The sequence below is a fragment of the Pedobacter sp. Leaf216 genome, from assembly GCF_001421515.1.
Taxonomy (GTDB): Bacteria; Bacteroidota; Bacteroidia; order Sphingobacteriales; family Sphingobacteriaceae; genus Pedobacter.
Genome location: NZ_LMKM01000017.1, coordinates 1 through 48,426 on the forward strand (window position 1 = coordinate 1; position 48,426 = coordinate 48,426).

Genomic DNA, 48,426 nt, shown 5'->3' on the forward strand with positions numbered 1-48,426 from the left:
AAGATCAAAGCCTTTAGAGCAACATCGAGAGGTGTAAGGGATATTAAGTTTTTCTTATTCAGATTATCGAAAATATATGCCTAGAGTTTAACTCCCCCCAACTTTTCCGCTTGATCCCAAAACAGCTTAAACCGATCAGTCAATTTTTTCTCGTTTACATTAATACAGGCATAATGCGTAAAGAAATATTTTCTTGTCCCAATTAATTTTATGGAGAAAATATTTTTCAACGCATCTTATTGCATGTCAAAAAGATGCGTCTTTGACGATTGGTTTTAAGAAAAAAACCGATATGCTTTTTTTGGATTTGATGAAAAGAATACTACATTTGCATTCCCAAAAGGGGGTGCCATAGCTCAGTCGGTAGAGCAAAGGACTGAAAATCCTTGTGTCCCTGGTTCGAATCCAGGTGGCACCACTCCAAAAAGCCTTACAGCAATGTAAGGCTTTTTTGGTTTATGGATTATTCTTAAAAGGAAGTTTCCATTTATTAAAGGACCTGTTATTTTTTAAGTTTCGATATGGTCATCCGGTTTTTCGGCTAATTCTTTGACTTTATCTAATGCTTTTGGCCATGTTTTTTCGAAATATTCAAGCCATTCCTTGTTGATTCCCATATCAATGATCAGCTCCGTTTTACCATCTTTTTCATTTAATGTGTAATTCTCCAGCGACTCACCCCAGTCATGCAGTTTCTGTTTACCGTCCATTATTTCGCCGATTTGCTTTATAGACATATATTTATCCGGGATATTTTCTTCTATAATGGCTACCATTCCATCCCCCTTACTATCATGGAACAGTGCTGTACTTCCTTTTTGCCAATCGGTTTTTACCTGTGATCCCTCTGCAAAAACGGCGGTCCATTTAGGATAGGTTATTGCGCCAAAAAGAACTTCCCAAACTTTTTTCGCTGTGGCGTTAATTGTGATTTTGAATTCAATCTTTTCCATGATTTTATTTTTTTATCAGTTTTCCATTAAACTAACCCAGGCATTTACAGCTTTTTTCAAAGCAGTTTCGTGTTTCCCCACATCGGCCATTGAATAAAACTTAGCGTAAGCCTTTCCTTTTGTTTGTTCCTCGAGAAATCCGAAATCATCATTTAATAAAGACGCTTTATGAAAAATGACTACCACATAGTTTTTTATTTTTGGGTTTATAGTGGCCATATCTTCTTTAAACTTGAAGCTTGGTCCGCCCCATTTAATATCACATTCGATTTTCGGATTAGCAGTTGTAATGATATTGATCACCTTTTCCATTTCTTTCTTTAAAGGATGATCCAACTGATCCATGAAGGTATTGACTTTAGCAATGCTCATAACCGGTATTTTATATTTCAAATTTGCGGATGATTTGATTGAATTGAGCGGTGTAAAAACGACAATTTATGGGGGCATACGGACTTTTTGATTTTAATGTTTTTTAACATAATTATCTCAGAATAAAGTAATTTAATCGGTAGATTTACCTAGTTGAACGTTACATATGTTCAACTACACAATATTTTGAATTAAATTTAGTGTGTTGGTAAACAAATACGAATGATTAACAACTTTAGCGTTGGATAATGCGTATATATCAATAATGATACTACTACAAAAAATCTATGAGAAATAATAAATTTACCCTTTTGGCTATTCTGGGCTTTTTAAGCTTGGTTACGGTTATGGCTTGTAAAAAGAGCAGTATTGAGCCTGAGCCAGAACCTCCAGTAGTTCCTACAACGCCTACTCTATCTGGAACAAGGGATGAGCTGACAAAGGATTCGATCTTTTTATATGGTAAGGAACTTTATTATTGGAACACTTCATTGCCAGCTTATGATGTATTTAAACCGCGCAGCTTCAGCTCAAACGAAACGGAGCTGTATGCTATGACACAATATTCTACGGATCCATCAACAGGAAAGCCATATGAATTTGTGAGCAATTCTGCGGAGCCTAAGTATTCGTTTTTTGATTATAGCGCTGCAACTACTGGTAAAACGGGTGCGCTTAAAGCAGATGTAAACGGTTCTGCAAATGATTACGGTTTTTCTGTACAGTACAACAATGAAACAGATTTGCGTGTAAAATATGTTTATCCAAATTCGCCAGCAGCACAGCAGGGTTTAACACGCGGTTGCAGGTTAACTGGTGTTAATGGAAGAACAGACCTGAGCTATCCTAATGCAATTAATTTTTTAAACACTGCCATATTTGGTACAAATCCGAGTATTACGTTGGCGTTCAATGATATAAACGGCAATCCAAAAACAGCTGTTGTGTCCAGTTCATTTTACACGGTCAATCCAATTTTGTTTACCCATGTTTATACTGTGGATGCAAAAAAGGTGGGCTATATCGTTTTCAATAGTTTTACCAATAATGTTTCGGCAGCAATAAATACCACTTTCGCAAGTTTTGCAACACAGGGCGTAACAGAATTGGTTGTTGATTTGCGCTATAATGGCGGAGGGTACGTTTCTACTGCAACCCAGATGATTAATTTAGCTGCCCCTGCAGGTGAAACAGGTAATACAATGTTTACTTCCTATTACAATAACTATTTGCAATCGATTACCACTGCTCAGCGGAAAGCTTCGATATTGGCACACCAGCCTTTGCTTGATGATGCAGGTAAACTACAAACTTTTACTACTGGTGTAAATGGAAAGTATGCCACTTATGCGGATTTAAATTATTCTCCTACATCGGCAGATAATATTGAGAAATTTGCAAAATCAGGATCACTGGCTTTAAACAGAATTTATTTCATTGTATCTGGTTCTACAGCATCTGCAAGCGAATTAACGATTAATAGCCTAAAACCTGTAATGGATGTAAAACTAATTGGCAGAACAACCTATGGAAAACCGGTTGGTTTCTTTCCGATAAGAATTGATAAGGTAGATATGTATATTCCTGAGTTTGAAACCAAAAATAAGCTTGGTGTTGGTGGTTATTATTCGGGTTTAACTGTTGATAAAGAATCTTCTGAAGATTTAACAAAAGCCTGGGGTGATGAAACAGAAACCTTATTGGCCTATGCATTACTGTACGCAAAAACAGGGAATTTTGTAACCACGGGAGCTAAAACCGCAAGTTTAAGTGCTACTGCAACAGTAATGCCATCAAAGTTATCCGTGGCAGAATTAAAGGCTGTGGACGAAAAATTAGATCCGAAAGGATTTAAAGGTATGGTAATGACACCTGATAAAAGATTTTAACTACGTTTTTAATCAAAAATGCCCTTGCTTACAGGGCATTTTTTAACTATTCTCGCTGCAATTTCAGCTTTTTTACCAAAATAAATCTTTCAAAGAACCTTCTCAAAAAATATTTGATTCAGGGTACCAGTTCCGAATTGCGATTGATTTTATTTGTTTATAGACCTAAAGCAGTTAAATGTATTTTAAGAGATATTTTAAAATAGGCATTGATAAGGTCACTAAGAATTTGTTATCTCTATAGGGGTTTGTAGGAAAAGATTTTCTAAATTTTTTAGATCAGCATTGTAATGTAATTCCGTCAATTTCAGTTTTAGCGCCTGGATGTTTACTTGTAATGGCAAAAAAATGGGTCAAGTTTTTTAAAACCTGACCCATTTAATCAATTGCTAAATTGGCTATTTTTACAGTAATATCTTACTACTGATGTCTTTATTGATGGTGATATATCCCGGATATTTAACCGGTGTATTGCCCAACATAAAAGTCGGCTTTATTTTGATGGTTAATAAACCGAGTTTCTCATCTTTAGAAGATGATCCTTTTTGGGCTGCTTTAATGATGTCGTTAAACACATTTCCATTTGATACCAATCCATAAATATTGCTCACCAATTGAACAGGTACCGTAACGGTTTGTCCCTGTGCAATGCTTACATTTTGGTTTACTGTTCCTTCTGCCAGGTCGGTGTTGTTTACCAGTATTTTGTATTCGAACTGGTTAATCGCCGCTAGGTTAGCAGATGGATTGGTGATCTCTAAATTAAGGTTTGCCCTTAACGGTATGTCTTTTCTCAATAAACCCAAGGCCACACCCGGTAAACTGGTTAAACTAAAACTCTGCTGGTCCATTAACTTTTTTACATCTGTGCCTGCAACGCTCACCTGTTGTACACCTGTAATTTTATAGGTGCAATTTTCAAGGGCTTTTATTTGCTGTGCCTGCCTGTTTACCCCACATCCAAAAATGCTGATGGCTATCAGGAAAAGCAATAATTTTTCTTTCATGCTATTCATAACGCCAAAATAGTAAAACTATTTCAGCTGCATTGCTGCTTTAACAAAATAAGTTAGGCTTCAGGCGTAACAGTTTCTACATTACCATCATCACTTTGATTTTCCTCTTGTTGGTTATCACTGCCTGTTTCTGTTTGTTCTCCATTACTTTCTTCAGCATCATTTTCAGTTTTAACCTCCTTTTCTGTAGAGGGGATAACCGTTTCTATGTTCATTTGTACATCATCAGTAGGTTTTGGATGGTTACTGTTGTTTTCGGCCGATGTTTTTTCTTGTTCGTTTTCCATGGTATAAATCTGTTTATATTAATAAATCAAATCCAGGTGTATTTTGTTTGCTATTTTTATGAAGCATTTGTCTCATTTTTTAACTTTACCGAAAAAAAATCGAGCAATATGGCCGTTAACATCAGAAAGATAACAGCAGCAGACAATGTGGCTACTGCAGCAATGATCAGAACAATTTTAGAGGAATTTAAGATCGATAAACCAGGTACGGTTTATACTGACCCTACAACTGATCGGTTATCCGTACTTTTTGAACATCCGGGATCGGCCTATTGGCTTGCAGAAGAAGATGGTGAAATTATCGGCGGATGCGGTATTTATCCCACCGAAGGGTTGCCTGCGGGCTGCGTGGAACTTGTAAAATTATATACATCGGCAGCTTCACGGGGAAAAGGCGTTGGTAAAATGCTAATGGAGAAGAGCATTGAGTCTGCACAGCATTTTGGTTATAATGAAATTTATCTCGAATCGTTTCCCGAACTCACCACTGCTATTGCCATGTATGAAAAAACAGGTTTCAAAAAGCTGTCTGCTCCTTTGGGCAATTGGGGGCATTTTGCCTGCAATGTTTGGATGTTATTGGTGCTCTAGCTTATTTTTTTAACTCAATAAGGTCTGATTTATCATTACAATGTTTTAGTGTTGGCTCAACGTCATTTATAATTATGATGGTGGTGAGTTGGTTTAATTAAGGATATTTTTGCAATCTACATTTATCCCTTTTTAAGTTATGGCTGATCACTTATTAAAAAATATACCTTACTCTGTACTCGATCTTGCAACTGTTTTAGATGGTTATACTGCTGCTGATACTTTTAAAACCAGTCTTGATCTGGCCAAGCAAGCTGAAAGTTTAGGCTATACACGCTATTGGTTTGCCGAGCACCATAATATGGCTGGTGTAGCGAGTTCTGCAACGGCAATACTCATCGGCTATATTGCAGGCGGAACGAAAAGTATCCGTGTGGGTTCTGGCGGGATTATGCTGCCTAACCATGCGCCTCTAATAGTAGCCGAGCAATTTGGTACGTTGGCTTCGCTTTATCCAAACCGGATTGATTTAGGTTTGGGCAGGGCACCAGGTACCGATCAGGTTACTGCAATGGCTATCCGTGGCGAAAACTTTAACGCGGCCCATAATTTCCCCAGAGATGTAGAAAGATTGCAGCAATTGTTTTCTGCCAGCAATAGCCGCGCAAGCGTTAGGGCTATTCCTGGAGAAGGATTGGAGATTCCGATATGGATCTTAGGTTCTAGTACCGATAGTGCGCGTTTAGCAGCTGAAAAAGGGTTGCCTTATGTCTTTGCGAGTCATTTTGCGCCAACTTATTTTGAACAGGCCATCTCTATTTACCGAAATAATTTTAAGCCCTCCGTATTTTTGCAGGAACCGTATGTAATGGCTTGTGTAAATGTTGTGGCTGCCGATACTGATGAGGAAGCAGACCGTTTATCAAGCTCGGTAAAACGCATGTTTTTGGGTGTGATTACAGGTAAAAGAGAGTTGTTAAAACCAGCGATAGATGATATCAATCAATATTGGGACCGCATGGAAAAAGAAGCAGTTGAGCAAATGCTGTATTACTCTTTTATAGGCAGTGCAGAAACCATTAAAGAAAATTTAGAGGCTTTTGTTACAAAGTATGGTGTAAACGAGATTATGAGCACCTCGCATATTTACGATCATCAGGCAAAATTGCATTCGAATAAAATATTTGCAGCATTATTTGGGTAAAAGAAAGGTCGTTATTTTGCGCCATTAACCACCGAGTTTACAGAGAAAGATCACAGAGGGCACAGAATAAAACCCATTGAGAAGCTGCGACAACTTCTTGAATTTTTGGCAACCTCGATCGCCTAATGTTCTAGATATTAAGGTTGAGCGCAGGATACTTTTTATTGTGCATTTCCACCATTAACCACCGAGTTCACAGAGAAAGATCACAGAGGGCACAGAATAAAACCCATTGAGAAGCTGCGACAACTTCTTGAATCTTTGGCAACCTCGATCGCCTAATGTTCTAGATATTAAGGTTGAGCGCAGGATACTTTTCAATGTGCATTTTCCGCCATTAACCACCGAGTTCACAGAGAAAGATCACAGAGGGCACAGAATAAAGCCCATTGAGAAGCTGCGGCAACTTCTTGAATCTATCGCAACTCAATCGGCTAATTTTATAGCAGATATTGAGGTTGAGCGCAGAATCCTTTCATTCTCTATCGTAGATTTTCCATCAATAACATCTACACTTTAAGATTTATTAATAATAAGGGAATATAAGGCCGCTAGCTTTGCTGCGAATAAAGCAGCATCCCTTGAGCGAAATCCTACTTTCATCTTTACAGTGCGGAAGCCACCAGGCCATGGAAGAAATTTACCAGGTTTATTGGGAAGATGTTTTTGATGCTGCCCTCAAAAAAACCGGTGATGAAGCACTCGCACAGGATATTACACAGGAAATTTTTATCTCCTTATGGGAAAACCGCACATCCCTAAACCTTACAGCAAGTTTAGGTGCCTACCTGCATGGCGCAGTAAAATATAAAGTAATTAATTATTTCAGATCAGGCAGTGCTAAAGCGCAGCATCAAAATGCACTTTCCATGCTCATGGATAAACAGCATATAGCCGCTGCAGATGATAAACTGATATTAAAAGAGCTCCATTTGGAAGTTGATGCCGCTATTGCGCTTCTCCCGGAGAAAATGCAACTGGTATTCTCGATGAGCAGGAAACAGGAAAAATCCATAAAAGAAATAGCTTCAGAACTTGACGTATCTGTACAAACAGTGAAAAATCAAATCTCTGCAGCCTTAAAACTGCTCAAAAAAAGCCTTTCCTATATCCTGTTAATCGCCATGCTGATTGGTTTAACATAAAGTTAATGTATCGATAACATTTTTGGTTAGTACCGATCTGCTTTTCAACTGACATGTATTTAAATGACAGAAGAACAGGCAAAAGAGCTGCTGCAGAAATTCCTCGATAAGCAGGCAAATCCGGAAGAACAAAAAAAAGTTGAAGAATGGTATGCCGCGCTCGATCAGCAAAAAGTTGAAGTGGCTGCCGACCGTAAAGCAGCAATTGGAGCGCAGCTACTTGTTAACCTTAAGGCGGCAATGCGTAATGAAACTCAGCATCAAAAAGTATTTAAGCTTAAATTTTTTGTCAGGATTGCAGCAGCCGTACTCATTATCATTACAGTTGGTTTAAGCATTTGGAAAAGCAGTTCACCGGTAAGTTCAAACGGAAACCAGCTTACCGTAATTACGGGGAGTAAAGAGCAGAAACGCATTACCTTATCCGATGGTTCGGTGGTTATGCTGGGCCCTTCAGCAAAAATTATCTACCCAAAAATATTTTCTTCAAACAGTCGCCACATTATACTAAAAGAGGGCGAAGCTTTTTTCGACATTGCCCACCAAGAGCAAAGACCATTTACGGTGCATACCACATCGGGTGTTGATATCAGGGTGTTGGGTACCTCGTTCAAGGTGAAATCCTATCAGGCCAGTAAACACATCGAGGTTGCTGTAGTTACCGGAAAAGTTTCGGTAAGCAACAAAAATGGAAATCTGGGCACGCTGATTAAAGATGAATTTTTAACCTACGATAAAGATGGCGGCCGTGCATCAATCCACAAGTTGAAAGCGGCAGCCTTTGTAGAACTTGCTTTTGAAGGCGCAACGTTGGAGCAGGTGATCAACAAACTCCAATATGTGTACAGCATTAAAATCTCTTTGAGCGATACCGCTTTGAATAAACTTAAAACTACGGCCGTTTTTAGCAGCAGGCAAACGCCCGAAGAAATTCTGGATATCATCTGCAGTTTGCACCACCTAAAATTCAATGCATCCAAAAACCATAAAACATTTAATATATACAGATGAGATAAGGATATGATACAACAATCATCTGCGGTACCGATCAGATCGGCCACCGTAATCTTTCTTTCTGGCAGAAAAAGTCAGCACAATTAAAGCTTTACAAATAAATAAAATCAAACAAATTAAACAATGAAAACAACCTCCCCTAAGAGGACTCCAGCGCTTCATAAGATCATGAAATACTCATGTTTAACATTTTCAATTCTCTGCATATTTTGCAGCTCAATACTGGCTTCGGCAGGTATGGCGCAAAAGTTAGCGCAAACAACGGTGAGCATTACAATTGGCAAAGGCCGTAAGATGACCGAAATTATCAAAGAAATCGAATCGCGTACGGGATTGAGTTTTGTGTACAACCCTGACCAGTTGCAGCAGAAAAACACGTATGTAAGCGGCGATTTTACCACTGAGCCCGTAAGATCGTTACTTGATAGGCTTGGTTTACAGGTTTTAGAAAAAGGCGACTACATCATACTCAATAATGCAGTATTTAATAAACCCGACAGAGTAATTACCGGGATAGTAAGAGATTCTACAGGTATTTCTTTACCTGGTGTTTCGGTTAAAGTATTGGGTACACAAAGCGGCACCATAACCGATGGCAACGGTGCTTACCGTATTGAGGTGGGGGCAGATGCAGTACTCTCATTTTCGATGATCGGGTACCGTACCAAAGAAATAAAAGTGGGCGAAAGCCAGGTGATTAACATGGTTTTAAGTGAAGAACGATCTACACTTGCCGATGTAGTGGTAGTGGGTTACGGAACGCAGAAAAAAGAAACGTTAACGGGCGCAATCAGCATTGTAGGGATGGATAAACTTTCTTCCCGATCGCTGAACAGTGTAGGGGAGGTACTTGCCGGAAAAACCCCAGGTGTAATTGTTACCAATGAGGGTGGCGATCCAACATCTATGCCGCGTATCAACGTTCGTGGCTCTGGTGGTATCAACGGTGAAAATGCACTTTATGTAATCGATGGATCTATTTTTACAGGTACACCACAGCTAAATCCCAATGATATTGAATCCATTTCGGTATTAAAAGACGGATCTGCAGCAATTTATGGCGCAAGAGCTTCGGGAGGCGTAATATTAATTACCACCAAAAAGGGCAAAAGCGGCAAAATGCAGATCAGTTTTGATGCAAAGGTTGGTTGGCAAAATGCCTGGAAAAAACTAGAACCTTTAAATGCACAGCAACGTGCACAAGTGGCCGCAACAGCCGCCAAAAACGGCGGAACCACCATTTTGCCTGCCTTTGATGCTACGAAATATCCCGATGGGCAGATTACCCGTACCAACTGGATGGATGAAGTATTTAGAGAAGGTTTATTGCAGGATTACAATGCCGCTATAAACGGTGGAAGCGAAAAATCCAATTATTACCTAAGTTTCAATTACCGCAATGCAGAAGGAATTGTATTAAATACCAAAAGCAAACGCTATAACTTTAGGATTAATACCGAGCATGAGGTTACCAATTGGTTAAAAGTTGGCGAAAACCTTTCTTACAGCAGTACCAACGGAAATGGTGCCAACACCAGCAGCGATTATACAGGGGCCTTACTTTCTGCAATTTATTATCCAACCAACGGAACACCGTATAATGCCGATGGCAGCTTTGCCGGTTTGCCAGGGCCATATGCCGGAGATTATGGTGATATTGTTAACCCTGTAGCAGAGTTAAATCGCATCGATATCAATAACCCTATAAATGTATTGGTAATTAATCCTTACGCCAATATTAAACTGGCCAAAGGTTTAACATTTAGGTCTAACTTAAGCATTACCAAAACAGATGCTTCTTTTAAAAGTTTTACACCTAAAAGGCCAGAAGTAGGAAAGCCGGTATTGAGCAATAGTTTGCAGGAAAGCAGTAACCGCAATAATGATTTCTTAACCGAACAAGTATTAAATTATAAAAATACTTTTGGTAACCACCAGCTGGATGTTACCGGAGGTTATTCATTTCAAAAAACACAGTATAAAAGTTTATTCGCTTCAGGTGCCGGTTTTGATGATGAATCGCCACAGTACAGGTATTTAATGAATGCCACAGTGATACAGCCATCCTCAAGCGGTTATACAGCGCAGGCCTTATCATCATTGTTTTTACGTGCAAATTATAACTACCGCGAAAAATACCTGGTATCGTTAATCGGTCGCCGCGATGGTTCATCTTTACTTACCCAAAATAACAGAACCAGGAATTATGGTTCTGCTTCAGCCGGATGGATCATCAGCAAAGAAGATTTTCTTAAAAATGTGAGTTGGTTAAATGAACTGAAATTAAGGGGCAGCTACGGTTTTCTTGGCAATTTAGCCTCGCTAACTTCCGATGCGGTTAACCCGTTATTGGCACCAACACAAAGTTACTTCGGGCAAACGCCAACTTTGCAAAATGGTTATGTTCAAAATGTTTTGGCCAATGTTAACATTGCCTGGGCAGAATCCAAACAAACCAATCTTGGTGTTGATGTAGCTGTATTGGGCCGTTTAAATCTTTCTGCAGATTATTTTATTAAAGAAATCGATAAAATGATCCTAACCAGAACCTTACCCGGAACCGCAGGTTTAAATACGCAAATTATTAATGCAGGTAAAGTAAGAGATAAAGGTATCGAACTGGGTTTAACTTACAACAGTGATAAAAATGCAGCTTTCACCTACTCGGTAAATGCTACTTTAACAAAAATAAACAACAAAATAGAAGAACTTATACCCGGTATAGAAAACCAGGTAGTTGCTACCAATTTCCGCAATGAGGTTGCGCCACTTACCAATAGGGTGGGCCAGCCGCTGTATAGTTATTTTGTGTTAAAAACAGATGGCATTTTCCAAAGTCAGGCAGAAGCTGATAACTATAAAAATGCAAAGGGAACCAAAATCCAGCCTAATGCAAAAGCAGGTGATTTTAAATTCGTGGATATTAATGGCGATGGATCAATTGATGGTAACGACCGTTATTTTGCAGGCAGTGCTTACCCGGATTTTTCTTACGGCTTAAGTTTTAATGCAAGCTATAAAAACTTCGATTTCAACATTTTTGCACAAGGCGTACAGGGCAATAAGTTGTTTAATGCTGTGAAGCGTACTACTTACAGTGCTGCCGGACCATCTTACAACAAACTGGTAGGAATTTTGGATGCTTGGTCGCCGGAAAACCCAGGAGGCAAAGTGCCGATAATATCAACCAGTGATGCCAACGGAAACTTTGCAGCTTCGGATTTTTATGTAGAAAACGGCTCATATCTGCGTATCCGCAACGTAACACTTGGTTACAGTTTGCCAAAATCTATTGCTGGCAAATTAAAAACAGGTGGAGTAAGAATTTATGCTACAGCAAACAATCTTTTCACCATCACCAATTATTCAGGCTTTGATCCAGAAATCGGAATGGACAATAACGGGGTAGATGTTGGCCGCTATCCGCAGGCCCGAAGCTTTATCCTTGGTTTAAGTGTAAATCTATAATAACAACAACAATGAAAAAGAATTTAAAATATATCGCATTTGCAGCAATTGCTGTTTTTTCTTCATGCACAAAAGAACTTGATATTGTACCAGAAGGATCTCCTTCGGCGCAGAATTTTTGGAAAACAAAAGAAGATGCACTGAAAGCTGAGGGCGGCATGTATGAAAACTATAATGCAGAAGATTTTTACGGTCGCGGAATGTTCTGGTTTATCAATGCCAGCGATGATATGGTTACCGGACGAAATAAACCAGAGGCCGATAACATTAAAAACTTTAACCGTACCTATGTTGGCGGAGGTTATACCGAAACCCAGTGGAGTATGCGTTATGCCATTATTAAACGCGCCAACGATATCATTACCAATGTACCTGGCATCACAATGGATGAAAGCCTAAAAAAACAGATTATTGGCGATGCCTATTTTAATGCTGGGTTGGTTTATTTTCAGCTGGCTGCAAACTATGGAAATGATAAAGCAGGGGTGCCAATCGTTATGCCAGATACCGACGCTGCCAAACCAATTGCCCGTGCAAAAAACGTAAATGAAAATTACGACTACATCATCTCGCTTTTATTAAAAGCAGCAGATAACCTTCCTTTATTTTCGGCAATGAAAGCAGCCGATTATGGCAAAGCACATAAAACCGCAGCCTGGGCTTACCTTGCTAAAGTATATCTGTACAAAAAAGATTATACCAACGCAGCAAAATATGCCGATATGGTAATTACCTCAGGGCAGCATGATTTAGTAAACACTAATTTTGCAGATGTATTTAAAGCCTCAAACAATTGGTCTAAAGAATATATCTGGTCGGTAGTTTGTACGCCAAGTGGTGGTGGTACAGGCTGGGGAAGCAAGCTTCCAGGTGTTATGTTAACCAATAAAGCCTGGGGAATTTACAATGGCTGGGGTTATTATCTGCCAACCAAAGAGCTTTACGATTCATACGAAGCGGGCGATCAACGCCGTGAAGCCACCATTTTAAAACCTGGCGATAAATTTATGTTTTTCGGTGCCGAACGCAGTTTTACCAAAGATGCAGGGGCAACATCAAACTACCAGTTTAAAAAGTACATGGAGCCGTTTTCTTATGCCAACCCAGTTCCAACACACGTTAATCCGAATGGCGATAACGGAACAACAGATTTAAATGTACCGCTAATGCGTTATGCAGAGGTGTTATTAATTAAAGCAGAAGCTGCGATTAACCTTGGAGGCGGTGGAGCAGGCGATGCCGAGCTGAACAAAATCAGGCTGCGTGCAGGTTTAAGTGCTAAAACAGGAATGACAATCGAAGATCTTAAACGCGAACGCCGTAACGAACTGGCAGGCGAATGGGCAGATCGTCACCGCGATTTAGTAAGGTGGGGCGATGCGCAATCCACTTATGCTAAACCATTACATGATTTTGATGGAAGTGTAATCTGGCCGGCCCGAACCTTCAATCCACAGGTTCATGATGTTTGGGCAGTACCACAAAGAGAAATTGACAACAGTGCTGGCGTAATTAAACAAAACCCGGGATGGTAAATAAATTATGGATAAACCTTGCAGCCCTGGCAATACTAGTTGGGCTGCAGGGCGCATCTGCACAGCTTAAACTTGATGCAAACCGTGGACATAGCCACAATGATTACAAACAGAATATCCCCCTTTTAACAGCATATTATGCCGGAATGGGATCTATCGAAGCAGATGTATTTTTAAAAGATGGAGCACTCTATGTAGCGCATGAAGTTTCGGAAATTAAGCCTGATTTTACACTGAAAAAAATATATCTCGATCCGCTGGCGCAACGCTTTAAAGCAAATGGGAATCATCCTTATGCAAATGCAGCCTTGAAACTGCAACTTGTTATTGATGTGAAGGAAGATTATAAACATGTTTTGCCTGTATTGCTGAAAGAATTGGATGATTATGCTGCGGTATTTGATGTGAAAAGCAATGCTGATGCCATAAAGATTGTAATTAGTGGTGATATGCCCCTTCCGGCAGATTTTAAAAATTATGATGAGAAATTATCATTCGATGGAAGGCCGACAACCATTTATACCGAGGCACAACTGGCCAGGGTCGCAATGATCAGTGATGACCTTAAAAACCATACCACATGGAATGGCAAAGGCAACCCCACCAAAACCGACGAAGCGAGGATGAAAGCAGCTATAATGCAGGCACACCGCAAAGGAAAGCCTTTCAGGTTTTGGGCCACTCAGGATAGTCCAAATACATGGATTGTGCTCGAAAGGTTTGGTGCAGACTGGATTAATACCGATAACCCAAATAAACTGAAAGATTTTTATCTTCATCAGGATAAGTTAAGCTATACCAATCAAACTCCTTACAAACCCTATACGCCAACTTATAAAACCGACGGCGCAGATAAGCCAGCCAAAAACATCATTTTATTAATCGGAGATGGAATGGGCCTTGCAGCCATACACGCAGGGTTAATTGCCAACCATGGTGATTTAAATATGGCAAAGTTCCATGCAATCGGGTTTTCAGAAACTGCTGCGGCCGATGCTGGCAACACCGATTCGGCTGCGGGTGGTACAGCAATGGCTACAGGCGTTAAAACCAATAACCGCTACATCGGAATGGGGCCTGATGATCAGAAAAAGACGAATTTAGTAGATACTTTGGCCGGTTTTGGAATAAAAAGTGGCATCATCAGCTCAGGCGATCTTACAGATGCCACGCCAGCGGCTTTTTATGCCCATCAGCTCGATCGCGCTTTTAATGGTGCTATTGCAAACGACCTCTTAACCAGCAAAGCCGACGTTTTGGTCGGTTCCAACCGTAAAGCTTTTGAGCAGAATAAAAATGCTCAGCTTTTGCCGCAGCTTAAAACAAAGGGTTTTCAGTTATCGAATAATCTGACTGATTTTAAAAAGCAAAACCAGGGTAAACAGTTGGTATTGCTTGCTGATTCTGCTACCCGACCGGTGATTAAAGGCAGAGGAGATATGCTCAAACAATCGCTTTTGCATACAATTGAAATTTTAGCAAAAAACAAACGCGGTTTCTTCATTATGGCAGAAGGAGCACAAATTGATTACGGAGGGCATGCAAATGATTTTCCTTACCTGGTTACAGAACTGCACGATTTTGACCGCACAATTGCCGAAGCACTCCGCTTTGCTGATGAAGATGGTGAAACATTGGTAATTGTTACCGCCGACCATGAAACCGGGGGATTGACACTTTTGGATGGTTCAGCAGAAAAAGGGATGATCCGCGGCGAATTTAGTACCAACGACCATACGAGTATTATGGTTCCGGTGTTTGCCTACGGACCAGGGTCGCAATATTTTAACGGCGTTTATCCTAATAATACGATTTTTCATAAAATCATAAAGGCATATCATCTGGCCAGGTAATAACTGGTAAGATCAGCCAAGCGGTGCATGTGTATAATGGCATGCACCGCTTTTTTTTAGCTTAATGTTAAGGCAACATTGCAATGCTAATTTTGAAGCAATAAAGAACTATAATGGAAAGAAGATCTGCACTCAAAAATATTGGTGGGCTATTTTTGTTGCCTACGCTGCCCGCAATTTCCTCAGCAGCTTATAAAAAGCCCGTGCTTAGGGTAGCGCATATTACGGATGTACACCTGAAAAACCAATTTAATGCACCTGCAAAATTTATTAAATGCCTGCATAACCTGCAAAATCAATCGCCAAGAGTAGATTTGGTATTAAATGGAGGTGATATCGTTTTTGATATGAATAAAGAAAATATCGCTACCATAAACGATCAATGGAAACTGGTAGGCGACACGATGAAAAACGAATGTAGCTTGCCTGTACGCTACTGTTTGGGCAACCACGATATCTGGTGGAATGAAAACACAAAAGGCGATACTTTTTATGGGAGAAAATATGCCATGGATAAGTTGCAGCTGGCTAAGCCTTATTATAGTATGGTGCAAAATGGCTGGAAAATTATTGTGCTAGACAGTACTCATCTGGATATCGACAATACCTGGTACATTGGTAAGCTGGGCGAAGAACAATTGCTGTGGTTAAAAAATGAACTTGATACAACGAGTGCCGGTATGCCAGTAATGGTAATGTCGCATATCCCTATACTTACTGCGCTCTTGATGATAGAAGACAATATTGTAAATAAATGGACCATGTTGGGTGGCGACATGCACACCGATACCGCTAAAATCATCAACCTGTTTTATCAGCATCCAAATGTAAAGTTATGTTTAAGCGGCCATTTGCACATGCGCGATAAAGTGGTTTACAACAATGTAACCTATCTCTGCAACGGTGCAGTATCTGGTGCCTGGTGGGAGGGTAACCGGAGAGAAACCGCACCAGGTTATGGATTGATTGATTTATACGATGATGGCAGTTTTGAAGAGCATTATGTGAATTACTGAGGGTTTCTTCGGTTTTTTGCCACAGAAATACAGATTAATTTTTCTTGCCAATGTAACAAGCATACACATCAATACTTGTTATTCACTTAACATTGCCTTCATATTTACATCCTTGCTTTGTTTAAAAATTATTCCATTTAAATGAAAAGAGATTTACTTGCCCTAATTACTGCGGCATCTATCGGTATGGTATCTTGTAAAAAGAACCACGAAGAAACCCCAACAGCACTCACTTATCCTAATGTAGCAGAAGTTGCCGATCCTCCGGTACTTTTCACTACCGCTGCTGGCGTAAAGGTGTATAATGGAGGCTTTGGTTCGGCGGTAGCTGCTGATCCCAATTCGCCTGATGTTTTTTATATGTTAACCGATAGGGGTTCGAATGTTGCCGGGCAGATTGCAAACTCAATCATCATCGGCAAGCCGGATTTTGATCCTCAGATCGGAAAATTCAGATTGAAAGACGGTAAACTAATTCTTGAAGAAACCATATACCTGAAAAATGCCAGTGGCGATAAACTAAACGGACTTCCGAATCCTGCCGGAATGGGTGCTTCGGGAGAAACGGCCTACGACTTAAACGGACAGGTAATTGCACCTAGTGCCGATGGTATCGATTCTGAAGGTTTGGTAAGGGCTGCTGACGGGTCATTTTGGATCAGTGATGAGTATGGTCCTCATATTGCACATTTTGATGCTACCGGCAAAACCATAGAACGTATTAATCCCTTTGGAACTGGTACAGGTGGACGAAGAATTCCGGCAGTATTTGCCAATAGAAGAGCAAACCGTGGTATGGAAGGCCTTGCCATTACTCCTGATGGGAAAACATTAGTGGGGATGATGCAGTCGCCAATGTACAATCCTTCAAAAAATGCTGTTGCCAATTCAGTTGTATTAAGGATTCTGACTTTCGATATTGCAAGCGGAGCAACTAAACAATATGCTTACCTAATGGATAATGTTTCTTTAACAGGTGTAAGCGATATTGTGGCCGTTAACAGTACAACTTTTTTAACCATTGAGCGTGATGGGTTGTATGGTGGTGCGGCTTCCAATCCGGCAGCATTTAAAAAGGTTTTTAAAATTGACATTAGTGGAGCTACCGATATTTCTGATGCTGCGAATGGTGCTACAGGTAAACTATATGGAGGCAAAACGGTAGAAGAATTAAATAATGCTGCCGGTTTAAGTGGCGCAGGCATAACTCCGGTTAGTAAAACTGTTGTTTTAGACCTTTTAAAAGACCTGCCTTCCGTTTATCCCCACGATAAAGCAGAAGGACTGGCTTTATTACCGGGTAATATACTTGTAATTTCTAACGATGATGATTTTGGTGTGGTAGATAACGGCGCTAGTGGTTTTGCACAGAAAATTTTGCCGTTAACCAATTCAGTTGATCGGAACAGATTGTATTTTGTGAAAGTTAAGCTTTAGGATATTAGGAGTGATTCATCATTTCCCAACCCGATAGCTATCGGGTTGGGAATTTTAAAGCATTTTGTATTAGTATTCGCGCCTTCGCGCGAATGGCGACAATACCAAACCTATCTGATTTTAATTCTTACCAACCCTGTTTTCTTCATCGGCTGTTCCGGTTCTTCTGTTGCGGGCAGTTTTTATTTTCATATTACCAAATTTATAGGTAAAACTTAGGCTTACCTTGCGGCTTTCCCATTCGTTTTGCCAAAAGGTATTGATATTGTTGTACGCCAGGTTTGCCCTGAACTTGCTCGTGTTAAAAACATCATTTACCTTAAATGAAACCGTTGCATTCTTTTTCCAAAAGGTTTTTTTAGCACCTAAATTAATCTGATAACTTTCTAAACTGTGGAACAATCCGGATACCGAAGGCGATTCGTAAAAACCAAAAACCGAAATACTATAGTTTTTGGGTAGGGTAATGGTGTTATCGGTACTAAAACCCCAGCTCCATGACGATGCATTGTATCCTGCTCCCTGTACCGGCGAAGAAGTACTGTTGTAAGCGGCAGAAACCTCTGTATTGTTGTTCCACCATTTTGTTATGTCAAATGGGCTGCCTGTAGCTACATAAAAACTTACCGTGCGGTTTAGGTTTTCCGGTCTGGAGATACTTTCTTTAGTGGTATTGTTCTGGTAAATCACCTCCGAAATGGATTCGCTGCCAACCGAATAACTTAATGTAAGTACCCTGAAGTTTTTTAACGAATAATTAAATTCAAGGCTGTTTGCATAAGAGGGTTGTAGCAGTGGGTTACCTTGTAATGCGGTATAAGGATCGGTATAAAAGGTAAAAGGATTTAAACTGCTGTACGAAGGGCGGTTAATGCTTTTGCGGTAGGCTCCGGTAACCAGGTTGTTCGAATCGATTTTGTATGAAACAAAAAGTGTTGGAAAAAGCTTCCAGTATTTCCGTTCTATTGTGGTATTGGTGCCTGATGAGCTGCCATCGCCCAAGGTTTGCTCAGCACGCAAGCCGGCTTTGATCTGTAAGTTTTTAAAACTCTGATCAAGCGAAAGGTAACCCGCATTTATGTTTTCATTATACAAAAACAAATTGGTACGGCGGGGATCGTTAATCCAGCCAGCGGTTTTTAACGAATCAAAACGCACATCGCTCTGCGATTTTACCCAGCTGCTTTTCCAACCCGTTTCCATTTTTAATGTTTTGTTAAAGTTTAAGCTGTAATCTGCCTTAACCGAATAGATGGATACCTTGCCCATGCCATTGTTGCGGAGATCGACCGGGTTGCCAATTAACTGATCATTGGCATTGAGGTAATTGTTGGTAAAGGTTTCGTTTTTACTGTTATCGTATTGAACATAATCGGCATCAAAACCCAGTTCTCCACCCAGTGTATCTGTTTTAAAACGGTAATTTAAATTAAATGCATGGTTTTTTTCGGTGTTGCTTTGCGGGTTGAACATTGATGTTCCGCCCATTTTTGCCCCGGCTGCATTATAATTTACCGAATTGCTGTTTACTTTGGTTTCTTCAGGCGCAGTGAAACCTTTTACCATAACGCCTAGCGTATGTTTTTCATTGATGAAATAATCGGCACCTGTAGAGTAATTTAAACTGTTTGTTACCGGGTGCCAGAAATTTACCTGGTTGTATTGCTCATCGCCGATGGTACGGTTTAGTGTTAACCTGTTAAATGAATTATAGTGGCCTGCATTTAAACGTACATAAGTGCTTACTTTGCCAATGTTATAATTAAGGTTGGTGCCTGCGTAAACTTTTTCGTAACGGCCATAACCGCCGCCTAAATTTGCGTTTCCGTTAAAGCCCTGCATTTTATTTCTTTTCAGTTTAATGTTGATAATACCTCCGGTTCCGGCAGCATCAAAAGAAGATGGAGGGTTAGAAATCAGCTCTATTTTGCTTAACACCGAACCTGGTAAAGATTTTAAGTAGGTGGTTAATTCCATGCCCGACATGTAGCTCAATTTGCCATCAATCATTACGTTAATACCCTTTTTCCCTTTAAGCACAATGTTATCATCCTTGTCCAGTTTAACACCCGGCGATCTGCTGATTACTTCCAAAGCATTATCGCCAGCAGTATTCATTTGCTCCACATTTACAATAACCCGATCCGCTTTTTGATCGATTACAGGCATTTTGGATCTAATATTTACCTCTTTCAAGTTTTCTGAACGATCTGTGAGTACAATTGAAGGCACTTTAACCGCCAAATCTTTTACTTCAAAAACAGCAGATACATTTTTACCGTAACCCATCATTAACGCTTTTATCAGGTACCGGCCACTTTTAACATGATTAAACTCGTACAAGCCCTGTTGGTTGGTTGCCTGCAAAGCAATTGAAACCGAATCTGGTAAATGAATGAGTGCTACAGAAGCATAATCGAGTGCTTTATTGCTTTTATCGGTAACCGTTCCGCTTACTTTGATGTTTTGAGCGAAGGTAGATTGCAGAGTGAAAATAAGGGACAGAAAAAGAGCAGTTTTAAATAAAATATTCATCATCGTGTTTGTTTTATAATTGACGTTTCAAAGATGAAGAGGTTGCATCAGCCCGAAAATTATATAATCCCAACCCCTTAAAATATTATCCCAATGCTTTTTTCACTGCTAAACGGTGTTGATCCTTAAAATGTAGAGGTTGGGATAATTATTTACAGGTTTGGAATAAGAAAATAGGCAGTTAAAAAAGCTTTGCATAGTTTTAGAACATGAAAACAATAAAAATCATATCTATCCATATTCTGTGCTGGGTACTTGTATTGGGTTATTTTTATGGAGGATACTTAATTGATGGCATTACTTTTAACAAATCGGCCTTTAGTATCTCTATGAATTTTATACAACTGATAGAGTTCTACATCTGCTACCTATGGGTATATCCAAGGTTTTTAAAGAAAAATAAGGTTCCCCAGTTAATCGGAGGCATTATACTTACCATCGGGGTTTTTATTGCTTTGAGGTACTTAATAGAAGAAGTGCTTTATTTAAAATGGTTTGGTTTTCATAATTACGACGACCGCACAACTGCCTGGGCCTACATTTCTGATAATATTTATTGGAGTTTAGGTTTCATTGTAACCCCCGCCGCCGCTTATGGAATTGAACAGAGTTTTAAATCAGAGCAGGTTAACCGAAAACTTAAAGAAGAAGTGGTTAAAGCAGAACTGTCGTTTCTTAAATCGCAGATCAACCCTCATTTTCTGTATAATACCTTAAATTATGTGTATTCACTGGCTATTCCCGTTTCGGATAAACTGGCCAATGCAGTATTGCGTTTGTCTGATTTGATGCGCTACACCCTGAACGATAGTCCGGATGGGAAGGTAAGTTTAGATAAGGAGGTTGAATATCTGGAAAGTTACGTGGCCCTTTTCAGAATGCGTTTCGAACCAAAATTTTATGTAGATTTTATTACCGAAGGCATTACCGATCAAAAAATTGCATCTCTGATATTAATTCCATTTGTAGAAAATGCCTTTAAGCATGGTGTGGTAAATGATGAAACCCAGCCTGTGCGCATTAAATTAAAGGTGCAAAACAAACGTTTAAGTTTTGAGGTAAGCAATAAGATCAGCCATGCACAAAAAGACCATTCAAGTGGGGTAGGGATGGTTAATATTCACCGGAGATTGGATCTGATTTATCCTGATAAACATGAGTTACTGATTTCTAACAATGGCAATACTTATAAAAGTACTTTGATTTTAAATCTGTAAATGATAATTTGTATCGTTATATAAGTTTAATTACTGCTAATCGCCAAACCATAACTCCCTAATATGATCCGTTGCCTTGCTGTTGATGATGAAGCTTACGCTTCAGATATTATTGCTGCTTTTATAAATAAAACACCATTTTTAGAATTGATGGGAACCACTACCAATGCTTTTGAAGCACTTAACCTGGTTCAGGAAGGAAAGGTAGATCTTGTTTTTTTAGATATCCAGATGCCTGAATTAACGGGGATTCAGTTCCTGAAAATCTGCGGAGGGAAGTGTAAGGTAATCTTAACCACAGCTTATCCCGAATATGCATTGGAAGGTTTTGATCTGGATGTGGTGGATTACCTGCTTAAACCAATCTCTTACGAACGTTTTTACAAGGCAGCCACCAAGGCGCAGCAGATTTTAGCACCTGTGGTACCTGTACAGCAGGAAACGATTGTTCAGCAAGTTGCACAAGGAAATGATTTTATTTTCATTAAAGGCGATACCAAGAATAAATTTATCAAGGTAAATTACGAAGACATCCTGTACATTGAAGGACTGAAAAACTATGTTTCAGTTTATACCGCCAGCCAAAGAATTATCACTTACCAGGCACTGCGCGAGCTCGAAACCGAACTGCCTCAGCCACCATTTTACCGCATTCATAAATCGTATATCATCTCTATTGAAAAAATCAAAATGATTGATGGTAATACCGTTTACATTAACGACCAGGCGATTCCGATTGGCGAAACCTATAAAGAAGAGTTTTTCAAAGTAGTAAGGGAAGGCAAGAAGAACGGCTAATTAATCGATTGGTTAATTGTTATGTTGTTGAATATGCGCGTTCTTAATCTTCTTAACTCCTTAATGGTAAAAAATTAATTCCGTGCAAGTCCGTGTTTCCGTGGCACACATCAGCACAAAAATCCTTAAATAAATCCGATAGCTATCGGATCAAAATACCCCACCCACCACCATTGTGCATAAATTCTCCCCATTATATCTCCCGTTTTTTTTAAGTTTGCTGCATAAAGATTAAATCAGTTATTACCATGCAAGAAACCAATTCGCTTAACCAGGTTGCAGAATTTCACACTACCTTTAAACATCCTATTTTAGAAAACCCGGTTATTCCTTCAAAGCAGCGGGCCAATCTCCGCATTTCACTCTTAGCTGAAGAGTTGAAAGAACTACAGGAAGCGGTAGAAAATAATGACTTGGTAGAGGTTGCTGACGCGCTTTGCGATTTGCAATATGTGCTTGCCGGTGCCATCCACGAATTTGGTTTAGGTGGAAAGTTTAAGACTTTGTTTGATGAAGTTCACCGCTCAAACATGAGCAAAGCCTGCAAAACGGTAGAAGAAGCAGAACAAACGATCCAGTTTTATTTAGATAAAGATCAAACAGAATCTTATTACAAAGAAATAGACGGACTGTTCCTCGTATTCAGGAAATCGGACGACAAAACCTTAAAATCGATCAACTATTCTCCTGCAGATTTAAAATCTCACTTGGTTTAACGATAAAATAAGTTCGAATTGAAAAGGCTGAAACAGATTGTAAACGAGCTTAAGTTAACACAGGCAGATCCTGATTTAGCTTTAATGCGTGAATTCATTTTTTACTCCCCTAAAATGCCTTTACGCTTGCATCAGGAACAGCTTATTGCCGAATCAAAACAGTTCAGTTTGAGTGTTTTTGATACTTATTTTACCAATGCCGAAGTAACCGTTAACTGTTTTAGCTGGGGTAGTGGCAAACGCAAAGTACTGCTTACCCATGGTTGGGCATCAAAAGCTTTAGATTTTTATGAATTGATTGTAGCACTTCAAAAGAATGAAGAGCTGGAGATTATTGCCTTTGATGCACCCGGAAATGGAAGTTCAGTTTCAGAATTTTCCAACCTGATGCTTTATGCCGATTCAGTAAAAGCAATTGCCTTAAATTATGTACAGCCCAATGTATTAATCGGGCATTCATTAGGCGGCATGGCCAATGTTATTGCTTTACAGGAGCTGGGTTTAACACCTGATTTGCTGATCAGCATTGCGCCATTAATCAGACTTAAAGAAAACTTCGAACAAAGTTTAGATACTGTAAGCATCGGAACTGCACATCAGGAAATATTTTTTAGCAATTTTGCCAAAGAGTTCCCGGTTAAAGCCAGCCATTTTAATCTTACCAACCTTTATCAGTTAAGCCCTGATTTAGATCATTTTTTAGCTTACGATCCTGCTGACCACATTTCGCCCTATACTTATCTTAAAGAATTCCTGGATAAATACCCTGCCATCAGCGCAAAATCATTTGAAGAGGTTGGACATTATAAAATCCTTAAATCTGTAGAGGTAATCGAAGATATTGTCTGCAAAGTAGAAGCCTTGAACTAATTAATCAATTTTTATATAATTTGCCGCTGCCCACGGCAGGAAGGTTTCAAAGTAACTTTGCTTTGTCGCTGCCTACGGCAGGAAGGTTTCAAAGTAACTATGATCTATCGCTGCCCACGGCAGGAAGGTTTCAAAGTAATTTTACGAAAAACCGTCATTTCGAAATGAAGGCTTAGGAATGTGCCAAGTGTGAAGCAATCTTTAAAGCCCCTAATAAGTTTCCAATCCAACCTTTTACAAATTCTGCGTAAATCTTCTTCAATCTGCGGGAAAACAATTCCCCGATAATACCAAAAGGCCGCTCATAATTTTACGCTTTTTCTTCCTACCTCCGTTTCCCGGCTCCAAACTTCAAATTACCTTTCATCCATAACAGTGCATAACAGTTAAAATTACTGTAAATTCTATTTTAGACCAACCAAATATATTAATCACGCATGCAAGCAATTCTAGGTGTAATTTTTCATTTCTTCGGTGGTTTCGCCTCTGGAAGTTTTTATATTCCATACAAAAAAGTTAAAGGCTGGGCCTGGGAAAGTTATTGGATTGTTGGAGGAATCTTCTCCTGGTTAATCGTTCCGCCATTAGCAGCTTATTTAACCGTTCCTAATTTTGGTGCAATTATCACTGCAACACATGGCAATATTTTATGGTTAACCTATTTCTTTGGTATTCTTTGGGGCATTGGCGGTTTAACCTATGGTTTAGGCGTTCGTTATCTGGGTGTATCATTAGGGAGCAGTATTATTTTAGGGCTCTGCATGGTGCTGGGTTCAATTCTGCCATCCATATATTTTGATTTTTTTCCTCAGGCCGGTAAAGATACATTTACCATGTTTCTGCATACCGATTGGGGCCGAATGGTATTGCTTGGCTTATTGGTTTGTGTTTTCGGTATTGTAATCTGCGGTAAGGCAGGTATGATGAAAGAAAAGGAAACAAAATCTGGTGTTACCGATCCGCACGGACTGGAGGTGAAAACAGAGTACAAGTTCGGTCTCGGTTTATTTGTAGGTATTGTTTCAGGTGTTTTAAGTGCTTGTTTCAATTTCGGTATCGAAGCTGGTAAGCCTATGGCCGATGCTGCAAACGCCATCTGGAAAGCTGCAAACCCTGCTGAAGCTGGCAACTTTCTATTCTCAAATAACGTAACCTACATCATTGTACTTTGGGGCGGTTTAACCACAAACTTTATCTGGTGTATGGTTTTAAATGCCCGCAACAAAACATTTGGCGATTATACCAATGCAAAAACACCACTGTTAAAAAACTATATTTTTTCTGCACTGGCCGGTACAACCTGGTTTTTACAGTTCTTTTTCTATGGCATGGGCGAAAGCAAAATGGGTAATGGTGCCAGTTCGTGGATTCTGCACATGGCTTTTATCATCTTAATTGCCAACATCTGGGGGCTAGTATTAAAAGAATGGAAAGGCGTTTCAAGAAAAACCCTGATGACCGTTTTAGCAGGAATTTTAACCATTATCATTTCAGTACTCATTGTAGGTTATGGTAATTCAATTAAAGGATAATAATAAAATTTAAATATAAAATTAGAATGTCAATCGATACGAAAAGTTATAAGCATGTAAGCTATCTGTGGGATGAAGAGGAAGCCGCAAAACTTGCGGGAGATGAAGTTGCCCTCTTAATTTATCGCTCTAATTTATTGGGAGCAGATTTACGCTTAACCAATTACGGAGGTGGCAATACCTCATGCAAATTATCGGAAAAAGATCCGCTTACAGGTTTGGAAACCGAAGTAATGTGGGTAAAAGGATCAGGTGGCGATTTGGGTACACTAAAGAAAAGTGGCCTTGCAGCATTATATGTTGACCGTTTACGTAGCCTTAAAAATATTTACCGTGGCGTAGCTTACGAAGATGAAATGGTTGAATTGTTTAACCACTGTATTTTCGATTTAAGCTCCAAAGCACCATCAATTGATACACCTTTGCATGGTTTCTTGCCATTTGCACATATTGATCACTTGCATCCGGATGCTGCCATTGCAATTGCGGCCGCTAAAGATGGTAAAAAGATTACCGAAGAACTGTTCGGAGGAACAATTGGTTGGGTAGAATGGAAAAAACCAGGTTTTGAACTGGGCTTGCAATTAAAACAATGTTTAGATGAAAATCCGGGCATCCGTGGCATCATGTTAGGTTCACATGGTTTGTTTACCTGGGGCGATACCGCTTACGAAAGTTACCTCAATACCTTAGAAGTAATCGAAATCTGTTCTGAATACCTTGAGCAGAATTATGGTAAAAAAGGTCCTGTTTTTGGCGGACAGAAAATTGAAAGTGCAGCTGCAGACCAACGTAAAAAACAAGCAGCAGCTTTAGCGCCTGTTTTACGTGGTTTGTGTTCATCTAAACAGCACATGATTGGTCATTTTACCGATGATAGCCGTGTTTTGGAGTTCATCAATTCCAATGATCTTGATCGTCTTGCACCGATGGGTACCAGCTGTCCCGATCACTTTTTAAGAACCAAAATCAGTCCGCTGGTTTTAACATTGGAAAGTAATGCCGATTTATCAGATGTTAAAGCGTTAAAAGAAACACTAACACCTGCTTTCGAAGCATATAGAGCAATGTATACTGCTTATTACGAAGCCTGTAAACATCCAAACAGCCCTGCTATCCGTGATACCAATCCAGTAGTAATTTTATATCCCGGTATCGGAATGTTTACTTTTTCTAAAGATAAACAAACGGCTAGAGTGGCTGCAGAATTTTATATCAATGCCATTAACGTAATGAAAGGTGCTGAGGCCGTTTCTCAATATACTTCATTACCACACCAGGAAGCATTTAATATTGAATATTGGTTGTTGGAAGAAGCAAAATTACAACGCATGCCTAAGCCAAAACCTTTAACAGGAAAAATTGCCCTGATTACCGGCAGTGCAGGCGGCATAGGCAAAGCAATTGCCAAGAAGTTTGTGGCTGAAGGTGGAGTGGTGATTTTGAATGATATGAACGCTGAGCGTTTAGAAGAAGCAGGTAATGAATTTGCAAGCCTTTATGGTAAGGATTCTTACAGCACAGCCGTTTTAAATGTAACCAGCGAAACTGATATTAAAGCTGCTTTTGATTCTGCCGCTCTCGCTTTTGGCGGGGTAGATATTATTGTAAACAATGCAGGATTATCGATTTCTAAAACCATTGCCGATCATACAGAGAAAGATTGGGATTTGTTATATGATGTTTTGGTAAAAGGCCAGTTTTTTATTACCCAAGCTGCAACAAATACGATGCAAAAGCAAAATATTGGTGGCGATATCATTAATATTGTAAGCAAGAATGCCTTGGTAAGCGGACCAAACAATGCCGGTTATGGAAGTGCAAAAGCAGCACAATTGCACTTAAGCAGATTAAATGCTGCCGAACTCGGAGCCGATAATATCCGCGTAAATGTGGTTAACCCTGATGCAGTAATCAGCGATAGCAATATCTGGGCAGGGGGCTGGGCAGAAGGCCGTGCGAAAGCTTACGGAATTACCATAGCAGAGTTACCGGCTTATTATGCAAAACGTACATTGTTAAATCAGATTATCTTACCAGATGATATTGCTAATGCTTGCTTCGCTTTTGTAGGTGGCTTGCTGCATAAATCAACCGGAAATGTTCTAAATGTTGATGGCGGGGTAGCTATGGCATTTGTGAGGTAATGGTGGTTAAAAAGAAATAAGGAAATGGTCTGTGGGGACACAGACCATGGATAACAGACCATGGATAATAATAATGAAATAAAATCCTCGGTCTGTGTCCTCACATACTGAAAAAGAAGTAAGGAAATGGTCTGTGAGGACACAGACCATGGATAACAGACCATGGATAATTAGAATGAAATAAAATCCTCGGTCTTTATCCTCACAGACCGAAAAACAAAATAAAATAGTGGTCTAAAAAGACATAGCCCACAATGTAATAGTTTTAAAATCAGTTTTAGTAAGTTGTTTAACCGGTCTGTGTTCAATCACAGACCGAAAATGACTTTAAATTTTTATAATCGTCCTCGTTTATAACGAGGATGAATGAGAAAGGCGATTGTATCGCCACAATAATTAACCTAATAAAAACCAAATATTCTTATGAATATCGAGCAGAACCAAATAGAAAAACATAACGACTCCCTTTTAACCCCTCATCAGCGTAAGCTTTCTTTTTTGAAAGAAGATTGGGCACATGTTGATGTCGAAAGCGTAATCCAGAAACTGGTCGATTTTCAGATTGCAATTCCAAGCTGGGCATTAGGCACAGGCGGAACACGTTTTGGCCGTTTTGCCATTACCGGTGGAGAACCGCGTACAATTGAAGAAAAAATTGAAGATGTTGGTTTGTTGCACGCACTGAACGGTGCCAGTGGAGCAATTTCGCTTCACATTCCATGGGATATCCCTCAAAATGCTGAAGCTTTAAAAACTTTGGCTGCTGGCTACGGTTTAAAATTCGATGCCATGAACTCCAACACTTTTCAGGATCAGAAAGGTGCTGCACACAGCTATAAATTTGGTTCATTGCAAAATGTTAATAAAGATATCCGCAAGCAAGCAATTGAGCACAACATAGAAGTAATTAAACATGGTATTGCACTGGGATCTGATGCTTTAACCGTTTGGCTTGCCGATGGTTCTTGTTTCCCCGGACAACTAAATTTCCGTAAGGCTTTCGAAAATACTTTAGAGAGTTTACACGAAATCTATTCAGCCCTGCCAGAAGATTGGAAGATATTTGTGGAGTATAAAGCTTTCGAACCTAACTTTTATTCTACTACGGTTGGAGATTGGGGACAGTCTTTACTGTATGCGAGTAAATTGGGTAAAAAAGCCTATACATTGGTAGATTTAGGTCACCATTTGCCTAATGCAAACATCGAGCAGATTGTTGCATTGCTTTTAATGGAAGGAAAACTGGGTGGTTTCCACTTTAACGATTCCAAGTATGGCGATGATGATTTAACCGCAGGAAGCATTAAGCCTTACCAGTTATTTTTGATATTTAATGAACTGGTAGAAGGTATGGATGCTAAAGGAATGAACCATGCAAAAGATCTGGGTTGGATGATCGATGCTTCGCACAATGTAAAAGATCCTTTAGAAGATTTATTGCAATCGGTAGAGGCCATTATGATTGCCTATGCACAAGCTTTACTGGTAGATAGAAAAGCATTAAACGAAGCGCAGAACAACAATGATGTAGCCAAAGCCCAAGAAATTTTACAACATACTTTCCGTAGCGATTTAAGGGCTTTAGTAGCCGAAGCCAGGTTGAGGGCAGGAGCAGCATTATCACCAATTGCATTATACCGCGATTTAGGTGTTAGAAATCAATTAGTTAATCACCGCGGAAATACCGTTGCCACAGGTTTATAATTAGAGAAATAGAAATGCCTAAACCTGTTGTTGCCATATTTGATGTAGGAAAAACGAATAAAAAACTGTTTCTGATCGACGAAAATTACAGCATCGTTTACGAGCGGTCTGCACGTTTTGTAGAAACTGTTGATGAAGATGGAGAGCCGTGCGAAAATCTCGAAAGCCTGCGTTCTTCCGTTTACGATTCCCTGCATCAGGTTTTGCAGTTAAAGGAGTTCGATGTAAAGGCCATAAATTTTTCTACTTATGGTGCCAGTTTTGTTTATTTGGATGAAAATGGAGAACCTTTAACACCACTTTATAATTATTTAAAAGAATACCCCGAAGCACTTAAAAAAGCTTTTTACAATAAGTATGGTGGTGAGGAGAAGATTTCATTGGAAACAGCCTCGCCAATTTTGGGCAGCTTAAACTCAGGCATGCAATTGTACCGCCTGAAGCACGAAAAACCCGAAATATTTAAAAAGGTGAAGTGGGCTTTACACCTGCCGCAATATTTAAGTTATTTAATTACAGGTAAGGCCGTGGCCGATATTACCAGTATCGGTTGCCATACGCAGCTTTGGGATTTCAATAAAAGTGAGTACCACAATTGGGTTACCACTGAGCAAATTGAGGGTAAGTTTGGTGCTTTTACCCCCGCAGATTCGAGTCTTACAACTAATTTCGAAGGCAACAGTGTAAAGGTTGGTGTTGGTTTGCACGATAGTTCAGCCGCATTAATCCCTTATCTTGCTAATTTTAATACACCATTTGTACTCATATCAACCGGTACCTGGTGCATCAGTTTAAACCCTTTTAATCAAGAGCCGTTAACAGCCGATGAACTTAAGCAAGATTGCCTTTGTTACATGCATTTCAAAGGTAAAGCCGTTAAAGCTTCGCGTATTTTTGCGGGTTACGAACACGAGGTACAGCTTAAACGGATTGCCGAACATTTCGATCGTGCTGCCTATCTGTTTAAACATTTGAAGTTTAACCCTTCAATGATTTTGAAGCTGGCCAATAAAATACCCGAAAACCAACAGGAACAGCGAGGTTTTTCGGCAAATTCTGCCTTTCCTGAACGAGATTTGAATCTCTTTCAAACCGCAGAAGAAGCCTATCACCAATTGATTTTCGATCTGATCAAACAGCAGATTTATTCATTAAAGCTGATTTTAAATTCAGGTGTGAAAAGAATTTTTGTAGATGGTGGTTTTGGTAAAAATGCGATTTATATGCATTTGCTCGCAACTTCTATTCCTGATATTGAGGTTTATGCCTCTTCAGTATCGCAGGCAACCGCAATAGGCACCGCTTTAGCAATAAATGATGCCTGGAATGAAAACCCTGCGCCAACGGATATGATTCAGTTAAAATACTATTCAGCCATACAACGTACGTTAGATTTTTAGGAATTTCCTTATATTCGAAATCCCTAGACTATACAACCATTTTGAAACCAGAAGATTTAATTCCCTATCTTAATGTTGATGAGTATTCATCGACGCCAAAATACAAGCAATTAACCAATGCCATTTTGGCCGCTATTGAAAGTGGTAAACTTCTCAAAAATAGTTTATTGCCATCTATTAACGAACTGAGTTTCAGTTTGGAAATGTCCAGAGATACCGCCGAAAAAGGTTACCGTAACCTGCGGAAGCTTGGAGTAGTAGATTCGGTACCGGGTAAGGGTTATTTTATTATCAACACCGATTTTTCGCGCAAGTTAAAGGTTTGTTTACTGTTTAATAAGCTCAGTACACACAAAAAAATCATATACGATTCGTTTACCAAAACCTTGGGAGAGCGTGCAGCAATCGATTTTTATATTTACAACAACGATTATGCATTGTTTAAGAAAATGATCGTGGCCAAACGGGATGATTATTCGCACTTTGTGATTGTACCACATTTTTTAGAAGGGGGAGAAAATGCACACGAAATCATCAACACCATCCCAAAAGAAAAGCTGGTTATTCTTGATAAATTATTACCGGGAGTAACAGGCGATTATGCTGCGGCTTACGAAAACTTTGCTCAGGATATTTATGCTGCTTTGGAACAGGCATTGGATCGGCTTTCCAGTTATCGAACCCTAAAAATTATCTTTCCAAAAAACAGTTATTTCCCGCACGAGATATTAACAGGCTTTTACCGTTTTTGCCAGCAATATGCTTTTGATCACAAAGTGATCCACAACATCAAAGATGAAGAAATTAATCCTGGCGAGGTCTATATTAACCTGATGGAAGATGACCTGGTGATGCTTATCGAACGTTTAATTGCCCAAAAGCTTAAAATCGGGAAAGATGTTGGCGTAATTTCTTATAACGAAACACCATTAAAAAGAATCATTTTAGATGGGATTACTACAATATCCACTGATTTTAATCAACTTGGAGTACAAGCTGCCGAATTTATATTAAACGGAAAAACAGAAAAAGTGGAGGTTCCTTTTTATTTGAACTTGCGGAAGTCGTTATAGTAAGTAAAATTTTATAGTAAATCGTCATGCTGAATTTATTTCAGCGTCTTTTAAGCCAGAAAGACCCTGGATAAATTCAGGCTGACGGATCGTATTTATATAATTTTATGAGCTACTTTCTGGATTTTTTCTGAGAATAAATTATCCATTGTGCATAAAAACCTACCAAGTCATTTTAGCGAAAACTTATTAATCATTACTTTTATCACTCAGTTATTTTAGTTTAAATGAGTGAACAGGTAAGCACGCAACCGGTATCAGAACAAAATCCATATGATTATATCTTAAAAGATTTTAACCTGAAAAATCTGAGTCAAATCGTGATCCTTAAACATTTGAGCGCACATGTTCACACTGATGTTAAAGGGTTTTTTCAGCTTTACCCTGAGCAGATTGAAATCGATTTTGCAGCCTTTAGCGATGAAGCATCTGGATTGCAATTTCCCATTGTTCAGATACAACAGCATGAACATTCGGTAAAACTCTCTTGTCGTTGCGCCACACCCAAAAATAAATTATGTGAGCACCAGGCAAGGGTTTTGTACAACATTCTACAGCGGCAGGATTTACTGATTTTCTTTGATGCAAACCTGCGGAAACAAAAGCTTTTAAAAATAGCGGTTGATTATGGATTGGAAAAAGAAGAAAACCTTGATCTGCTCTTTAACCTCCGTTATGAAAATGGTCAGGTAGTTATCCGTCCAAAAATGGACGCTCTACAGCCATTTAATAAAGAAAATCAGCAAAATTTAGAAGAAATCTTATTACCAGTTCCTCCATCCAAATCAAAAATTAAAATCAAGAATGATCAGGGTAAAATGATCCTGGTTTTTGGTCAGCATCGTTATTACAATAATTTAACCGTATCATTATTCGAAGCCGAAACTACCAAAAGCGGCAAGGTTAAAAACCCGATAAAAGCAATTAATCCAGCTGATTTACTCTTTGAAACTGATGATAACGATTTGGTTAAATTTTTTAGTGGCATTAATACTTTCCAGCAAAATTATAATAACGATCAAAGCGAAGCAGAGATAGAAGCCCTAAAAGCAATCGTAAAAAATCCGCAGCAGCTTCCATTTTTCCTGCAGGATAGTAAGCAATCTGCTGCCATTCAGGCTTCGGGCATTACAGCTGTTCAGGTTCATTTATTAGCAGTAGATCTCCGTCTTTCTGTAAATCAGCGCGATGATTATTTCGAAATTACAGGTAGGCTGATCATCGAAGGAAAATCTTATGAACTGGATAATCTTTTTTTGGTACACCAGTATTTCATTAAACTAAAAGATCAGCTTTATTTAATTGGCAGATTGGATTTTTTACGCGTAATCGGTTTTTTTATAAAACAAAGCAATAGATTAATCCTTCATAAAACAAAGTATCCGGCATTTCAAAAAGCCATTCTGGTTCCTTTAGAGGGCAGTATTCACGTAGATTATTCTTATTTAAAACCCGCTACCAAAAATCAGATAGAAGAAAAAGGGTTTGATCTCGAAAACGAACAGTTGATCTATCTGTCAGAATCTGAAGATTATATTCTCCTAACGCCCGTAATGCGCTATGGCAACATAGAAATTCCTGTCCTATCTAAAAAGCAGATTCAGGCACAGGATAAACTGGGCAACCTTTTTACTTTACACCGCGATGAAAATGCCGAACTGCAGTTTATCGGAAACGTATTAAAACAGCATCCTTATTTTTATGATCAGGAAACCAATGATTCTTTTTACCTCCACCGTAAACGGTTTCTGGAAGAAGCCTGGTTCCTCGAAGCCTTTGAAGTATGGCGCAACAAAGGCATTCATATTTTAGGTTTCAACCAGCTTAAAAACAATAAACTGAGCGAATTTCAAGCTAAAATTAATATTGAGGTTTTGAGTGGCACCGATTGGTTCGAAACCAAAGTTAAAGTGAAATTTGGCAGGCAACAGGTTGCATTAAAGCATCTTCATAAATCCATCAGGAATAAAAGCAAGTTTGTAACGCTCGATGATGGCACTCAGGGCATATTGCCACATGAGTGGATCGAAAAATTTGCTGCCTATTTTAATGCAGGAGAAATAACGGAAGATGCCATCCTTACACCAAAAATTAAGTTTGCATCATTAAATGAACTTTACGAAGATGCTTTACTGGATGGAGAGGTAAAGAATGAGCTTGAACTTTACAAACAAAAGTTTGAAGGCACTGATGCAATTCAGGAGGTTGAAGTGCCTAAAGGTTTAACTGCAACGTTGCGCCATTATCAGCAAGATGGTTTAAACTGGCTTAATTTCTTAGATGATTTTAATTTCGGAGCTTGCTTGGCAGATGATATGGGACTGGGCAAAACCATACAAGTTTTGGCCTTCATATTATCTCAACGCGAAAAAGTAGCCCACAATACAAATTTAGTAGTCGTTCCGGCCTCATTAATTTTTAACTGGAAAACAGAAGTAGAAAAATTTGCGCCTTCTATAAAAGTGAAAACCATTTATGCAGGCCAAAGAACCAAAACAACTGATACTTTTGATGATTACGAAATTATTTTAACCTCTTACGGAACACTGCTTTCTGATATCCGTTTCTTAAAAGATTACCGCTTTAATTACATCTTTTTAGATGAATCACAGCTGATTAAAAATCCTGATTCGCAGCGTTATAAGGCCGTAAGGATGTTGCAATCTCGAAATAAGGTCGTTATGACAGGTACACCGATAGAGAATAATACCTTTGATTTGTACGGACAGCTTTCTTTTGCCTGTCCGGGTTTATTTGGCAGTAAGCAGCAGTTTGCCGATTTATACTCTACCCCGATTGATCAGTTTAAAGATAGTAAGAGGGCAGAGGAACTTCAGAAAAAAATCAGACCGTTTATTCTGCGCAGAACAAAAGAACAGGTGGCTAAAGAACTTCCCGATAAAACAGAAATTGTATTGTATTGCGAAATGGGCGAAGAACAGCGCGAAGTATACGAAGCAAACAAAAAGGAAATTCAGGATTTTATTTTAGGTAAGCAGGAAGATGAATTGCCGAAAAGTTCAATGCATGTGTTGAAAAGCATTACCACCTTAAGGCAGATCTGTAATTCGGCTGCACTATTGGCCGATGGAAAATCTTATTTACAGGCTTCTTCAAAAATTGATGTTTTGATGGAACAGATAGAAAGTAAGGCAGGAAAACACAAAATCCTTGTTTTTTCTCAATTTGTAACCATGCTTGATCTCATAAAAAAGCAATTGGAAAACCGGAGAATTAAATACGCATACTTAACCGGGCAAACCCGTAAAAGGGAAGAAGCCGTCAATTCTTTTCAGCAGAATGCCGATATTCCGGTTTTCCTGATCAGCCTGAAGGCCGGCGGAACCGGGCTGAATTTAACCGAGGCCGATTATGTTTACCTCGTCGATCCATGGTGGAACCCTGCTGTAGAAAACCAGGCCATAGATCGGGCTTATCGGATTGGCCAGCATAAAAATGTAATGGCCGTGCGTTTAATCTGTCCAGATACCATTGAAGAAAAAATTATGAAACTTCAGGCCACTAAAAAAGATCTGGTAAAAGATTTGATCCAGACGGATGGAAGTTTATTTAAGCATTTAACTAAGAAGGAGTTACTGGGCTTGCTGAGTTAGCTTCGGTAAAAATGACGTAAGAAAGTATAGCTAAATACCAACTTCAAACGTATAATCCAAAAACTCTGGTACATTAACACTCTCTACAATTTTCCAATCCTTTTTTTCTGCAATAAAACTGGGCACTGCAAGTCCTGTGGTTGTTGCTGCATTGATATAAAAATCCATTTTTGCAGGATGGTTTGGCGAGCAGGCATTGTAGATTCTGCCGAAGGCGTTTTTTTCTAATATTTTAAGCGAAATGCCTACCGCATCTGCCTGGTGGATCAAATTTACCGGAGCCAGGCCATTTGGGACGTTGCTTTTTCCGGCAAAGAATCTTCCCGGGTTACGATCAGGGCCAATTAATCCTGCAAACCGAACGATGGTAAAAGTTTCCGGATTAAGTTCTTTAAACAGTATTTCAGCAGCTAAAACCACCTTTCCCGAATCAGTATCCGGATTTGTCTCACTGGTTTCGTTTACTATTTTGTTCTCATCAGCATAAACACTCGTAGAACTGATCAAAATTATATTTTTCGATTTATCTTTTGCCGCTGTTAAAATTGAATTGATTTTTTGCGGATAATCAAGCAGTTCAGTCGAATTCCGCTTTGGTGGAATACAGATAAACAGCACATCTGCTTCGAAAAATGCATCATCAGCTACTATTTCATCAGCAGTAAAATTGACCAGATAAGGCTGTATATTTGCTGCTTCTAACAAAGCTAATTTCTCCCGACTGGTTGTAGAGCCTTTAACAGCATAATTTAAACTGATCAGTTTTTTTGCCAATGCCAACCCAAACCAACCACAGCCTAATATTGATATCTTATTTTTTTTCATGATATGTGTTTAGCGCAAGGCGATGATGTTGGGAAACCATTATCAGTTTGTAGATTGCAATTTTCAGTTAAAGGTGATTAATTTCATTTTGACACTGGAGCCATTTAATTAACCCATTAAACCGCTTTATCCTTTTCCTAAATTATAGCAAGCCCTGCAACGGGGCTCATAACTTTCTTTTTCGCCCAATAAAACAGTTGCTTCATCTGCCGCAGTGCGGAAGCTATATAACGCCGGATTGCCACAGCAAACACAAACTGCATTTACTTTGGTAACATGCTCGGCAATGGCCATTAGGGCCGGCATTGGGCCAAAAGGCTTACCTGTAAAATCCATATCCAAACCGGCTACAATTACACGTATGCCTTTAAGCGCAAGCTTATTACAAACCTCTGGCAGTTCATTATCGAAAAACTGCGCCTCATCAATACCAACAACCTGGGTGTTGGTACCTAACAATAAAATGGCCGATGCACTATCAACAGGGGTAGAATTGATGGAGTTTAAATCGTGCGATACCACAGCGGTTTCATGGTAGCGTGTATCTGTACGGGGCTTAAAAATTTCGACATTTAATTTAGCAATCTGCGCTCTTTTTAATCTTCTGATGAGCTCCTCGGTTTTTCCCGAAAACATAGAACCGCATACCACCTCTATACTTCCCGAAAATTCGCCTCTTCTTCTAAAATTTTGTTCGCTAAATAACATGCCCGATTTTTTATGCCCCTATGTCCGTTCTATAATTTTTAAACCGAACAAATATGAGAATTATGTGTTATTTTTGAACACATAGTTACCAACATAAATCGACTAAAAATTCGTTTTAATTTTATGATGAACCAACAGGATATTTTCAAAAAGATCGGCAATATTTTAACAGAATTAAATGAGCAATATCAGTTTTTAGCTCAAAATCCTCAACAATTAAACGATCTCGAGCTGGAGCTTTTCCTGGCAAATGCCCATTTCCTATCTGATCATGTCAATATCGTTAAAAAATTAAATACCATTGTAGAAGATAAATCTCCTGAAGCTGGCAATCATGCTTTATTAGCCGAACAAAATACCATTATCCTCCCTGAAATTGAAAAAAGTTATGTAGAGGATGATGATTGTTTTGATCCACAAGAACTGGAAGAAGTTGCTACAGCTCAGGAGGAGGAGGAGCGTGTGGATGTACAACCGGAACAAGAAATTTTAGATGATGAAACCATTGAGTTCGAAAAGGCTGAATCAATTTTAAATAAGGATTTTTTTAAACCAGATCAAGACGATCATACTTTCGAGTTTGTATTGGGCACACATGATGAAAGCGATCAGTTTGATTACGAGGCAAAATCTGTAGAAGAAATTTTCGACCGTCCTTTGAGTAAAGAAGAAGCAGAAATTTTAGCGCAGAAAAAGAAAATAGATGAGAAAGAAGAGGCTTTAGCTGTTCAGCCAGAAGTTATACCTGCTGAAGAAGATGAAATTGGCCCTGAACCTTTCTTAATTCCTAAAGAAGAAGAGTACGAACCATCGGTAATTGCAGAAGAAAAAGAAGAAGAAGTTAAATTTAATGAAGCACCAGTTGCTGCGCCAAGCGAACCGATTGAAGCCCTAAGGGATGTAAAATTTGATGATCCTGTAATTTCACCACCGGTTGAGCAGGAACGTCCTTTATTTACCCCCGAAGCAGTTCCGGTAAAACCATTTCCAGAACCAGTAGCTTCAAAACCAGCCCCTAGTTTGAATGATCTGCTGGCCAGAACCAATGGTAAAGCAGAAGAGCCTGTTAAAGCACCAATTGCCGATTTAAAACAGGCGATCAGTTTGAATGAAAAATTGCTTTTTATTAAAGATCTTTTTAATGGCTATAACCTGGCGTATTCGGAAGCGCTTGATATCATCAATAAAATGAACAGTTTCGAAGCTGCCGATAGCTTCCTTCAGAATAATTATGCCGCAAAAAATAACTGGGCCAATAAACAGGCTACTGTAGATCAGTTTTATGAGTTGCTGAACAGAAGATTTAGTAAGTAGGAGCAGGATGTGTAAGGCGTTTAGCGTAAAGCGTTAGTTAATCCATAATACGTCGTACTAAATGCCTCAGCCCATGCGTCCTGCTGAATTTATTTCAGCATCTATTCTTATAAAAATAACTTAAGTAAAAGATCCTGAAACAAGTTCAGGAAGACGTAATTCTTGAGGAAGACGACTACCTCAACCCCGTGCGTCCTGCTGAATTTATTTCAGCATCTATTGTTATAAAAGTAAATAAGTAAAAGATCCTGAAACAAGTTCAGGAAGACGCAATTCTGAAGGAAGACGATTACCTCAACCTCATGCGTCCTGCTGTAATTCTTGAGGAAGACGATAATCTCAACCCCATGCGTCCTGCTGAATTTATTTCAGCATCTATTCTTATAAAAATAACTAAAGTAAAAGATCCTGAAACAAGTTCAGGAAGACGTAATTCTGGAGGAAGACGATTACCTCAACCCCATGCGTCCTGCTGAATTTATTTCAGCACGCCCAGTCCAAAATGTGCCTAAATAAATCCCATCCTATTAGAGTCCAGTTTTAAAAAGATAAATAGCAGGATTGTAAAACTCCAGAGAGATGAACCTCCATAACTAATTAAAGGCAAAGGAATACCAATAACAGGAATAATACCAATAGTCATTCCGATATTGATGAAAACGTGAAAAAAGAGAATACAGGCTACGCTATAACCATAAACCCTCGAAAAGGTAGACCGCTGTCTTTCCGCCAGGTTAATCAATCTAAGCAGTAAAAATATATACAAGCCAATTACAACCGAACAGCCCATAAATCCCCATTCTTCACCAATGGTAGAGAAAATAAAATCGGTACTCTGTTCTGGCACATAACCATATTTAGTTTGGGTTCCCTGTAAAAAACCTCTGCCAGTTGCCTGCCCCGATCCAATGGCAATTTGTGATTGGATTACATTGTAACCCGCACCTTTATTATCGGTTTTTAGCCCCAGCATCAACTCAATACGGCTGCGTTGATGTGGTGCCAGTACTTTTTCGTAAGCAATTTTTACCACAAATAAATAGGCTATCGCTATTACTGTAACAAGAACCGTAGAAAAAATTACTTTCTGCTTTCTTCTGTTATTGTAAATAAATAAACCTGCAATTATGGTTATAATCAGTATTAAAATGTAAGTTGGAACTAAAAAATCTGCAATAAAGAGCACAATCATTCCTAAAAAAATCAGGAGAAAGTAACCTGATAAACCTTCGCGATACAATGGAAACATGAATGCAAGAAACACCAGTGCGGAGCCGGTATCCGGCTGTAGCATAATAAGCAGTAGTGGTGCAAGTACAATTGCGGCCGCAATCATGATCGATTTTATATCCCGGAATTTGGGGTTAAACGTACTTACATACCTGGCTAAAAGTAATGCTGTACCAAATTTAGCAAATTCAGAAGGCTGTAAACGAAAGGAGCCAATGGGAATCCAGGCCTGGTTTCCGCCTACATTTCTACCTACAAACAACACCACTATTAATAAAAGTATTGTCATGCCATAAATAAAAGGCGCAAAAACGTTAAATAACCTGCCATCAAATAATAAAATCGATAAGCCTAAAATAAGACCCGTAATAACATATATCAACTGCTTGCCATAGCTGCTTGTAAAATCGAATACTCCGGCTTTATCAGGATTATAAATCGATGCATAAATATTGGTAAAGCCAATAGCGCATAAAGCAATGTAGATTAAAACAGTAATCCAGTCTACATTGAAAAAAAAACGGTTTCCCTGTTGCTGCTGCATTTTATTTCTGTGTTACAGGTTTATCGATCACAACTGTTTTCAATTCTTTAGGTTTTGTTGTTACCGTTTGTTTAATTATGGCCGATTTAATGCGCAAGCTATCTTTAATTCTTTTAGTCGAATCTGCTTTTTTAATCAGCAAACTATCTGCCTTTGTAAGTTTTACTGCCGCTGTTTTATCCTTTAATACGGGCAGCAGGTTTTGGTTTTTCATCCATTCAGCTTGGGCTGCCCTTGCTCCGGTAACAGTTCCTTTCAGGTATTTTTCGATCATATAACTTGCTATAGGAGCAGCATATGTACTGCCAAAGCCAGCATTTTCCACAATTACAGCAATCGCAATTTTTGGGTTGTCTCTTGGTGCAAAACCAATAAAAACAGAGTGGTTTTTACCATGAGGGTTTTGCACGGTTCCTGTTTTTCCACAAAGTAAAATATCTGGGATCTGAGATAAAATTGCAGTTCCCCAGCTGCTATTAACCGCATCTTGCATACCATCTATCACGGGTTCAAAATGTTGGGCATCTACACCTACATAATTTTTAACCACATATTCCTTTTTAACCAGGTTTTTATCGCCAATTCCTTTTATTAAATGCGGTTTTATATAATAACCACGGTTAGCAATAATAGCCATCGCATTTGCCATTTGTAGGGGCGTTGCGGTAATTTCTCCCTGCCCAATGGCTTGTGAAATCACATTGGTATATCCCCATCTTTTACCATAAATTTTATCGTAATGATCGGCTGTATAAAAATATCCCTTCCGCTCGTAAGGCATATCAATATCGAGTTTTGAGCCAAATCCAAACTTTGCCACTTTATCCCGCCATTCCTGATAAGTTTGCCTTTGGTTTTTCATTCCATTTTTAGTGATTAACTTTTGAAAAACATAGCAAAAATAAGTGTTACAAGAGCGTGCTATACCTCTTCGCAATGCAATTGAACCATCAAAGTGCTCACATTTTATTTTTCTATTACCGGCCTGATAGTAGTGGGGACAAAAAAACGTGGTATTCGGGTCAATTACGCCTTCTTGTAATGCAATTAATGCGTCAACCGGCTTAAAAGATGATCCTGGCGGATAATAACCCATTATTGGTCTTACCAAAGATGGCCTGTAAGGATTACCAACGATAAATTCCATGTAATTATTACCCTGGTTTCGTCCTACCAAAAGATTAGGATCATATCCGGGACTACTTACCAAAGAAAGAATTTCTCCTGAAGAAGGTTCAATTGCCACAATTGCACCAACTTTATTTTTCATTAATTCTTCTCCAAGTTTTTGAATCCGCATATCAATTCCTGAAATCAGTCTTTCTCCAGAAACAGCATTTATATCATATTTTCCATCAGCATAACTTCCCTGAGGAGTATTATGGGCATCGTAAACGGTATTGATTACACCTTTTTCACCCCGTAAAGTTTCTTCATATGAAAACTCCAATCCACTTTTACCTTTGTAATCCCCGGGTTTATAAAATCCTTCAGATTTTTCTATGTCAAGCGGACTAACTTCTTTAACATAGCCAAATAATTGCCCTCCAACACTATCAGGATAATGCCTGATGGTTCTATCCTGTGTTCTGAAGCCTGGAAAGCGGTAAAGTGTTTCCTGTAGGCGGGCATAACTCTGAACAGAAATCTGTTTGAGAAAAGGAGTAGCCTGATATGATGATTTGCCTCTTGCTTTACGGAGATTTTTCCTTACATCTTCAAAACTAATGTCCAGTGCCTTGGCCAGTGCCAAAGTATCAAAGGGTTTCACCTCGTTTGGAGTAACCATCAAATCGTAAACAGGTTCGTTCTGCACAATTACCTTCATGTTGCGATCTAAGATTGCTCCACGGGCAGGATATTTGTAAATTTTCCTTAAAACGTTACTTTCTGCAGAAACAAATGCCTTATCGCTAATTACCTGGATATAAAATAACTTTCCTAATAAAATCAGGGCGATTACAATAAATAATCCTTGAACGATATATTTTCGATTAAATAATTGATCCATTAACGTGGTGTTCTTCTATAGAATATAAACTCTACCAATAAAATAATAAGCAGTGTAAAGATACAACTTAAGCCGCATCTCATTAAGGTATAACCAATTTCGGTTAACCTGAATGTTTCTAAGAAAAACAACACCAGATGGTGTGCAATAACGCAAAGAAAAGCATAAAGAGAAAACCATTGAAAACCCATATAACTTAACGATGGTTCAGGGTCATCAATTGCGTCGCGGTTTAAGCTTATTGATATAAATAAGATTCTTACAAAAGCCAGCACAACACAAGCAGTAGCATGTACGCCCATGGTATCATAAAAGGCATCGAGTGTTAAGCCTGTAGCGAATGCTAGAACATATAATAGAATATTTGGTATGCCAAATGGCAGTAAGAGCAAAAACAGCACATAAATAAATGGCGTAGATAGGTCATAAAAGCCCATATTCTTGAGCAGAAATATCTGCACAAAAAGTAGTAAAAACCACCTGATCACATTTACTATAATGATTCTACTATTCATTTGGTTTAGCTAAGCTTTCCAAAGCTTTTTGTTCTTCAGCTTTTTTATTTTTTACCACATATACATATTGCAATGTGCTAAAATCTGTAAATAAATTCAATTCGCCCGATAAGAAATTATCATTGGTGGCTACATTGGGTTTAGTAATTTTTCCCACTAAAATTCCGGCAGGGAAAGAGGCAAAGCCAGAAGTTACTACGGTATCGCCCACGTACATTTTAATGTGGTTGGGAACTTCTTTGATAAACGCCTTTTTGATATCGAAATTTCCATCACCCCAAACCAAAGAACCCAGTGCATTGTTTTTTTTCAGCGTTACACTAATCCGGGTATCTTTATGTAATAGTGATTGTATAGTGGCCAAATGCGCAGAAACATCACGAATAAAACCTACAACACCTTTTTGTGGTGCAATAACGGCCATCCCGCTTTGTATGCCATCAACGGTACCTTTATTAATCGTCATGATGTTGTTGCGCAGCGTAATGGAATTTTTAACCACTTTGGCCGCAAGATAGGTGTAATCCTGATTGGTTACCGTATCCACAACCCTAACATCTTTAGCCGTATCTACTGTGGTTAATCCAAGTAATTGGCTTTTAAGTTTGGCATTTTCTGCAGCAAGGCTATCGTTTACCATGCCCAGGTTTAGGTATCTTTTAAAAACATTTAACCGTTCGTACGCTGTGCCCACAATCTCATTTGTTGAGTTTAGGGTTACGCTACGCTGATAGGAATTGTTTTTAACCGTTAGGTAAATCCCAATGGTGAAAAAAATGATAAATAAGAAAAATGCGTTGTATCTACTGATAAAAATCCAAAGGTTACGCATTTGAGTTTGGAGTTAAAAGTTCGGAGTTAAGAGTAATAGTTTGGCGCATGATTGGAAAAACCAAATCAACAACCCCAAACTCCGAGCTGAATGTTATTGCATTAAGAATTTATATCCGCCAATATTTTTAAGGGCGATGCCGGTTCCACGTACTACCGCGCGAAGAGGATCTTCGGCCACGTGAACAGGTAATTTAGTTTTAGCTGCTACGCGTTTATCCAAACCCCTTAACAAAGCACCACCACCCGTTAAATAAATCCCGGTTTGGTAAATATCTGCAGAAAGTTCTGGTGGAGTAATCTCTAAAGCTTTTAAAATCGCTTCTTCAATTTTAGAGATCGATTTATCCAGACAATGTGCAATTTCGGTATAAGAAACCGTAATCTGTTTAGGTACGCCCGTCATTAAATCACGCCCTTGAACGGCAAAATCAGCAGGAGCATCCTGAAGTTCAGGTAAAGCTGCACCAACCTCAATTTTAATTTTTTCTGCCGTACGGTCGCCAATCATAATATTGTGTTGACGGCGGATGTAGTTTACAATATCAGAGTCGAAGTTATCACCGGCAACGCGGATTGACTGATCGCAAACAATACCAGATAATGCGATTACCGCAATTTCTGTTGTGCCACCACCTATATCGATAATCATATTACCCATAGGTTCTTCTACATCAATACCAATACCTACAGCTGCAGCCATTGGCTCGTGGATTAAATATACTTCTTTTGCACCGGCAATTTCTGCCGAATCGCGTACTGCACGTTTTTCTACCTCAGTAATACCAGAAGGAATACAGATTACCATACGCAATGATGGAAACATCCAGCCTTTACCGCCATTCAGCATGCGGATCATGCCTTTAATCATCGCTTCAGCCGCGTTGAAATCGGCAATAACACCATCTTTTAGCGGACGTACAGTTTTAATATTATCGTGGGTTTTACCCTCCATTTGCATGGCTTGCCTACCAATGGCAATTACTTTATTTGTAGTACGATCGAAAGCAACGATAGATGGCTCATCTACAACTACTTTGTCGTTATGTATAATCAGGGTATTCGCAGTGCCTAAATCAATGGCAACTTCTTGCGTAAACCAGTTAAATAATCCCATGTATAAGGTATGTTTTCTTTATTTTGTCAAATCTATACTATTCCTAATGTAAAAATAGCTTTTTTATTGTTTTAAGTTTTATTTTCTTCATTCATTCCATTGTTTTTAAGGCAATTAAAATGTTTAGAAAATAAAAAAGCTAAAAGACCAAAGTTACAAGACCAAAGTTCGAGTGCGCTAAGGGAATAAGATATCCGCTTTAAGCTTTAGTCCTTCTGCTTTAAGCTTTAGTCTTTCTGCTTTAAGCTTTAGTCTTCTACTTTTAGCTTTAGTCCTTCTGCCTTAAGCTTTAGTCCTTCTGCTTTAAGCTTTAGTCTTTTTACTTTAAGCTTTAGTCTTTCTGCTTTAAGCTTTAGTCCTTCTGCTTTAAGCTTTAGTCTTTCTGCTTTTAGCTTTAGTCTTTCTACTTTAAGCTTAACTAGTGTTTAAAGTGTCGTACCCCAGTGGTTACCATTGCAATACCTTTTTCGTTTGCTTTTGCAACAGAATCAGCATCTTTTATTGATCCGCCAGGTTGTAGCACAGCTGTAATTCCAGCTTCAGCAGCAATTTCAACACAATCAGGGAAAGGGAAGAAAGCATCAGAAGCCATTGCTGCACCTTTAACGCTGAATCCAAATGAAGCCGCTTTTTCAATCGCTTGCCTTAAAGCATCAACACGTGAGGTTTGCCCAACACCACTTGCAATTAGAACGTCATCTTTTACCAATACAATGGTATTTGATTTAGTGTGTTTTACAATTTTATTAGCGAAAAACAAGTCTTTTAACTCTTGTTCAGTCGGTGCTTTATCGGTAACGGTTGTCATTTGTTCAGGCCCTTCGATAATTAAATCTTTATCCTGCTCAATTACACCGTTTAATAATGTTTTAAATTGTTTTTTGCTTAATTCAACCTCGTTACGTTGTAAAATAACACGGTTTTTCTTTTTACTGAACAATTCTACCGCTTCTTGCTGATAAGAAGGTGCGATTAATACTTCGAAGAAAAGGTTGTTAATCTCCTGTGCCGTTTCTAAATCCACTTCTACATTGGTAATGAGTACACCACCGAAAGCAGAAACAGGATCGCAGGCCAAAGCATCAATCCAGGCTTGTTTTACGGTAGCGCGTGATGCAATACCACAAGCATTTGTATGTTTTAAGATCGCAAAGGTTGGATCCTGAAATTCATCGATCAGCGCAACAGCTGCATCCACATCAACCAGGTTGTTGTAAGATAGCTCTTTGCCGTTCAGTTTAGTAAACATGGCATCTAAATCACCATAAAATACACCACCTTGATGAGGATTTTCGCCATAACGTAAAGTTTTGGCTTGCGTTACACTCTGTTTAAAAACATCAAGCGGTTCTTCAGTATTAAAGTAATTAAAAATTGCAGTATCGTAGTGAGAAGAAGTATGGAAAGCTGTTTTAGCGAAAGATTTACGTTGTGCTAAAGTAGTTTCTCCGTTTTGCGCCTCTAATTGAGCCTGTAAAGTAGGGTAGTCATTTTTAGAGGCAATGATTACAACATCGTTAAAGTTTTTTGCAGCAGCACGGATTAAAGAAATACCACCAATGTCGATTTTTTCGATAATTTCATCCGGTGTTCCACCTGCTTTTACAGTTTCTTCAAAAGGGTATAAATCAACAATAACCAGGTCAATTTCAGGAATTTCATATTCAGCAATCTGTTCCTGGTCGCCAGTTAAAGCCCTACGGTTCAAAATCCCACCAAATACTTTCGGGTGTAAAGTTTTAACACGTCCGCCTAAAATAGATGGATAACCTGTTAAATCTTCAACTGCCGTAACAGGAAGGTTTAAATCTTTTATAAATTGTTCTGTACCACCGGTAGAAAATAACTGTACACCTTGTGCAGCTAATAATTTCACCAATGGCTCCAAACCATCTTTATAATATACTGAGATTAAAGCGTTTTTGATTTTAATGGATTGACTCATTCTACTGAAAATTTTGAGCCGCAAAGGTAGTAAAACAGGGGCATTTATTAAGGGGGTAAAATCAATAAAAATGAAATTAGTCTTATATCTTTCTCAACAGGGTGTTTTTTATTTTACTATGAGATTTTAAAGATGCTTATATCTCCATATTGCAAGCGGAAATATTCACTTTCTACACATTCTAATTATTATATGTAATATTTACCTGGTTGAGCAGAATTAATCTGTGAGGCTTTAAAATTTACTAATGGTATTTCAATTTTGCTAATTTAGCCCATCAAAAAAATGTTATTAATTATCACGAGGGAGAATAATGTTTCAATCAAATCGTAAAGCAACTTGGTCATATATAGTTGTCGTTTTTCTTATTATATGTTGTTACGTTGGAATTTACCATTCACATCGTTATTTTGGGTTTAACTGGATAATGTGGCTAAGCATTTCAGCAATGTTGGCACTGTTTTATTTAGGGGATTTATGGTTAGGAGATAGGGGAAGGTGGGATAAACTGAAGTCTTTTCTATTTTTGCTGTTTGTTGGCGGGCCGATAGGTTTTTTTGTGATTAAAATGCATAAAGCTTTTACGGAAAAACAATTGGCCAACCATGGCGTGCATGCTCAGGGAATAGTAACTGATTTATACTTAAGAAGAAGTAAACGCAGTAAAACACCCTACGCTGTATTTACTTATAAATTAAATAATAAAATCTGGACACAGGAAGTGATTAACAGAAACTCTGATTTACAAATTGGAGATACTTTAATGTTATTATGCGCTAAAACAGATCCTGAAATTTTTAAGATCGATTAGTATAAAATCCCGGTTACTTCTTTATCTTTTTTACAATGGTTTCTACCACCCTGGGATAGTGTTGGTGTTCGAGCTGCTGCCCTTTAAACTTAACCATTTCAAGGTTGTCATTTTTATCGATTCGGTACCGGGCCTGATAAATGTATTCGCCTTCATCATAATTTTCATCAACATAATGTATGGTAATACCGCCTTCTGCTTCACCGGCAGCCATAACAGCGTTGTGTACATGATCGCCGTACATGCCTTTGCCACCAAATTTAGGGAGAAGTGCCGGATGTATATTCACAATTCTACCTGGGTAAGCATTGATCAGGCTTTTAGGAATTAGCCAGAGGAAACCCGCAAGCACAATGAAATCTATTTCCAGGTTTTTAAGTAAATCGATTACTTCTTCGGTTTTATAAAACTCGTTTTTATCGAAAACATGAGTGGGGATTTCAAAATTATCAGCCCTTTGTAGTACATAGGCATCGGCGTTGTTGGTTAACACCAAAGAGATTTCTATTTCATTACTCCGCTTAAAATGCTCCATCAGTTTTTGGGCATTAGAGCCAGAACCTGATGCAAAGATGGCTATTCGTTTTTTCACTCAAAAATCGTTTTGTCCAAAAATAGTATTTTTAAGCCTGTTTTTTCAATTGAAAAGAAATTTTATTCAATTAAGTTAAAGTATTATTAATGAATAAATTTAACGTATTTTTGCGGTTGCTAAATAGGGCTAAACTTTAATGAAAAAAAAGTTTAAAGTGTTTTGTAATTTAAAAACATTAATCCTATATTTGCAACCCGAATTATAGGAAACGAATAAGAAAAATAAAAGGCTAAATAGAAATGGCAAATCATAAATCTTCATTAAAAAGAATTAGAGCAAACGCAACAAAACGTTTACGTAACAGATATCAGGCAAAAACTACACGTACCTTTATTAAAAGATTACGTGCTGCAGAAGATAAAAAATCTGCATCTGATTTATTGCCTAAAGTAATCTCTATGTTAGATCGTTTAGCTAAAAAGAACATTATCCACAAAAACAAAGCGGCTAATAATAAATCAAAATTAACGAAATTCGTTAACGGTTTAAAATAAACCAATTATTTTACGATATTAGTAAAGGCATCCCAACCAAAAGTTGGGATGCCTTTTTTTTATCGTGCGCCGGGCATGGCAATCGACTATAGGGTTCAAGTCCCGAACACGCTTAGCAGTAGGAAGTGTTAGCTCGAGACAAGGGTGTCGTGGGTGACTG

37 protein-coding genes and 1 tRNA gene are annotated in these 48,426 nt (G+C 38.8%); 24 read left to right on the top strand and 14 right to left on the bottom strand.

Translation table 11 applies throughout. The features are described from left to right. Positions 1-345 precede the first annotated feature (345 nt). Positions 346-418, top strand: a tRNA-Phe gene (locus tag ASE74_RS14370). A gap of 91 nt (positions 419-509) precedes the next feature. On the opposite strand, the gene ASE74_RS14375 is transcribed toward ASE74_RS14370, so the two are convergent. Both ASE74_RS14375 and ASE74_RS14380 read right to left on the bottom strand, forming a co-directional pair. After that, positions 510-953 (bottom strand): SRPBCC domain-containing protein, encoded by a 444-nt coding sequence (locus tag ASE74_RS14375; protein ID WP_055910448.1) that lies wholly within the window; start codon positions 951-953, stop codon positions 510-512. A gap of 15 nt (positions 954-968) precedes the next feature. Beyond that, the gene (locus tag ASE74_RS14380; protein WP_082458790.1) at positions 969-1,325 is read right to left on the bottom strand and encodes a DUF1801 domain-containing protein; all 357 of its coding nucleotides are present in this window, start codon (positions 1,323-1,325) and stop codon (positions 969-971) included. A gap of 287 nt (positions 1,326-1,612) precedes the next feature. Between ASE74_RS14380 and ASE74_RS14385 the strand changes: the two genes are divergently transcribed. Continuing rightward, entirely contained in the window at positions 1,613-3,214 is a 1,602-nt protein-coding gene (locus ASE74_RS14385; protein ID WP_055910453.1) for a S41 family peptidase, read from the top strand. Positions 3,215-3,618: 404 nt separating this feature from the next. Here ASE74_RS14385 and ASE74_RS14390 read toward each other — a convergent pair whose 3' ends face one another. Further along, complete coding sequence (locus ASE74_RS14390; RefSeq protein WP_055910456.1) at positions 3,619-4,221, bottom strand: hypothetical protein; 603 nt, start codon at positions 4,219-4,221, stop codon at positions 3,619-3,621. Between the two features lie 62 nt (positions 4,222-4,283). After that, a complete protein-coding gene (locus ASE74_RS14395) occupies positions 4,284-4,517 on the bottom strand; it encodes a hypothetical protein (RefSeq protein ID WP_055910461.1) in 234 nt (77 codons plus the stop codon). A 108-nt stretch (positions 4,518-4,625) separates the two neighbouring features. Here ASE74_RS14395 and ASE74_RS14400 point away from each other — a divergent pair, with 108 nt between their 5' ends. The 9 genes from ASE74_RS14400 (at position 4,626) to ASE74_RS14440 (ending at position 17,720) form a co-directional block, all read left to right on the top strand. Then, positions 4,626-5,108 carry a GNAT family N-acetyltransferase gene (locus ASE74_RS14400; RefSeq protein WP_055910464.1) on the top strand — a complete coding sequence of 161 codons (483 nt, stop codon included), beginning with the start codon at positions 4,626-4,628 and terminating at the stop codon, positions 5,106-5,108. A 139-nt stretch (positions 5,109-5,247) separates the two neighbouring features. Next, a complete protein-coding gene (locus ASE74_RS14405; RefSeq protein ID WP_055910467.1) occupies positions 5,248-6,252 on the top strand; it encodes an LLM class flavin-dependent oxidoreductase in 1,005 nt (334 codons plus the stop codon). A gap of 581 nt (positions 6,253-6,833) precedes the next feature. Then, on the top strand, positions 6,834-7,397 hold the full coding sequence (locus ASE74_RS14410; RefSeq protein ID WP_157255433.1) for an RNA polymerase sigma factor: 564 nt from the start codon (positions 6,834-6,836) through the stop codon (positions 7,395-7,397). Between the two features lie 63 nt (positions 7,398-7,460). Then, positions 7,461-8,408, top strand: coding sequence for a FecR family protein (locus tag ASE74_RS14415; protein WP_055910474.1), 948 nt, complete (start codon positions 7,461-7,463; stop codon positions 8,406-8,408). Positions 8,409-8,534: 126 nt separating this feature from the next. After that, positions 8,535-11,879 (top strand): TonB-dependent receptor, encoded by a 3,345-nt coding sequence (locus ASE74_RS14420; protein ID WP_235526098.1) that lies wholly within the window; start codon positions 8,535-8,537, stop codon positions 11,877-11,879. Between the two features lie 11 nt (positions 11,880-11,890). After that, positions 11,891-13,414: a RagB/SusD family nutrient uptake outer membrane protein gene (locus ASE74_RS14425; RefSeq protein WP_055910476.1), complete on the top strand. Its 1,524-nt coding sequence runs from the start codon at positions 11,891-11,893 to the stop codon at positions 13,412-13,414. Beyond that, entirely contained in the window at positions 13,408-15,267 is a 1,860-nt protein-coding gene (locus ASE74_RS14430; protein WP_235526099.1) for an alkaline phosphatase, read from the top strand. Before ASE74_RS14425 ends, ASE74_RS14430 begins: the two co-directional genes overlap by 7 nt. 113 nt (positions 15,268-15,380) lie before the next feature. Beyond that, entirely contained in the window at positions 15,381-16,283 is a 903-nt protein-coding gene (locus tag ASE74_RS14435) for a metallophosphoesterase (protein WP_055910478.1), read from the top strand. A gap of 141 nt (positions 16,284-16,424) precedes the next feature. After that, a complete protein-coding gene (locus tag ASE74_RS14440) occupies positions 16,425-17,720 on the top strand; it encodes an esterase-like activity of phytase family protein (protein WP_055910480.1) in 1,296 nt (431 codons plus the stop codon). Between the two features lie 120 nt (positions 17,721-17,840). Here the strand turns inward: ASE74_RS14440 and ASE74_RS14445 are convergent, their stop codons facing one another. After that, positions 17,841-20,258: an outer membrane beta-barrel family protein gene (locus tag ASE74_RS14445; protein ID WP_082458791.1), complete on the bottom strand. Its 2,418-nt coding sequence runs from the start codon at positions 20,256-20,258 to the stop codon at positions 17,841-17,843. A 206-nt stretch (positions 20,259-20,464) separates the two neighbouring features. Here ASE74_RS14445 and ASE74_RS14450 point away from each other — a divergent pair, with 206 nt between their 5' ends. From ASE74_RS14450 to ASE74_RS14495, 10 genes are all read left to right on the top strand, one after another. Further along, entirely contained in the window at positions 20,465-21,472 is a 1,008-nt protein-coding gene (locus ASE74_RS14450; RefSeq protein ID WP_055910490.1) for a sensor histidine kinase, read from the top strand. 63 nt (positions 21,473-21,535) lie between these two features. Next, positions 21,536-22,270 (top strand): LytTR family DNA-binding domain-containing protein, encoded by a 735-nt coding sequence (locus ASE74_RS14455; RefSeq protein ID WP_055910493.1) that lies wholly within the window; start codon positions 21,536-21,538, stop codon positions 22,268-22,270. Between the two features lie 248 nt (positions 22,271-22,518). Then, positions 22,519-22,986: a nucleoside triphosphate pyrophosphohydrolase family protein gene (locus ASE74_RS14460; RefSeq protein WP_055910496.1), complete on the top strand. Its 468-nt coding sequence runs from the start codon at positions 22,519-22,521 to the stop codon at positions 22,984-22,986. Between the two features lie 18 nt (positions 22,987-23,004). Further along, the gene (locus ASE74_RS14465; RefSeq protein WP_055910499.1) at positions 23,005-23,856 is read left to right on the top strand and encodes an alpha/beta fold hydrolase; all 852 of its coding nucleotides are present in this window, start codon (positions 23,005-23,007) and stop codon (positions 23,854-23,856) included. Between the two features lie 437 nt (positions 23,857-24,293). Further along, complete coding sequence (gene rhaT / locus ASE74_RS14470; RefSeq protein WP_055910502.1) at positions 24,294-25,388, top strand: L-rhamnose/proton symporter RhaT; 1,095 nt, start codon at positions 24,294-24,296, stop codon at positions 25,386-25,388. A gap of 26 nt (positions 25,389-25,414) precedes the next feature. Next, on the top strand, positions 25,415-27,535 hold the full coding sequence (locus ASE74_RS14475) for a bifunctional rhamnulose-1-phosphate aldolase/short-chain dehydrogenase (protein ID WP_055910505.1): 2,121 nt from the start codon (positions 25,415-25,417) through the stop codon (positions 27,533-27,535). Between the two features lie 423 nt (positions 27,536-27,958). Beyond that, the gene (locus ASE74_RS14480) at positions 27,959-29,239 is read left to right on the top strand and encodes a TIM barrel protein (RefSeq protein ID WP_055910508.1); all 1,281 of its coding nucleotides are present in this window, start codon (positions 27,959-27,961) and stop codon (positions 29,237-29,239) included. 14 nt (positions 29,240-29,253) lie between these two features. Then, on the top strand, positions 29,254-30,639 hold the full coding sequence (locus tag ASE74_RS14485; RefSeq protein WP_055910511.1) for an FGGY-family carbohydrate kinase: 1,386 nt from the start codon (positions 29,254-29,256) through the stop codon (positions 30,637-30,639). A 41-nt stretch (positions 30,640-30,680) separates the two neighbouring features. Then, complete coding sequence (locus ASE74_RS14490) at positions 30,681-31,712, top strand: GntR family transcriptional regulator (protein ID WP_055910521.1); 1,032 nt, start codon at positions 30,681-30,683, stop codon at positions 31,710-31,712. A gap of 227 nt (positions 31,713-31,939) precedes the next feature. Further along, entirely contained in the window at positions 31,940-35,326 is a 3,387-nt protein-coding gene (locus ASE74_RS14495) for a DEAD/DEAH box helicase (protein ID WP_055910524.1), read from the top strand. Between the two features lie 30 nt (positions 35,327-35,356). Here the strand turns inward: ASE74_RS14495 and ASE74_RS14500 are convergent, their stop codons facing one another. Together ASE74_RS14500 and ASE74_RS14505 are read right to left on the bottom strand one after the other, a co-directional pair. Beyond that, positions 35,357-36,151: an SDR family oxidoreductase gene (locus tag ASE74_RS14500; protein ID WP_055910527.1), complete on the bottom strand. Its 795-nt coding sequence runs from the start codon at positions 36,149-36,151 to the stop codon at positions 35,357-35,359. A 126-nt stretch (positions 36,152-36,277) separates the two neighbouring features. After that, positions 36,278-36,859 (bottom strand): thymidine kinase, encoded by a 582-nt coding sequence (locus ASE74_RS14505; protein ID WP_055910530.1) that lies wholly within the window; start codon positions 36,857-36,859, stop codon positions 36,278-36,280. Between the two features lie 123 nt (positions 36,860-36,982). Between ASE74_RS14505 and ASE74_RS14510 the strand changes: the two genes are divergently transcribed. Beyond that, positions 36,983-38,173 carry a hypothetical protein gene (locus ASE74_RS14510; RefSeq protein WP_055910533.1) on the top strand — a complete coding sequence of 397 codons (1,191 nt, stop codon included), beginning with the start codon at positions 36,983-36,985 and terminating at the stop codon, positions 38,171-38,173. Between the two features lie 508 nt (positions 38,174-38,681). Here the strand turns inward: ASE74_RS14510 and rodA are convergent. From rodA to purH, 6 genes are all read right to left on the bottom strand, one after another. Further along, positions 38,682-39,947 (bottom strand): rod shape-determining protein RodA, encoded by a 1,266-nt coding sequence (gene rodA, locus ASE74_RS14515; RefSeq protein WP_055910538.1) that lies wholly within the window; start codon positions 39,945-39,947, stop codon positions 38,682-38,684. A 1-nt stretch (position 39,948) separates the two neighbouring features. Continuing rightward, complete coding sequence (gene mrdA / locus ASE74_RS14520; protein ID WP_055910540.1) at positions 39,949-41,958, bottom strand: penicillin-binding protein 2; 2,010 nt, start codon at positions 41,956-41,958, stop codon at positions 39,949-39,951. Further along, positions 41,958-42,473 (bottom strand): hypothetical protein, encoded by a 516-nt coding sequence (locus ASE74_RS14525; protein WP_055910543.1) that lies wholly within the window; start codon positions 42,471-42,473, stop codon positions 41,958-41,960. The genes mrdA and ASE74_RS14525 overlap by 1 nt, the downstream gene beginning before the upstream one ends. Beyond that, positions 42,466-43,305, bottom strand: a complete 840-nt coding sequence (mreC, locus tag ASE74_RS14530; RefSeq protein WP_055910546.1) for a rod shape-determining protein MreC — start codon at positions 43,303-43,305, stop codon at positions 42,466-42,468. The genes ASE74_RS14525 and mreC overlap by 8 nt, the downstream gene beginning before the upstream one ends. 93 nt (positions 43,306-43,398) lie before the next feature. After that, the gene (locus ASE74_RS14535) at positions 43,399-44,421 is read right to left on the bottom strand and encodes a rod shape-determining protein (protein ID WP_010601761.1); all 1,023 of its coding nucleotides are present in this window, start codon (positions 44,419-44,421) and stop codon (positions 43,399-43,401) included. 418 nt (positions 44,422-44,839) lie between these two features. After that, the gene (purH, locus tag ASE74_RS14540; protein ID WP_055910549.1) at positions 44,840-46,366 is read right to left on the bottom strand and encodes a bifunctional phosphoribosylaminoimidazolecarboxamide formyltransferase/IMP cyclohydrolase; all 1,527 of its coding nucleotides are present in this window, start codon (positions 46,364-46,366) and stop codon (positions 44,840-44,842) included. A 448-nt stretch (positions 46,367-46,814) separates the two neighbouring features. Between purH and ASE74_RS14545 the strand changes: the two genes are divergently transcribed. Further along, positions 46,815-47,177, top strand: coding sequence for a hypothetical protein (locus ASE74_RS14545; RefSeq protein ID WP_157255434.1), 363 nt, complete (start codon positions 46,815-46,817; stop codon positions 47,175-47,177). 13 nt (positions 47,178-47,190) lie between these two features. Here ASE74_RS14545 and purN read toward each other — a convergent pair whose 3' ends face one another. Further along, a complete protein-coding gene (gene purN, locus ASE74_RS14550; protein ID WP_055910555.1) occupies positions 47,191-47,769 on the bottom strand; it encodes a phosphoribosylglycinamide formyltransferase in 579 nt (192 codons plus the stop codon). 242 nt (positions 47,770-48,011) lie between these two features. Here purN and rpsT point away from each other — a divergent pair, with 242 nt between their 5' ends. After that, complete coding sequence (gene rpsT, locus ASE74_RS14555) at positions 48,012-48,266, top strand: 30S ribosomal protein S20 (protein WP_029277289.1); 255 nt, start codon at positions 48,012-48,014, stop codon at positions 48,264-48,266. The last annotated feature ends 160 nt before the right edge of the window (positions 48,267-48,426 follow it).

What these genes read in the sequence shown, in the direction of transcription:
- ASE74_RS14385 (WP_055910453.1), top strand. Translation starts at nt 1,613, where the DNA reads ATGAGAAATAATAAATTTACCCTTTTGGCTATTCTGGGCTTTTTAAGC.
- ASE74_RS14480 (WP_055910508.1), top strand. Translation starts at nt 27,959, where the DNA reads ATGAATATCGAGCAGAACCAAATAGAAAAACATAACGACTCCCTTTTA.
- mreC (WP_055910546.1), bottom strand. Translation starts at nt 43,305, where the DNA reads ATGCGTAACCTTTGGATTTTTATCAGTAGATACAACGCATTTTTCTTA.
- ASE74_RS14390 (WP_055910456.1), bottom strand. Translation starts at nt 4,221, where the DNA reads ATGAAAGAAAAATTATTGCTTTTCCTGATAGCCATCAGCATTTTTGGA.
- ASE74_RS14535 (WP_010601761.1), bottom strand. Translation starts at nt 44,421, where the DNA reads ATGGGATTATTTAACTGGTTTACGCAAGAAGTTGCCATTGATTTAGGC.
- ASE74_RS14450 (WP_055910490.1), top strand. Translation starts at nt 20,465, where the DNA reads ATGAAAACAATAAAAATCATATCTATCCATATTCTGTGCTGGGTACTT.
- purH (WP_055910549.1), bottom strand. Translation starts at nt 46,366, where the DNA reads ATGAGTCAATCCATTAAAATCAAAAACGCTTTAATCTCAGTATATTAT.
- ASE74_RS14505 (WP_055910530.1), bottom strand. Translation starts at nt 36,859, where the DNA reads ATGTTATTTAGCGAACAAAATTTTAGAAGAAGAGGCGAATTTTCGGGA.
- ASE74_RS14440 (WP_055910480.1), top strand. Translation starts at nt 16,425, where the DNA reads ATGAAAAGAGATTTACTTGCCCTAATTACTGCGGCATCTATCGGTATG.
- rodA (WP_055910538.1), bottom strand. Translation starts at nt 39,947, where the DNA reads ATGCAGCAGCAACAGGGAAACCGTTTTTTTTTCAATGTAGACTGGATT.
- ASE74_RS14405 (WP_055910467.1), top strand. Translation starts at nt 5,248, where the DNA reads ATGGCTGATCACTTATTAAAAAATATACCTTACTCTGTACTCGATCTT.
- ASE74_RS14525 (WP_055910543.1), bottom strand. Translation starts at nt 42,473, where the DNA reads ATGAATAGTAGAATCATTATAGTAAATGTGATCAGGTGGTTTTTACTA.
- mrdA (WP_055910540.1), bottom strand. Translation starts at nt 41,958, where the DNA reads ATGGATCAATTATTTAATCGAAAATATATCGTTCAAGGATTATTTATT.
- ASE74_RS14420 (WP_235526098.1), top strand. Translation starts at nt 8,535, where the DNA reads ATGAAAACAACCTCCCCTAAGAGGACTCCAGCGCTTCATAAGATCATG.
- ASE74_RS14425 (WP_055910476.1), top strand. Translation starts at nt 11,891, where the DNA reads ATGAAAAAGAATTTAAAATATATCGCATTTGCAGCAATTGCTGTTTTT.
- ASE74_RS14400 (WP_055910464.1), top strand. Translation starts at nt 4,626, where the DNA reads ATGGCCGTTAACATCAGAAAGATAACAGCAGCAGACAATGTGGCTACT.
- ASE74_RS14485 (WP_055910511.1), top strand. Translation starts at nt 29,254, where the DNA reads ATGCCTAAACCTGTTGTTGCCATATTTGATGTAGGAAAAACGAATAAA.
- ASE74_RS14435 (WP_055910478.1), top strand. Translation starts at nt 15,381, where the DNA reads ATGGAAAGAAGATCTGCACTCAAAAATATTGGTGGGCTATTTTTGTTG.
- ASE74_RS14500 (WP_055910527.1), bottom strand. Translation starts at nt 36,151, where the DNA reads ATGAAAAAAAATAAGATATCAATATTAGGCTGTGGTTGGTTTGGGTTG.
- ASE74_RS14495 (WP_055910524.1), top strand. Translation starts at nt 31,940, where the DNA reads ATGAGTGAACAGGTAAGCACGCAACCGGTATCAGAACAAAATCCATAT.
- ASE74_RS14395 (WP_055910461.1), bottom strand. Translation starts at nt 4,517, where the DNA reads ATGGAAAACGAACAAGAAAAAACATCGGCCGAAAACAACAGTAACCAT.
- rpsT (WP_029277289.1), top strand. Translation starts at nt 48,012, where the DNA reads ATGGCAAATCATAAATCTTCATTAAAAAGAATTAGAGCAAACGCAACA.
- rhaT (WP_055910502.1), top strand. Translation starts at nt 24,294, where the DNA reads ATGCAAGCAATTCTAGGTGTAATTTTTCATTTCTTCGGTGGTTTCGCC.
- ASE74_RS14545 (WP_157255434.1), top strand. Translation starts at nt 46,815, where the DNA reads ATGTTGGCACTGTTTTATTTAGGGGATTTATGGTTAGGAGATAGGGGA.
- ASE74_RS14460 (WP_055910496.1), top strand. Translation starts at nt 22,519, where the DNA reads ATGCAAGAAACCAATTCGCTTAACCAGGTTGCAGAATTTCACACTACC.
- ASE74_RS14430 (WP_235526099.1), top strand. Translation starts at nt 13,408, where the DNA reads ATGGTAAATAAATTATGGATAAACCTTGCAGCCCTGGCAATACTAGTT.
- ASE74_RS14455 (WP_055910493.1), top strand. Translation starts at nt 21,536, where the DNA reads ATGATCCGTTGCCTTGCTGTTGATGATGAAGCTTACGCTTCAGATATT.
- ASE74_RS14380 (WP_082458790.1), bottom strand. Translation starts at nt 1,325, where the DNA reads ATGAGCATTGCTAAAGTCAATACCTTCATGGATCAGTTGGATCATCCT.
- ASE74_RS14510 (WP_055910533.1), top strand. Translation starts at nt 36,983, where the DNA reads ATGATGAACCAACAGGATATTTTCAAAAAGATCGGCAATATTTTAACA.
- ASE74_RS14375 (WP_055910448.1), bottom strand. Translation starts at nt 953, where the DNA reads ATGGAAAAGATTGAATTCAAAATCACAATTAACGCCACAGCGAAAAAA.
- ASE74_RS14415 (WP_055910474.1), top strand. Translation starts at nt 7,461, where the DNA reads ATGACAGAAGAACAGGCAAAAGAGCTGCTGCAGAAATTCCTCGATAAG.
- ASE74_RS14445 (WP_082458791.1), bottom strand. Translation starts at nt 20,258, where the DNA reads ATGATGAATATTTTATTTAAAACTGCTCTTTTTCTGTCCCTTATTTTC.
- ASE74_RS14475 (WP_055910505.1), top strand. Translation starts at nt 25,415, where the DNA reads ATGTCAATCGATACGAAAAGTTATAAGCATGTAAGCTATCTGTGGGAT.